51 protein-coding genes and 1 tRNA gene (1 of these 52 cut by a window edge) are annotated in these 57,671 nt (G+C 38.4%); 13 read left to right on the forward strand and 39 right to left on the reverse strand.

Features of this window, described 5'->3' with window-relative positions; all coding sequences use genetic code 11:
• Together WH223_RS08230 and pgi are read right to left on the reverse strand one after the other, a co-directional pair.
• On the reverse strand, positions 1 to 469 hold the 5' portion of the coding sequence (locus tag WH223_RS08230; protein ID WP_340047086.1) for a 3'-5' exonuclease. It extends 95 nt beyond the left edge of the window; the window shows 469 of its 564 coding nt (coding positions 1–469); it begins with the start codon at positions 467 to 469; the stop codon falls past the left edge of the window.
• 142 nt (positions 470 to 611) lie between these two features.
• Positions 612 to 2,258 (reverse strand): glucose-6-phosphate isomerase, encoded by a 1,647-nt coding sequence (gene pgi / locus WH223_RS08235; RefSeq protein WP_340047087.1) that lies wholly within the window; start codon positions 2,256 to 2,258, stop codon positions 612 to 614.
• A gap of 165 nt (positions 2,259 to 2,423) precedes the next feature.
• Here pgi and prfB point away from each other — a divergent pair.
• Positions 2,424 to 3,507 (forward strand): peptide chain release factor 2 gene (prfB, locus tag WH223_RS08240; RefSeq protein WP_340047088.1). Its coding sequence is split into 2 segments (ribosomal slippage): positions 2,424 to 2,483 and positions 2,485 to 3,507, totalling 1,083 coding nucleotides; the frame shifts between segments, so codons are not numbered across the junction.
• 55 nt (positions 3,508 to 3,562) lie between these two features.
• Here the strand turns inward: prfB and dcd are convergent.
• On the reverse strand, positions 3,563 to 4,099 hold the full coding sequence (gene dcd / locus WH223_RS08245) for a dCTP deaminase (RefSeq protein WP_340047089.1): 537 nt from the start codon (positions 4,097 to 4,099) through the stop codon (positions 3,563 to 3,565).
• Between the two features lie 327 nt (positions 4,100 to 4,426).
• Between dcd and WH223_RS08250 the strand changes: the two genes are divergently transcribed.
• Entirely contained in the window at positions 4,427 to 4,996 is a 570-nt protein-coding gene (locus WH223_RS08250) for a hypothetical protein (RefSeq protein ID WP_340047090.1), read from the forward strand.
• Positions 4,997 to 5,145: 149 nt separating this feature from the next.
• On the opposite strand, the gene WH223_RS08255 is transcribed toward WH223_RS08250, so the two are convergent.
• Both WH223_RS08255 and WH223_RS08260 read right to left on the reverse strand, forming a co-directional pair.
• Positions 5,146 to 6,120, reverse strand: coding sequence for an acyltransferase family protein (locus tag WH223_RS08255; protein WP_340047091.1), 975 nt, complete (start codon positions 6,118 to 6,120; stop codon positions 5,146 to 5,148).
• Positions 6,121 to 6,424: 304 nt separating this feature from the next.
• Complete coding sequence (locus tag WH223_RS08260; protein ID WP_340047092.1) at positions 6,425 to 8,545, reverse strand: carboxy terminal-processing peptidase; 2,121 nt, start codon at positions 8,543 to 8,545, stop codon at positions 6,425 to 6,427.
• 281 nt (positions 8,546 to 8,826) lie between these two features.
• Here WH223_RS08260 and WH223_RS08265 point away from each other — a divergent pair, with 281 nt between their 5' ends.
• Entirely contained in the window at positions 8,827 to 10,386 is a 1,560-nt protein-coding gene (locus WH223_RS08265; protein ID WP_340047093.1) for a capsule assembly Wzi family protein, read from the forward strand.
• Positions 10,387 to 10,459: 73 nt separating this feature from the next.
• On the opposite strand, the gene WH223_RS08270 is transcribed toward WH223_RS08265, so the two are convergent.
• The 16 genes from WH223_RS08270 to ruvX form a co-directional block, all read right to left on the reverse strand.
• Complete coding sequence (locus tag WH223_RS08270; protein ID WP_340047094.1) at positions 10,460 to 11,488, reverse strand: NAD-dependent epimerase; 1,029 nt, start codon at positions 11,486 to 11,488, stop codon at positions 10,460 to 10,462.
• A 34-nt stretch (positions 11,489 to 11,522) separates the two neighbouring features.
• Entirely contained in the window at positions 11,523 to 12,905 is a 1,383-nt protein-coding gene (locus WH223_RS08275) for a nucleotide sugar dehydrogenase (protein WP_340047095.1), read from the reverse strand.
• A gap of 29 nt (positions 12,906 to 12,934) precedes the next feature.
• Entirely contained in the window at positions 12,935 to 13,684 is a 750-nt protein-coding gene (locus tag WH223_RS08280; protein ID WP_340047096.1) for a WecB/TagA/CpsF family glycosyltransferase, read from the reverse strand.
• Position 13,685: 1 nt separating this feature from the next.
• Complete coding sequence (locus tag WH223_RS08285; RefSeq protein WP_340047097.1) at positions 13,686 to 14,777, reverse strand: glycosyltransferase family 4 protein; 1,092 nt, start codon at positions 14,775 to 14,777, stop codon at positions 13,686 to 13,688.
• 5 nt (positions 14,778 to 14,782) lie between these two features.
• Positions 14,783 to 15,844 carry a glycosyltransferase gene (locus WH223_RS08290; protein WP_340047098.1) on the reverse strand — a complete coding sequence of 354 codons (1,062 nt, stop codon included), beginning with the start codon at positions 15,842 to 15,844 and terminating at the stop codon, positions 14,783 to 14,785.
• A complete protein-coding gene (locus WH223_RS08295) occupies positions 15,834 to 16,553 on the reverse strand; it encodes an acyltransferase (protein WP_340047099.1) in 720 nt (239 codons plus the stop codon). Before WH223_RS08295 ends, WH223_RS08290 begins: the two co-directional genes overlap by 11 nt.
• A gap of 19 nt (positions 16,554 to 16,572) precedes the next feature.
• Positions 16,573 to 17,718 carry an EpsG family protein gene (locus tag WH223_RS08300; protein WP_340047100.1) on the reverse strand — a complete coding sequence of 382 codons (1,146 nt, stop codon included), beginning with the start codon at positions 17,716 to 17,718 and terminating at the stop codon, positions 16,573 to 16,575.
• Complete coding sequence (locus WH223_RS08305; protein WP_340047101.1) at positions 17,711 to 19,231, reverse strand: oligosaccharide flippase family protein; 1,521 nt, start codon at positions 19,229 to 19,231, stop codon at positions 17,711 to 17,713. The genes WH223_RS08300 and WH223_RS08305 overlap by 8 nt, the downstream gene beginning before the upstream one ends.
• A 97-nt stretch (positions 19,232 to 19,328) precedes the next feature.
• Entirely contained in the window at positions 19,329 to 21,677 is a 2,349-nt protein-coding gene (locus WH223_RS08310; protein ID WP_340047102.1) for a GumC family protein, read from the reverse strand.
• A gap of 65 nt (positions 21,678 to 21,742) precedes the next feature.
• A complete protein-coding gene (locus WH223_RS08315; RefSeq protein WP_340047103.1) occupies positions 21,743 to 22,543 on the reverse strand; it encodes a polysaccharide biosynthesis/export family protein in 801 nt (266 codons plus the stop codon).
• 89 nt (positions 22,544 to 22,632) lie between these two features.
• Complete coding sequence (locus tag WH223_RS08320; protein WP_340047104.1) at positions 22,633 to 23,364, reverse strand: tyrosine-protein phosphatase; 732 nt, start codon at positions 23,362 to 23,364, stop codon at positions 22,633 to 22,635.
• A gap of 138 nt (positions 23,365 to 23,502) precedes the next feature.
• Positions 23,503 to 25,116 carry a hypothetical protein gene (locus WH223_RS08325; protein ID WP_340047105.1) on the reverse strand — a complete coding sequence of 538 codons (1,614 nt, stop codon included), beginning with the start codon at positions 25,114 to 25,116 and terminating at the stop codon, positions 23,503 to 23,505.
• Between the two features lie 26 nt (positions 25,117 to 25,142).
• Positions 25,143 to 25,850 (reverse strand): hypothetical protein, encoded by a 708-nt coding sequence (locus WH223_RS08330; RefSeq protein ID WP_340047107.1) that lies wholly within the window; start codon positions 25,848 to 25,850, stop codon positions 25,143 to 25,145.
• A 60-nt stretch (positions 25,851 to 25,910) separates the two neighbouring features.
• Positions 25,911 to 27,323: an exopolysaccharide biosynthesis polyprenyl glycosylphosphotransferase gene (locus WH223_RS08335; protein ID WP_340047108.1), complete on the reverse strand. Its 1,413-nt coding sequence runs from the start codon at positions 27,321 to 27,323 to the stop codon at positions 25,911 to 25,913.
• A gap of 952 nt (positions 27,324 to 28,275) precedes the next feature.
• Entirely contained in the window at positions 28,276 to 28,713 is a 438-nt protein-coding gene (gene ybeY / locus WH223_RS08340; protein WP_340047109.1) for an rRNA maturation RNase YbeY, read from the reverse strand.
• The gene (gene ruvX, locus WH223_RS08345; protein ID WP_340047110.1) at positions 28,713 to 29,129 is read right to left on the reverse strand and encodes a Holliday junction resolvase RuvX; all 417 of its coding nucleotides are present in this window, start codon (positions 29,127 to 29,129) and stop codon (positions 28,713 to 28,715) included. Before ruvX ends, ybeY begins: the two co-directional genes overlap by 1 nt.
• Positions 29,130 to 29,354: 225 nt before the next feature.
• On the opposite strand from ruvX, the gene def reads away from it, so the two are divergent.
• Positions 29,355 to 30,578, forward strand: coding sequence for a peptide deformylase (def, locus tag WH223_RS08350; RefSeq protein ID WP_340047111.1), 1,224 nt, complete (start codon positions 29,355 to 29,357; stop codon positions 30,576 to 30,578).
• Between the two features lie 260 nt (positions 30,579 to 30,838).
• Here def and WH223_RS08355 read toward each other — a convergent pair whose 3' ends face one another.
• The 3 genes from WH223_RS08355 to dnaG are packed head-to-tail and all read right to left on the reverse strand — an operon-like array spanning position 30,839 to position 34,314.
• Positions 30,839 to 31,903 (reverse strand): glutaminyl-peptide cyclotransferase, encoded by a 1,065-nt coding sequence (locus WH223_RS08355; protein ID WP_340047112.1) that lies wholly within the window; start codon positions 31,901 to 31,903, stop codon positions 30,839 to 30,841.
• Positions 31,904 to 31,956: 53 nt separating this feature from the next.
• Positions 31,957 to 32,313: a YraN family protein gene (locus tag WH223_RS08360; protein ID WP_340047113.1), complete on the reverse strand. Its 357-nt coding sequence runs from the start codon at positions 32,311 to 32,313 to the stop codon at positions 31,957 to 31,959.
• A gap of 12 nt (positions 32,314 to 32,325) precedes the next feature.
• On the reverse strand, positions 32,326 to 34,314 hold the full coding sequence (gene dnaG / locus WH223_RS08365) for a DNA primase (RefSeq protein ID WP_340047114.1): 1,989 nt from the start codon (positions 34,312 to 34,314) through the stop codon (positions 32,326 to 32,328).
• 164 nt (positions 34,315 to 34,478) lie between these two features.
• Here dnaG and WH223_RS08370 point away from each other — a divergent pair, with 164 nt between their 5' ends.
• The gene (locus WH223_RS08370; protein ID WP_340047115.1) at positions 34,479 to 35,129 is read left to right on the forward strand and encodes a 4'-phosphopantetheinyl transferase family protein; all 651 of its coding nucleotides are present in this window, start codon (positions 34,479 to 34,481) and stop codon (positions 35,127 to 35,129) included.
• Here the strand turns inward: WH223_RS08370 and WH223_RS08375 are convergent.
• The 9 genes from WH223_RS08375 to rpmB form a co-directional block, all read right to left on the reverse strand.
• Positions 35,126 to 35,905: an enoyl-CoA hydratase/isomerase family protein gene (locus tag WH223_RS08375; protein WP_340047117.1), complete on the reverse strand. Its 780-nt coding sequence runs from the start codon at positions 35,903 to 35,905 to the stop codon at positions 35,126 to 35,128. The genes WH223_RS08370 and WH223_RS08375 overlap by 4 nt on opposite strands.
• A 26-nt stretch (positions 35,906 to 35,931) precedes the next feature.
• A complete protein-coding gene (locus tag WH223_RS08380) occupies positions 35,932 to 38,466 on the reverse strand; it encodes a DUF5686 and carboxypeptidase-like regulatory domain-containing protein (protein WP_340047118.1) in 2,535 nt (844 codons plus the stop codon).
• A gap of 157 nt (positions 38,467 to 38,623) precedes the next feature.
• The gene (locus tag WH223_RS08385; protein ID WP_340047119.1) at positions 38,624 to 39,214 is read right to left on the reverse strand and encodes a Crp/Fnr family transcriptional regulator; all 591 of its coding nucleotides are present in this window, start codon (positions 39,212 to 39,214) and stop codon (positions 38,624 to 38,626) included.
• An 8-nt stretch (positions 39,215 to 39,222) separates the two neighbouring features.
• A complete protein-coding gene (gene bshC, locus WH223_RS08390; RefSeq protein WP_340047121.1) occupies positions 39,223 to 40,812 on the reverse strand; it encodes a bacillithiol biosynthesis cysteine-adding enzyme BshC in 1,590 nt (529 codons plus the stop codon).
• 226 nt (positions 40,813 to 41,038) lie between these two features.
• Positions 41,039 to 42,373, reverse strand: coding sequence for a 30S ribosomal protein S12 methylthiotransferase RimO (gene rimO, locus WH223_RS08395; protein ID WP_340047122.1), 1,335 nt, complete (start codon positions 42,371 to 42,373; stop codon positions 41,039 to 41,041).
• 9 nt (positions 42,374 to 42,382) lie between these two features.
• A complete protein-coding gene (ftsY, locus tag WH223_RS08400) occupies positions 42,383 to 43,348 on the reverse strand; it encodes a signal recognition particle-docking protein FtsY (RefSeq protein ID WP_340047123.1) in 966 nt (321 codons plus the stop codon).
• A 279-nt stretch (positions 43,349 to 43,627) separates the two neighbouring features.
• Complete coding sequence (locus WH223_RS08405; protein WP_340047124.1) at positions 43,628 to 43,789, reverse strand: DUF4295 domain-containing protein; 162 nt, start codon at positions 43,787 to 43,789, stop codon at positions 43,628 to 43,630.
• Positions 43,790 to 43,832: 43 nt separating this feature from the next.
• On the reverse strand, positions 43,833 to 44,015 hold the full coding sequence (gene rpmG / locus WH223_RS08410; RefSeq protein WP_340047125.1) for a 50S ribosomal protein L33: 183 nt from the start codon (positions 44,013 to 44,015) through the stop codon (positions 43,833 to 43,835).
• A gap of 67 nt (positions 44,016 to 44,082) precedes the next feature.
• Complete coding sequence (gene rpmB / locus WH223_RS08415; RefSeq protein ID WP_340047127.1) at positions 44,083 to 44,316, reverse strand: 50S ribosomal protein L28; 234 nt, start codon at positions 44,314 to 44,316, stop codon at positions 44,083 to 44,085.
• 302 nt (positions 44,317 to 44,618) lie between these two features.
• Between rpmB and recO the strand changes: the two genes are divergently transcribed.
• On the forward strand, positions 44,619 to 45,344 hold the full coding sequence (gene recO / locus WH223_RS08420; RefSeq protein ID WP_340047128.1) for a DNA repair protein RecO: 726 nt from the start codon (positions 44,619 to 44,621) through the stop codon (positions 45,342 to 45,344).
• Positions 45,345 to 46,199: 855 nt separating this feature from the next.
• On the opposite strand, the gene WH223_RS08425 is transcribed toward recO, so the two are convergent.
• The gene (locus WH223_RS08425; protein ID WP_093364840.1) at positions 46,200 to 46,391 is read right to left on the reverse strand and encodes a cold-shock protein; all 192 of its coding nucleotides are present in this window, start codon (positions 46,389 to 46,391) and stop codon (positions 46,200 to 46,202) included.
• Between the two features lie 154 nt (positions 46,392 to 46,545).
• Between WH223_RS08425 and WH223_RS08430 the strand changes: the two genes are divergently transcribed.
• The 4 genes from WH223_RS08430 (at position 46,546) to gcvT (ending at position 49,663) form a co-directional block, all read left to right on the forward strand.
• Positions 46,546 to 47,262, forward strand: a complete 717-nt coding sequence (locus WH223_RS08430; protein ID WP_340047130.1) for an SIMPL domain-containing protein — start codon at positions 46,546 to 46,548, stop codon at positions 47,260 to 47,262.
• 130 nt (positions 47,263 to 47,392) lie between these two features.
• On the forward strand, positions 47,393 to 47,770 hold the full coding sequence (locus WH223_RS08435) for a hypothetical protein (RefSeq protein ID WP_340047131.1): 378 nt from the start codon (positions 47,393 to 47,395) through the stop codon (positions 47,768 to 47,770).
• Positions 47,770 to 48,459 (forward strand): pseudouridine synthase, encoded by a 690-nt coding sequence (locus tag WH223_RS08440; protein ID WP_340047132.1) that lies wholly within the window; start codon positions 47,770 to 47,772, stop codon positions 48,457 to 48,459. Before WH223_RS08435 ends, WH223_RS08440 begins: the two co-directional genes overlap by 1 nt.
• Before the next feature lie 124 nt (positions 48,460 to 48,583).
• The gene (gcvT, locus tag WH223_RS08445; RefSeq protein ID WP_340047150.1) at positions 48,584 to 49,663 is read left to right on the forward strand and encodes a glycine cleavage system aminomethyltransferase GcvT; all 1,080 of its coding nucleotides are present in this window, start codon (positions 48,584 to 48,586) and stop codon (positions 49,661 to 49,663) included.
• A 27-nt stretch (positions 49,664 to 49,690) separates the two neighbouring features.
• On the opposite strand, the gene WH223_RS08450 is transcribed toward gcvT, so the two are convergent.
• The 3 genes from WH223_RS08450 to WH223_RS08460 are packed head-to-tail and all read right to left on the reverse strand — an operon-like array spanning position 49,691 to position 50,574.
• Positions 49,691 to 49,924 (reverse strand): DUF6358 family protein, encoded by a 234-nt coding sequence (locus WH223_RS08450; protein ID WP_340047133.1) that lies wholly within the window; start codon positions 49,922 to 49,924, stop codon positions 49,691 to 49,693.
• Positions 49,925 to 49,927: 3 nt separating this feature from the next.
• Positions 49,928 to 50,230, reverse strand: coding sequence for a hypothetical protein (locus tag WH223_RS08455; protein WP_340047134.1), 303 nt, complete (start codon positions 50,228 to 50,230; stop codon positions 49,928 to 49,930).
• A 29-nt stretch (positions 50,231 to 50,259) separates the two neighbouring features.
• Complete coding sequence (locus WH223_RS08460) at positions 50,260 to 50,574, reverse strand: rhodanese-like domain-containing protein (RefSeq protein ID WP_340047135.1); 315 nt, start codon at positions 50,572 to 50,574, stop codon at positions 50,260 to 50,262.
• Between the two features lie 139 nt (positions 50,575 to 50,713).
• On the opposite strand from WH223_RS08460, the gene WH223_RS08465 reads away from it, so the two are divergent.
• The gene (locus tag WH223_RS08465) at positions 50,714 to 52,030 is read left to right on the forward strand and encodes a M20/M25/M40 family metallo-hydrolase (protein WP_340047136.1); all 1,317 of its coding nucleotides are present in this window, start codon (positions 50,714 to 50,716) and stop codon (positions 52,028 to 52,030) included.
• 75 nt (positions 52,031 to 52,105) lie between these two features.
• Here the strand turns inward: WH223_RS08465 and WH223_RS08470 are convergent, their stop codons facing one another.
• Entirely contained in the window at positions 52,106 to 54,757 is a 2,652-nt protein-coding gene (locus tag WH223_RS08470) for a TonB-dependent receptor plug domain-containing protein (RefSeq protein ID WP_340047138.1), read from the reverse strand.
• A 97-nt stretch (positions 54,758 to 54,854) separates the two neighbouring features.
• On the opposite strand from WH223_RS08470, the gene purD reads away from it, so the two are divergent.
• Complete coding sequence (purD, locus tag WH223_RS08475) at positions 54,855 to 56,129, forward strand: phosphoribosylamine--glycine ligase (RefSeq protein ID WP_340047139.1); 1,275 nt, start codon at positions 54,855 to 54,857, stop codon at positions 56,127 to 56,129.
• 109 nt (positions 56,130 to 56,238) lie between these two features.
• Positions 56,239 to 56,310: transfer RNA gene (locus WH223_RS08480), tRNA-Glu, on the forward strand.
• A gap of 169 nt (positions 56,311 to 56,479) precedes the next feature.
• Here the strand turns inward: WH223_RS08480 and WH223_RS08485 are convergent.
• Entirely contained in the window at positions 56,480 to 56,959 is a 480-nt protein-coding gene (locus tag WH223_RS08485) for a hypothetical protein (RefSeq protein WP_340047140.1), read from the reverse strand.
• Between the last annotated feature and the right edge of the window lie 712 nt (positions 56,960 to 57,671).

Below are 57,671 nucleotides of genomic sequence, written 5' to 3' on the forward strand. Positions count from 1 at the left end.
AAGCACGTGCATCCGACAGAGGATCATGATGATGAAGCTCTACATTCATAATCGAGCAACAAATGCTCAATTTGGTTTTCTTAAATCCTTTCTGACTGTATATCTTACTCGTGCAAATCCAAGTCTTTGCGAGGCCCAAGCTTTTATAATCTAAGCCTGCTGCCGCCATCGTTTTCATCAACACCTCTCGGTCAAACTTCTCATTATGTGCCACCATTTGCTGCCCATGAAGGTAACCTTCAATCTTTGGAAAGACATCCACAAAAAAAGGAGAGTCCGCCGTGTCTTTAGGCTTAATGCCGTGTACACGGGTGGTCTGCCACATATATTTATTGCCTGGAGGCTGAATCAAACTATGGAATTCATCCACAATTTTTCCATTTTCTACCTTAACAATACCGACCGCACAAACGCTGGTATAGTCTGCTGTCGCCAATTCAAAATCTATCGCTGTAAAGCTTGTACTCATTAGCGTCAAAGGTAACCATTTTTTTTCTGTAACTATTTATTTTAAAGGTTCAGCCTAAACGACTAAAAGTTGAGGCTTACTATCATCCTGCCAAAACAACAACAAAAGCAAGCCTCACCTCTCATTAAACCTTACACCTTGCTTAACGCCAAGCTTTATATTGGTTGATTAAACCGTTTGTAGAAGCATCATGGCTCGTAACAGGCTGATCGTCGCTCAACTCAGGAAGAATCGTGTTTGCGAGCTGTTTACCCAGCTCAACACCCCACTGATCGAAACTAAAAACATTCCAAATTACGCCTTGAACAAATACTTTATGCTCATAAAAAGCGATCAAAGCACCCAAAGAATGAGGGGTAACCTTTTTCAAGAGAATAGTATTCGTTGGACGATTGCCCTCAAATACTTTAAAAGCCTTCAGCTTTGCTATCTCTTCTGCCGATTTACCTTGTTTCTCAAATTCGGCTACTACTTCTTCTTCAGATTTACCATTCATCAAAGCTTCCGTCTGTGCAAAAAAGTTAGACAATAACAATTGATGATGATTTCCAATCGCGTTGTGTGATACCGCTGGAGCAATAAAATCACAAGGGATTAATTTCGTGCCTTGGTGAATCAATTGGTAGAAAGCATGCTGACCATTTGTGCCAGGCTCTCCCCAAATAATAGGTCCCGTTTCATACGTAACAGCTTCACCATTGCGGTCCACTGATTTACCATTACTTTCCATGTCACCCTGCTGGAAATAAGCCGCAAAGCGATGTAAATATTGATCGTATGGAAGAATAGCATGACTCTCTGCCCCGTAAAAATTATTATACCAAATACCTAATAAGGCAAGGATAACAGGGATATTTTCTTCAAAAGTAGTCTCTCTAAAGTGAGTATCAGCAGCATGTGCACCAGCTAATAGAGATTCGAAATTATCAAATCCGATGGATAAAGCAATGGATAAGCCAATAGCCGACCACAAAGAATAACGACCACCAACCCAATCCCAAAACTCAAACATATTGGCCGTATCAATACCAAAAGTAGCAACAGCCTTTTCGTTTGTACTTAAAGCAGCAAAATGCTTAGCGATATCCAACTGTGTAGCACCTGAAGCTAAAAACCAAGCTTTCGCTGAACCGGCATTGGCCATCGTTTCTTGTGTGGTAAACGTTTTCGAAGCCACCAAAAAAAGTGTTGTTTCCGGATCCAATCCTTTCAACGTTTCAGCAATATGCGTACCATCAACATTCGACACAAAGTGCACATTCAGATGCGTACGGTAAGCTTTCAACCCTTCGGTAACCATTACAGGGCCCAAATCAGAACCGCCAATACCAATGTTCACGACGTCAGTAATAGCCTTTCCTGTGTAGCCTTTCCAAGCGCCCGACAAGATACGCTCCGTAAAGCTGCGCATACGCGCCAAAACTGCTTGCACCTTCGGAATAACGTTCTCTCCATCTACAAAAACGGAGCTTCCCGCAGGACTACGCAAAGCTGTATGTAAAACTTCGCGACCTTCAGTCTCATTGATTTTAGCACCTGTAAACATCGCTTCTATTGCCTTGTCTAGTTGACACTCGCGTGCCAATTGCACCAATAGCGCTAGTGTTTCTTCATCAATACGATTTTTAGAATAATCCAATAGAATATCCTCAAAAGCTAAAGAGAATTTGTCAAAACGTTCCGGATCGGAAGCAAAAAGTTCGCGTAGGCTTCTCGCCTCTGTACGATTATAATGATCAGCCAAATACTGATAAGCGGCTGTTTCGGTAAAGTCTATTTTTGGTAACATGTAGTATGCTGTTTATCCCCCAAATATAAAGAAAGAATCCGAAAACGGTTCGTAAAAAGCCCGTTAATTTAGCATAAACAAACTATAAAATCCCCTTACACCCTACTAAACAAGGGTGCTACAAATTGTATTTGCATATCTGCCCTTTTGCGCCTAATTTTGAGGATGACCAAAGAACAAATTCAAGACTTGAGGGATCGTGTTACATCTCTGAGGAGGCATCTTTGACATCGATGCCAAAAAAGAAGAAATTGCAGTAGAAACAGCGCTAACAATAGCGCCCGAATTCTGGGATAGCCCCAAAGAAGCTGAGAAAGTACTACATTCCATCAAAAACAAAAAGGTATGGACCGACCAGTACGACGCTGTACAAACCGACGTTGAAGACACCTACGTATTATATGAATTCTTTCAGAGTGGTGACGCCTCCGAGCAAGAACTCGACGAGCAATACCAATTGGCACGCCAACATGTTGAAGAACTAGAGTTTAAAAATATGCTTAGCGCAGAAGAAGACCAGCTAGACGCTATCTTGCAGATTACTGCTGGCGCCGGCGGAACTGAATCTTGTGATTGGGCAGCCATGCTGATGCGTATGTACATCATGTGGGGCGAGAAACACGGATGTAAAGTAACTGAGCAAGACTCCCAAGAGGGTGAAGTTGCCGGCATAAAGACCGTCACCTTACAACTGTCTGGAAATTTTGCATACGGCTACCTTAAAGGTGAAAATGGCGTGCACCGCCTTGTTCGTATTTCCCCTTTTGACTCTAACGCTAAACGTCATACTTCTTTTGCTTCGGTTTATGTATATCCATTAGTAGATGATAATATCGAGATTGATGTTAAAGATTCTGAAATCGAATGGGATACTTTCCGTGCTGGTGGTGCCGGTGGACAAAACGTTAACAAGGTGGAAACAGCCGTACGTCTACACCATAAGCCTACTGGTATTATTATCAAAAACCAGGAGACGCGTTCGCAGCTACAGAATAAAGAAAATGCGATGCGTTTATTAAAATCGCAGCTCTACGAAATAGAAATGCGTAAAAGAAAAGAAGCCAGTGCGGCCATTGAAGGTTCTAAAAAGAAAATTGAATGGGGCTCACAAATTAGAAACTATGTCTTACACCCCTACAAACTGGTAAAAGACTTACGTACAAATGTGGAAACATCCAATACTCAAGCTGTACTAGACGGCGATTTGGACCCTTTCTTAAAACCATACCTTATGGAGTTCGGCTCCTAATTAAAAAGGGCTTTTGCAAAATGCAAAAGCCCTTTTCTTTATCTTTTAAATGCCGCTAGAAGGCATTTTTCCACATCATACTTTCTACCGGACGGATAGTCTTACTATTGTACTTGGCATTTCCTTTTGTATTGTATAGCGTTTCAATATCTCCTTCTACGACAAAGTAAATAAGCTGACCAATAGGCATTCCTGCATATACACGCACAGGCTGTGCTACCGAAATCTCCAAAGTCCAAGTATTACAGAAGCCTACATCACCTTTACCAGCTGTAGCATGAATATCAATACCCAAACGACCTGTACTCGACTTTCCTTCCAAAAAAGGAACATGCGCATGAGTCTCCGTATATTCCAACGTTACCCCTAAATATAAAGTCCCTGGCTCTAAAACATAACCATCTGCAGGAATCTCAAAATGTTGAATTTCATTATGCTTCTTCGCATCAAGGATACCATCTTGATAAGTCGCTAAATACTTACCTAAATGTACGTCATAAGAATTTGTTCCTAAGCATTTACGATCGAAAGGCTCAATAACAATTGTTCCTTTGTCAATCTCCTCTAAAATCCTTTTATCTGATAATATCATGGTCTTCTATTCGCAATAATTGCCTGCTATATCGCAAAGCGGATTCAAAAATACATCATTACCAGCCAACAACCAAATTCTAATAAAAGAGTAAGACGCAACACACAATTCACGGCACTCAGCTCCTTTTATATTGAGCGTACCGCAGCCTCACCTCAAACACACCGTAGCGCAGAGAGAAATCCAGCAACCAATAACAAAAAGAAAGGCAATCACATGTTTAGCCCATCATCTAGAAGACTATTTTTAACACAAAACATACATAATTCGCAAATAAATTCTTTCAATATAAAAGAATTACATAACTTCAACTACACCAAATTAACCATGAAAAAAAACAATAAGCTTTTTCTGCTAACCCTACTTACAGCGATAGCAATACACCCATTGAAAGCCCAGCAAAATCCTTCCGAGGTAAGAAACAAGTATTTTGTAGGATACAGCTTTGGCATACCTTATGAAAAAGAAACTCGTGACCTGTCTAAGAATAGCAATACCATTCAGGTGGGCAAGAATTTTTCCTTAAATAACTTATTAGCGATTGGCCCTATAGTCTCCTACAATCATCTAACTAAAGGAAGAGAAAGTTCTATTAAAAACAACAGCCTTAACTTAGGCGTAAACGTCGCTTTATATCCAAAATATCTAGCCGACTTAATTATGGGCAACGACTATGATGCATATAATGATAAACTATTTATCACCCTAGATTTACAAAAAACACTAAACAATAGTGAATTTATATTTGTCCATAATATTAACGTCAATATCACTGAATTACGAATTTGGAACAACTTACATCTTGCTCCAAATATTGGATTTCAGTATTTTATAGGAGAAAAAGATAGTAATCGTTCTCTTGGATTTTATACTATAGGAACGAAGTTTTTGTTTTAATATCTAGTCTTAAGCTCTTAACAAATAGCTTACTCACTTGTCCATTTTTAGGTACACCATTCAAAAATTAAACCTCGCATGTATTTAATAGCACATAACATCAAGTGTATATCATAAGACAACAGCCTCATAAATCATGTTTAGAACGACTACATTTTTAATATTTTATGATATAAAATTGCAATACAGTAACTTAATAGCAAGGATAAAATAAGCAACAATAAATAAAAAAACTCTAGATGAAATAGTTGGTAAACAAAAATAAATACAAGCATATGCGTGAGATACCATTCATATGAAATTGTACTCGTGTATGTAAAAAAGTTTATGATAAACCGTATACCAAGATTATAAAGTAATAATGTAAAAGAAAGATAGCCAACTAATGCAGGTACATCATTAAATAATTTATAAACTCCACCTTTTATTCCCATTAAACCAAATATACCTAGCCCAAAAATAGCAGCGATAACTAGCGCTTTATTACCAGGGATAGGCAACTTTTGATTTTCAAAATAGATCAATGCTAAAATCATTCCCAATACAAACTCCCAAAGATATTGTAGAAAAAAGCTATTCCATGCTCTTAATTCACTTTTACCTAAAAAGGCAACTATAATTGCCCATAAAAAGCTTAAGGTTAAAGAGATTAAAAAAAAATAATTCCTGTTAATCTTTAACATCAATTTGAACAAAAAGGGAAAAACAAAGTAAAATTGAAAAATCATAGACACAAACCAAAAATGTGAACCAAAACTATTTGTAAGCTCTGAATCAAACATTTTGAACAAAAAAACATGACTTAATAAGGCTAGAATCTTATTATTTCCCTGGTACAAGAAAGGTAGGCAAAAGGAAATAAATATAACAATGATATAAGGTACATAAACCTTCAAAAATCTCTTCTTAATAAATTCAAAAAATCCCAATGGCCGCACCAATTGTGAAGCACACAATCCGAAACCAGAACAGAGTATAAAAACATGTACTCCAGTCCCGCCAAGTCCACTCGACAGCACAATAACCTTTGGTAGATAGTTAGAAAATAAAACAATTAAATGGTACAAAACGATGGTAAATATCGAAAACCCTTTGACAAAATCTAGTAATTGGAGCTTTTTCATTTTTTAAGTATAATTAGTATCAAAGAAAATTAAAAAAAAGTACTTTTACTAAAAAAATAATAACAAGAAAATTAAAAAAGAGAAAACTTTAGAGAGAAGTAGATAAAAGCATATCAGCGAAAACATATGCAGACTTTTGTTCTTTTTCTCTCCTCGAAAAAGCTCGCACTAAAAACATCTAAACATTACATTTAATAATTAAAACATAACGGAACAGTTAGCAGTCTATATGAACTGCTAACCAATACAAAAAAGTGGCGTTCCCGATAGGTAACGCCACTTTTCATTTAAAGATTGCTCTTTATTATTTTTTAAGGAGCTTGATGTAATCTCCCATTACATTTAAACTTTCATCAAGCACAAAGTCAAATTCTACTTTCGGCTGTGGCCGTCCTTCTTTCCATAACGGAAGACCACGCAGCTCTAAGCCTTTATTAACACGCGCACGATTTTTAGCACGAACAGCATCTCTTTCCTTTTGCAGCTCTTTTTGGTTTAAGCTGATTTCTTCAACATTATCTAATTTTTTAAACTCTTCGATATCCTCCAATAAATACTTGTACTCCGGAGACTTCTTCATACGTACTTGGTGAATTTCATCAAGCTTCTTCGTGACACCCGACAATTCAGCAACACGGGTAAACGTCGTCGGCTTAATCTGATCCCAAGGTAAAGCAGATGGCTCAGAGCTCTCTCCAAATTTCTCCGCGGAGTATTGCGTAGGGAAACTAATATCTGGGCTTACCCCTTTATGCTGCGTACTGCTACCTGTAACACGGTAGAATTTACCCATCGTAATATTAATCTGACCAAACTCTGGTGCGCCATTCGGCGTATCAGGATCTGTCGCCTCACCTTTAGCTTTCAACAATAATTTGTTTGTTGCCGAAATAAAACGCGACATCTCAATCGCCGATTGTACAGTACCTTTACCATAGGTTTGTGAACCTAAGATAATACCTCGTCCATAATCCTGAATAGCGCCAGCGAAGATTTCAGAAGCTGATGCCGAGAAACGATTTATCATCACGCCAAACGGACCATCCCAAGAGACACCTTCTTCCTCATCACGGTCTACCTGAACACGGTTACGTACATCACGCACCTGCACCACAGGCCCTTTATCAATGAATAAACCCGTCAACTCGATAGCTTCCTGTAAAGAACCACCACCATTTTGACGTAAATCTAAAATAACAGCATCCACTTTTTCACGTTTCAACGTATCCAAAATCAAACGTACGTCACGTGTGGTACTCTTATAGTTTGGATCACGACGACGGTATGCATCAAAGTCAATGTAGAACTTAGGCAACTTAATTAAACCTATTTTATAGGTCTTACCATCTTCTCCTTTAACGGTTTTAATCTCTTTTTGTGCTGACTCTTCCTCAACGACGATTTTCTCACGCTTCAAGGAAACAATCTTAGGCTGTGCCGTCAACTCTTGGCCTGCAGGAATAATTTTTAAACGAACAACGGTTCCTTTTTGTCCTTTAATTTTCGCGACAGCAGCATCCAAGCGCCATCCGATAATATCATCAAACTCTCCGTCACCTTGAGCAACCGCAATAATACGATCGTCAACACGTAAACTTTTATCTTTAAATGCAGGGCCACCAACGATAACTTCCTTGATAGTTACCATCTCATTTTCAATCTGTAAACGAGCTCCAATTCCTTCGAAAGTATTAGACATACTCTCATTAAAAGCCTGAGCAAACGAAGGGTTATAGTACGTTGTATGCGGATCCACCGCATTGGTCAATGCAGTCATAATCAACTGAAAAGCATCATTATTATTGATTTTCTTAGCTTGAGAAATCAAGTTTTTATAACGCTTACGTAAAATCTCTTTATGCTTTTCAACATTTGTAGAATCCTTATCGGTACTCGTCAAACGTAGATTTAACAAATCATATTTAACACGCTTGCGCCACTGCTCTTTCAACTCAGCCTCGTTTTTAAAATAAGGAAGCTTCTCACGGTAGGCGATATAATTTTCATGCGTATTGAAATCATGGTTGCCCTCTACTTGTGTTAAAGCATACTCCAAACATTGCAAATAACGATTCGAATACACGTTGAACATAAAGAAAGGTGCAGATAAATCTCCTTTACGAAAATCTTGACTAACGGTATGCTTGTAGGCTTCAAAAGATTCTACATCTGATGCCAACAAATAGTTGCGCCCTTGATCCATAGACTTCACTAAATTATCAAAAACAATGGCTGACAGCGAGTCAGACATCGGCACTTTTTTGTAACTGTAGTTCTCCAATAAATTAGCTACCTCACTCGCAATAACTTCATGCTGTGCCGATGGCTTTAAATTGAGCTTATCATCATCCAGGCTGACGCGCGGCTTCGAACCACAGGCAACAATAGAAATTAGGGCCAAGCCCACTATTAAATTCTTAAACATATAAGATAGTTTATTAAAATGCATTTTTATCTATTTGATCGATACTCCAAACCTTCGCTATTCATCGATTAGTGGGCTAAAAATAATGAAAATTGAAACATGAAACATACCTACCAAAAAATATTTAAGGTAATTTAAGGTTTTATGATGAATATGACACCCAGACGAGGAAATATTATTGTTTTTATAGCACAAAGATTACACATTAAAAGTTCATAATCTACCACAAAACAAGCCTTTTACAGCGATATTTTTCTTATATTTAATGCGTTAAACTACATATGAAAAGTCATCGCCCGAAATTACTAACTTACTGTTTATGTTTGTTTTATAGCGCAAGCTATGCCCAAACGACAGATAGCATCCCCAAGAAAGGTTTATATATAGAACTACAAGGTGGTTTTACAAGTAACAATGTTGTTCCCTTTTGGATGCGCTCTAATCAATATGGTTCTATTCCTGTAGAGGGTGGGTCTGGATCCGCTATTATACGATCCTTCCGCGACTACCGCCAAAAAGGAGAATGGCAAGGCAATAATAATAATAATAATAATAATAATAATAACAGCCTCTGGGACTTTGGTTACGCCTTTGAAGGTCGCGTAAATCTAGGTAAGGAAACACAAGCTCAGTTAATTGACGCCCATTTAAAAATGAAATTTGCCATGTTCGAAATTAAAGCCGGACGCAGCAAAGATGTAATGGGACTCAACGGCGATACACTCCTTACATCGGGTAACTTCGCCGTATCTGGAACGGCACTTGGCGTACCTAAATTTGAAATTAGCATCCCAGAGTATTATCGCTTAAAAATGTTTGGTGGACTATTTTCTTTCAAGGGGAACTTTGCTAATGGATATACAGGCATGGTGGAAATGGCAGAAGAATCTTTTCTCAAAAAACCTAAAGAAACCTCATTACCAAACTACTTACATCAAAAGTCTCTATATGGCCGCTTAGGAAAAGCGTCATGGCCTATCGAGCTTTATGCAGGGTTTAACCATCAGGCCCAATGGGGAAGTGAAAAAAAACTATACGGATCTGCCTTTAAACTTAGTTTCTTGGAAACCCTTTGGTATGTAAATTCAGGTAAAGCATATGGTGGCCCAGGGACCCCAATTCCACGCTCCAAAATAGGAAATCATCAAGGCTCTATTGATTTGGGAGCATCTTATAATTTCGGTCCGATTAATATTATGGTTTATCGGCAGAACTTTTATGATGTCGGAGCACTTTACCACCTCGCGAATATTAAAGATGGTTTAAATGGGATAACCATAACGAATAACAACTACAAGAAAAAGAATAATTTCTGGGATTGGCACAAGGTACTCGTCGAGTTCTTCTATTCAAAAGATCAAGCGGGCTACCCATGGTCGAGATCGACTAAATCAGGAGATGAGAATTACTATAATCATTATGAATTTCGAGAAGGCTGGTCTTATAAGGGTATAGTCGTGGGATCACCATTAATTATTGCAGCAAATACAGCAAGATCAGGTCAAGTATCTAACTTTAAAGAATACTTTATCAGCAATCGGGTAGCAGCTGGGCATATCGGATTTTCTGGCCATGTTGATAGATGGGAGTTTTTAAGTAAAGTAACCTTATCAAGGCATTATGGCACCTTCAGAACAAGCGAATGGGGTGGTTCTTTAGGACCAAAAAGATTCCCTCCATTAGAGATTCCATTCACGCCAGTTAATCAGTTTTCATTCCTTCTTCAAAGCGAACGGCTACTGTCGGAACGACTATATGTTGGTGGAACTATAGCCTTAGATCAAGGCAAAATGCTACCCAATACTTTTGGCATAATGGGTAAAATCCGAAAAGCTTTTTAAAACTTTTATAAGGATTGTTAAAAAAAGGCCTAGTGAAATTCACTAGACCTTTTTTTATAGCTTAAAGCCAATGTTATTTGTAAAAATTAGTATACCAACTCACAAAAGCAGCAACTCCTTCTTCAATAGAAGTAATGCTTTGATAACCTAAATTATTTAGATATTTCGTGTCTGCCCATGTCTGTGGTACATCGCCAGCTTGCATAGGAAGCATCTGTTTCTCGGCAACAATCCCTATATTTTTTTCTAAGGTTTCAATAAAATACATTAAAGAAACAGGTTCACCATTTCCAATATTGAAAACCTGATAATACGGCTTCTTACTTTTTTCAACAGGTGGATTTTTTAAAGCGACGATAATTCCGCGAACAATATCATCAATGTAAGTGAAATCACGGCGCATCTCTCCATGATTAAATACCTTAATTGGCCGTCCTTCTTTAATAGCAGAAGCAAAAAGAATGGGTGCCATATCAGGACGCCCCCAAGGGCCATAAACCGTAAAAAAACGTAATCCCGTAGTTGGCACTTGGTAAAGATGGCTATAGGTATGTGCCATAAGCTCATTTGCTTTTTTCGTAGCAGCATATAAGCTTACTGGATAATCCACTTGATCATCTTCTGAAAAGGGGACCTGTGCATTTTCACCATAAACCGAAGAGCTAGAAGCATAAAGTAAGTGCTCAACTTTATGATAACGACAGCATTCTAAAATATTAACGAAACCAACCAGGTTACTATCTACATAGGCAAATGGATTTTCCAAACTATAACGTACCCCCGCTTGCGCAGCCAAGTTAATAACTGCATCAAACTTTTCTGTTGCAAATAATGCGGGCAAAGCTTCACGATTTTCCAAATTTAAACGCAGAAATTGGAAGGATGAATCCAAAATAGAGACACAAGCTTGACCCCAACGTTCAGCTTCTTTTTGCACAATTCCTAGCTCAGCGAGACGAGCATATTTTAAATCAACAGCATAATAATCATTGATATTGTCTAAACCAATGACTTCCATTCCTTGCTGCAGTAAGACTTTACACAGGTGGAAACCAATAAAACCTGCAGCACCAGTAACCAATACTTTTTTTCGTCTTTCCATGTTTTTCATTTTATAGGTAGCTTTAAGCAATAATTTATTCGCCTATGGCATAATAAACAAACCCTAAAGATTCTAAAAAGCTACGATTTAACAATTTACGCCCATCGAATACAAAAGAAGGTTTTTTCATCACTTCTTTAATACGTTGCCAATCATAAGCCTTGAATTCATCCCATTCTGTTAGTACAGCCAAAGCATGTGCCTCATCAACCGCTTCATAAGGCTCATTAACCACCGTCACTAAACGACGGTTATCTGCTGGAGAACGTGTGCCTAAATAATCCAAATCACGATAAATTTGGTCGGAGGAAACTTTTGGATCGTATACTACAATATTAGCTTCTTCTTCTAGTAAATAATCAGCTACGTAGATAGCTGCAGATTCACGCGTATCGTTAGTATCTTTTTTGAAAGCCCAACCTAAGAAAGCAATCTTTTTACCATTAACCGTATTATACAGCGTTTTGATAATTTGCTCCGCAAAACGTGTCTTTTGATGATCGTTCAAAATAATAACTTGTTCCCAATAATCAGCAACGGCTTTTAGATTGTAAGATCGCGCAATATACACCAAGTTTAAAATATCTTTCTGAAAACAAGAACCACCAAAGCCAACCGAAGCCTTTAAAAATTTAGGACCTATACGTGAATCTAAACCAATCGCTCTAGCGACCTCATCTACATTTGCTCCGGTAGCCTCACACAATTCTGAAATTGCATTAATTGAGGAGACACGTTGGGCTAAAAATGCATTAGCTACCAGTTTGGATAATTCTGAAGACCATAAATTCGTTGTAATAATGCGTTCACGTGGAACCCATGCTTCATAAACTTGTGCTAACGCTTCAATTGCTTCAGCATCTTCTCCACCAATCAATACACGGTCTGGATTTTGTAAATCTGCCACTGCCGTACCTTCGGCCAAAAACTCAGGATTAGAGAGAATATGAAAATTCACGCCATTCCCTGTATGATCAAGAATACTTTTCAACGCTTCTGCTGTACGTACAGGCAAAGTAGATTTCTCAACTACAATTTTATCCGAAGTAGCAACAGCGGCAATTTGACGTGCACAAAGCTCTATAAATTTTAAATCTGCAGCCTGCCCCTTACCTTTACCGTAGGTTTTAGTTGGGGTATTCACAGAAATGAAAATCATATCAGCTTCCACGATAGCCCTCTCTACATCGGTAGAGAAAAAAAGATTACGACCACGTGCTTCAGTAACAATAGCGTCCAAACCGGGCTCATAAATGGGCAACTTCGAAGCGTCCTCATCATTCCAAGCATCAATACGGGCCTCATTTAAATCTACAACTGTTACGGTTATATCAGGATTCTTTTGCGCAATGACAGCCATTGTTGGACCACCAACATAGCCTGCGCCTATACAAGTAATTTTTTTAATATTTTTCATAGGACAGATAGAACTTCTCTAAAACAATTTTATATAATGGTGCTTTCAAAATGACTCTTAATCCTTCCGAATTTCATCATAAACAATACATTCCCAATAACGTAGCGATAGAACAAACGTCGTGGCTCAACACATAGACGGTAAAACCATTCTAAATGTAATTTTAAAAAAAACTTTGGTGCTCGTCTAACTTTATCCCCTATAAAATCAACAATTGCTCCTCCGTTAACAATCAGGCTATTCTCTTCAATTTTCTCTTTGATAAGAATAGACAACCCTTCTTGCTTAGGCATTCCCATACCTAAAAGCACCAATGCTGGCACACCATTTCTTAGCCGATTTAAGTAGAATGGTAAATTTTGAAATCCGTCTTGACAGTCAACCACAGTATAACCATAATCATTCTGAAGCTTTTCTTTAGTTTTTTGAATTACGTCAAAAGTAGAGCCATAGAGAGATATACTTTTGTTAGAGAATCCTTTCAACAAATAGGGAATATAATCTGTTCCATTCATATTCAGTCCATAATCAAGACCTAAATATCGATACAGTAAACGCATCCCAATACCGTCTACCAATATATAATCAGAGGCTAGTAATGATTTCCTAAAATCGGAATCCCTAACCGCCAAATTAATAGCATGGGCATTCACAAAAGAGACAACCGTAGCCTGTTTAATTTTATCAAACAGTGTCGTGATTTCCTGTAAATCATTTACTATACTAATTTTCTTAATTAGCATAGCAATTTCATCATAAATAATATTACTTTCTAACATACTAATTAGCAAACAACTTGTTAACGGCTTCTTCAAAACGGCGACAAACAATTTGTTCCGTAAAATTATTATGTATCCGCTCTACCACCTGATTAGAATAAAAGTCAAACACTTTCTCCAGCGAAATAATTCGCTCGGCATAGAGCTTTGCATCAAACGAATCGACAACAAATTTATTATCCCCTACAATAGTTCTATTAAATCCTATATCGCTAACAATTGGAATCAAACCAACGGCCATAGCTTCAGTCAACGCATTAGAATGACCTTCTCTTTTCTCTTTAGAAGGAAAAAGAAAAAAATCTGAGCATTTCAATACTTCAAGAATTTTCGACATTTCTAACCGACCTAGAAAATCTACGCTTTCGTTCAGATCCCAATGATTTAATCTTTTTATTAATTCTTGATGATACTCAGCCTCGAAAGAACCAATGAGTTTCAATGTACAATTTTGACCTTGGTCTACTAGTGACTTTAATATGTCAACGACAAAATGAATATTCTTATCAGGTACAATACGACCTAAAAACACCAACTGTAGTGTAGAACGGTCTTTATCCTTTATCCTTTTTTCCTGTAAGAAACGATCTTGTATGTAATTTGGATAATAGAATCCTTCAATCTCAAACGAATCTTTCAAAAAGGTGACATAAGTCGCCCCTTGACAAAGAATTAATGAACTATCCTTAAAGATATTTTTTAAAAAAAATTGGTAAAAAGCTCCTCCTGAAAGATAAGATTCAACCATTCCTCCATTTCGGATTTCATAAATATACCGCCTTCTTATAAGCCGACTAACTCGAGTAAGAAACCATTCATAAGGCGCAAGCTTTAAATAAAAACCAGCAATATGTAGAACAGCATCCTTAGATTTCAACAACTTAAACATCAAAACAAAAGGAATCAAAAGAAGGTTCAACAGGTATCCTAGCGAACTATTTTTCTTCACTGGTTTATGAACTTGAATAACCTTAAAACCAGAACGTTTGTAAAACTGCAAGGTCTTTATACAGCCTGCTTCAGCCCCACCAAGCTTCTCAACAGGAGCCCCTTTTCCAAATGGTGCATAAAAAACTATAATTTTCTCTTTCATAAATACTACTTGGAAGGTTTAATTTTAAATTTCACCTTTTTAAGGAATACTACAAATTGACAAAACATGTATATCTTGTGAGATTTTTTCTCCAGAAGCATCTTATAAACTTTGGCTTGATAAAATGGTAAATAATCTACTCCATACTGCAGACTAATATCTTTCCATATGGTATCGTTACAGATTTCTTCAATAAAAGATAACTTTTCCTCTTTCGTATGATTAGATTTAATAATATCTAGAATATGACTTCTCACATAGCCAATAAAAAAGCGAGAAGCACGATGATTTTTTTCATCAATTTCTTTATTTTTTTCTTTTAGCAAAAAATAAAGTTTCTTATACCGTTCATACTTATGTTGTGAAAAAGTTTTAGTTAAGGAACTTCCATTCAACAGATAAAAATAAAAGACATCAGGAATAAATGTGACTTTTGAAGCTTTTTTCATAAAGTCTACCTGAAATGGGATATCTTCTGAGCCGTATTCACGTTCTGATACAAAACGTAATTGATGTTGCTCAATTACTTCTCTTTTATAAATAGAATGCCATACAGACATCGCATATTTTCTTTCAGAAGATTCATGGGGTTTACATGCTATGAAATCAAGCATCACTTTCTGAACGGCCTCATGTCCTTCATGAAAAACAGGCTCGACACATTCAGAAATATGAAAATGCTTTCCTCCAATTAATTCCCGACTAAATCCACAAAAAACGACATCAGAGTTATTCTTTCTGCTAAACTCATGCAGCGTTTTATACATATTTAAGTCCACATAATCGTCCGAATCTACAAATGCTATATACTCGCCTTTAGCCAATGAAATACCTGAGTTACGAGCTAAACCTAGCCCCGCATTTTCCTTATGAATTACCTTGATCCGAGAATCCTTTTTTTTGTAACCTTCGCAAAGGTCATAACAATTATCAGGGGATCCATCGTTTACCAAAATAATTTCGATTTCTTTTAATGTTTGTCCTACAAGGCTAGATAAGCATCTGTCTAAATATTTCTCGACATTATATATTGGTACAATGATGCTAACAAGAACTTTACTTTCCATTATTTCGCTTTTTTTTAACATAATTCATAAATTCATCAAACCCTAAAAATTCTGCTTGATGATGCTCAAGCCATAATTCTCTTTTTGTAGAGTTAAAAACCCTATGGAAAGGAATCGCTGAATATTCATGGATATTACGCTTGTCTACAAAACAAACATAATCATCAAAAAAATCTTCAATCGTAGGCTCTCGATTAAGTTGATCCATAATACTAATTGCATACTCAACAACTTCCTCTAAATAATAGGATTTTCTTTTTTGATAGAAATCTTCGACGCTACTAACAACTTTTGCTGGAACTCCAACAGCGACAGACCCAGGAGGAATACTTTTTGTTACCACAGAACCATAACCTATAATACAGTTATCGCCAATAGTTACACCTTTTAGCAACGTACAATTCTGTCCAAACCAGACATTATCTCCGATGATTACCTTTCTATGTGAAGGCACAAAATCATGATAAAGATTCACAAAAACTCGAGAGGCAAAATCATGTGAAATAATGGACAAATTCTTATGAAGTAAAACATTATCACCAATCTCAATTAAGGATGGCCTAGTAAAATCAATATCGAGTGTCTTTGGATACTTAGCAATTGTTCCTTGACCAATTTTACAACCTTTACTTCGGTAGTAGTTTAGAAGGCTATCGCTACTTCTTCTAATCCACAAGTTTTTTAAAAAATTATATATTTTAGACACCATATTTGATTATTTCAACAAATTATACATTCCAGAAAAACAAAGAATTATCATTAAACAGAATAAACCTACCCCAAAACATAAACAAATAGATAAGGATAAATAAAATAGCAACGGAATAATTAAGAGGAAGAGAAAATGCCAAACCTTTCTGATTCAAACGATATTTTGCGTAGTCAATTAAAACAAAAAGGCTGTAGCCTAGAACAATAAAATAGAAAAAAACTAAAGGCTGCGCAAATCGTCTAAAAATCTCAAAAAAGAAAACAGCCCTTAAAAAGATAAAACCAAAAACAGTAACATTATAAATATAAATTATATCTTTCCGAGAATGGAACTTAATCGCTTTGTAACCAAGATAAATTATAGAACAAAAAAACAATGTTGATAACACCAATGCTGATATTCCTTGTTGAAACTCAGCATTAAAAGCATCTTCCCCAAACCATCGGTCGGAATTATCTAAATAATCTTGAAACTTATTTCCAACATTAATTCCTTGAATATATTTAGACAAAAAAGAAACACTTGAGTTACTCAATACAAAAGCTACAAAACAATATATTGGAACAGTTACTTTCCAGTGAAACAACCTATTGTTAAATAGAAAATAAAACACAAGAATAATAACAATTGGGATAATAATAGCAGCGTGAAACAGACAACCAATCACGATAGAAAGAATTACCCCCAACCAATTTCTTTTATTAAGGAAAATTAATAACAAAAATAATGAAGAGCACGCAACCCCTTGCCTAATAATGGTTGTTACAAAAAGTAGTGTTGCAGGCAAAAAGAAAGCATACATGTATTTAGACGCACGTCCATAACTTTGAATCAACAGAAATGCTGGGATGACAAATAGCAAACTGTACACTAGAAAAGCTCCAACATAACTCATTCCTAAGCTTTCCAACAAGGTATTCAGAAATCTAAATCCAATATCATCTTCTAGGGCTAAAACAGGACGTTCAAATTTCTCCTTATACCAAAGATAGTCCGCTCCCCAGCCATACCTAGATCCCACAATAAGGGAATAAATGATGATCAGAAAAGATGCGAAAAACAAATAATTCTTTGCATTTTTTAATTCAGATAGAATCAATCCACCTTTATAAAAAATGAAAAAAAGAAATGAAAACAATAGTATATGTTCAATATTAGACATATTTTTCTTTAATTTTTTTTACTTTTTCAATTAGAAAAAGCTTTTCAAGCTTATTTAGTCCAAAAATAAAAATGAATGAGATACAGCTAGATATTATTAACAGCGTTGTAATAACAAGATTTAAAACACCGGTTAATGGTATGTAATCATAAATATAAAACGAAAACAAGAAAGAAAATATAGCGACTAAAAGTACCCTAGCAATCACTTTATTAAAAAAATCAAGAACGACAAGTCCTAGAAGATTTTTTAAAAAGAATAGCCTAATTATTAAACATATAAAACAAAGAATAATATTTATCTCAAAAACTACGGTTGGTGCATAACCTGCTTGCATAACGAAATATGCTAAAGGAATAATTAATAGCCTTAGTAGGCCTATTACAAGACTAAAAGTTTTTATCCTACCTGTTGCCTGAACGACAGTAGTTAGTGGGTAAGAAATAACATCAATTAAAATTGCAAACAAAATAAGACGCGTAAACTCTGGAAGATATTCCGGAACATTTCCTAACCAAAATTCAAAAACCAAATTTGGTTCAACAATAATTGGCTGACAAACCATAAGCAATAAAAAGAAAGAAAACTTTGAGCTCATAAACATCAAATTAAAAGCTGCATCGATTTCATTTAAAGCATATTTCTTAATAATTTGAGGTCTAGTAGCCGTCATAAAGTTCAAAACAAACTGATTAACAGTAACACTTGCCTGATATGCTAAGCCTCGCGCGGCATTTATAGAAGGGCCAAGAAAAGTTCCTAATACAATGTTTATTCCTTGTGCATTAAAAACTGATGACATTGAATCAAATAAGCTCCAACTAGAGAAGCCGACAATCTCCTTAAACAATTTTTTATCTAGAAAAAACCTAAAACGGCAGTAAACATATTTTCTTATACAATAAATTCGATATACATTGGTTACGATAAAAGAGACAATGCAGGTCAATATCGAATAAACCTTTAGCTTATCATAATCAACTACAATTAATAAATACACTAATATCAATTTTAGAAAAATCTCCAAAATACTTATATATGCATAAATGTTCATTTCTTCCTGAGCAATGATAAAAGCATTGTAAGGAATTGTTAGAAAAGTAAAAATTAAGGTAATGATAGAAAACTGAAACACCCAATTCGCAGCAGAAAGTCTTTCAACAGGAACATTTACTAAAATTTTATCAAGTAAACAAAATCCAATTATTTCAAAAATAACCAGCAAAATTACACTCAATAAAATATAACTTGACATAGTAACATTAAATATATTACTCAATTTACTACCATTTCCTTTGCCAATTTCAAACGAAAAAAACCGTTGTGAAGCAGATGACAAGGAACTAGTTATAAAAGAAAACATAGCAACGATACCACCAACCAGATTAAAAATACCATAGTCCGTAGTACCCAAAGTATTCAGCACGACTCTAACCGTATATAGATTAACAATCATGACTAATATCATACGTATGTACAGAAAAAATGTATTCTTCGCAATATTATTACCCAAAATAAATTTACCTTAGCCTGTTAAAAAAATATAACAAATATGTAACGAATATAAATCCCCTTAAAAATGGATTATATACACAGAGATACAATCATTATTAAAACCACTTCCAGAATTTTCTTTTTTTCTTCTCTTGTCCATAATCACCGTAACCATAGCCATAACCATAATTACCATAATATCCTTTTTTTACGTGGACATCATTGATGATGAGTTGAATATTATTAATCTTCTTATGAGTCACTAAATCGTTTGGAATACGTAATTGCTCTTTATGTGTATAACCTTGACGTATTAAATACAAACAAGTGTCTGCATAACGTGATAACAGTTGTGCATCAGTTACTAAGCCTACCGGAGGTGCATCAATAATAATATAATCATACATTTCTTTCAGTTCATTCATTAAAATATTAGCACGATCTGAGATTAGTAACTCTGCTGGATTTGGAGGGATTATACCAGCTTGGACTAGATGCACTAAATCATGCGTACCAGATGGCATTATAATATCATTTATAGCCATTTCCGGCCGTACGATATAATGTGAAAAACCCTTTCCTGGTGCTAAACCAAGCTTTGCCGTAATAGAAGGCTTGCGCAAATCTAGTTCCATTAGTAGCACTTTTTTATCTAATAAAGCCAATGAAACAGCAAGATTTAAAGCGACATAAGATTTCCCTTCTCCCGACATAGATGAACTAAACAAAATAGTTTTCCCGCCATTAAGCGCAAATTCCAAATTAGTCCGCATCGCTCTAAATTGTTCTGCAATGGCGGATCTAGACGTCTTCGTAACCACTACTTGTTCGCTGGTATCCGAATGCGAAATCATACCTAAAACCGGTAATTTGCTTAAACTCTGTACATCCACGAAACCGTTTACTTTAATATTAAATAAATCACGTAAGTAAATAAATCCAAAAGGTACAAGTGTACCTAGAACCAACCCAATAATGTATATGACTTTTCCTTTAGGTGCAATCGGCTTTTCCTCTGCTTTTGGCGAATCAATCAGCTTAGAATTTGAAACATTAGCCGTTCGGGCAATAGCATTTTCTTCCCATTTTTCCTGTAAAAAGATATATTGAGCCTGTTTAATCTGTTGCAAACGAGCCAAATCTATGTAGCCACGTTCAATCGTTGGAACCTGCTGAATTTGGGAATTGACCTGATTCGCTAATTTATTTTGATTATTTTTAGTCAATTCTAGTTGACGACGTGTACTTGCTACGTTATTAATCATATCCTCACGCAAACCCGCTATCTGTGCTGTCATATTTTGAACCAAAGGATTTTCTTCGGTATTGCCCATCAACAGACGCTCGCGTTGTAAGACCAATTCATTATACCTAGTCACTAACGCATTAAAAGCTACATCTTGTAGAATTACAGAGGATGGTACTACGCGCGGATTTTTGGTATCTTTCAAATAGTTGGAAACGGCATCTAACATCGCCAATTGCGTTTCCACTTCAGCTAAGCCCCTAATGTAAGTCTCCGAACTTTGTAATAGAATCTTGCTCTGCTCTGAAATATCAGCCAATTTAGTCGCTTGTTTATAACCAGAGATACGATCTTCTACACCAGCAAGTTCATCCGTAATTTTACGTAAGCGTTGATTAATAAATGATAAAGTCGAATCCATAACCACATTTTTATCATTTAAATTCCGTTCAACATAACGATCAATTAAACTACCTAATAATAATTCACCTTTTTTTGGGATAGGATGTAGCAATGAAAGATCAATGGTAGATACATTCTTATTAGTTACTTCGACACTTAAAGACTCCATTAATCCTGCTACAGTTTTATTTATAGGAGATATACTAAAACCATACTGTTCTTTAACACTGTCTTCATTACCTGTGGTAACAAGACTGATATTACCGATACTTGGCAAGACAAAACGCTGTCCTTCCCCTATCTCAAATATTGTATCCTTATTGCTTAATTGATAATGTTTTTTACCTAAGCTCTTAACGTTTAATTGAATAGGTTCTGATATGGAATCAGGACTAGATAGAAAGCGAATCTGAAAAGGCGCTTCTAAAATAGGTATATCATGAACACTACCTTGCTTATAATAATTAACATAAGCTTCTTCTGCACGAACCATTTCAGACATTAAATCAGCAGTTTTAAGAATTTCCACCTCATTATCTACAGAAGATTTTACTCCCATTAGACCTGATAAATCTGCTAAGGCAGACATCCCCATCAATCCTCCTTTTTTATCATCAGATACTAAAAGTTTAGCATTAATCTTGTATGTAGGAATGGTATAACGTACATACAGAAAAGCTAAACTAATCCCAATTAATCCACATAGCACAAACCAATACCAATTAGCAAGCACACGACCAACAAAATGCAAGAGTTCTTTATTGTCTGCTTTTTGCTTCACAAATTCATCCTCCCAGTCAATATTTTTATTTCCCATAATTTCTATTTGGCAGACAACAAAGAGAAGCCTAACCTTATATTATTTTGTGTAAAAATTTAATTTTAAAGTCTAGATACGGCTATAATAATAATGGATATTAAAGAGCCCAATAAGGCAAACGTTTGTGTACGTGCAGCATTGTTGGCGGCAGCTTTTGCTTTACCTGGTTCAACATAGAGCACATCATTCTGCTTTAAATAATAGTAAGGAGATTGAAACAAATCCGAAGAGTTAAGATTTAAACGCACTAGTTCTTTCTGTCCGCCCTGTTCGCGCACTAGAAGTACATTTTCGCGTTTACCGTAGATTGTTAAATCCCCCGCTAAACCAAGTGCATCCAATATTGTCACCTTCTCGTTAGGCACCGTATATGTTGCAGGCCTGGCGACCTCTCCTAACACTGTAATTTTGTAATTAGCGAAGCGGACTTGTACTGTAGGTTCTTTATAGTACTTTGATGCCACTTCGCTGATACGTTCACGTGCTTCATAGGTAGTTAAATCTTTAACTAATATTTTTCCCAAGAGTGCCATATGCACATAGCCATCTCGGTCGACAAGGAATCCTGTAATTAACTGTGTCCCAACATTGCTTGCTGAACTCGCACCTATAGCTTGAATGGCCATAGATTGGTTGGCTACAGCAGCCGTTGTAGGATCGATTGTCTGAACGCTAATGCTCAGCATATCATCTGGCTGAATGCGTGGATCAGTGAATTTTGAAGATTCTTTTAAGACACGTACCGAATCTACCGGTAGGTCATTAAAATAAACTATTTTTTTTACGGAGCAACTGCCCAATAAAAACAAAAAAGGTAGAATGTAAAGCCAGGGGATTAGGCTTTTTATAAATATTTTTTTCATGTTTTTTATACGTATGCGTTGTAATTGTAAGTTTTTAGTTTTGCTGTTATTATCCCATATTTTTTTCTCCTATTATTTTAATAAATTAATTAAGCAAACAATTCTGCGTTTTTGATTGTACAATTCTGTAAAACCTTAGTCAAGTTCTCTTGTTGCAGCCCAAGCTCCAAGGCTTTAACATGACGTTCATGATGTACATCTGTTCCTACTAAATCAATCCATCCCTGCTCGGCTAACCATTTAGCGGCCTTTCTCTCACGATTACCATAATAACCGATAAGTGATAACAAATTAACTTGCAGCAAAACGCCTGCTTCACGAAAGCGGCGGATTTTATCAAGGTCTCCTTGATAATACACATAACGCTCAGGATGTGCTAAAATAGGAGTCAGTCCTTGCACTTGAAGGTCAAAAAGTACAGAGTCAATGCTATGACTTTCTTGGATATAGGACATCTCAACTAAGATATGCTGATTTGGTAAGAGCAAAAGCTGATTGCTATCGGTACATTTTTTCTCAAAACCAGAATCCACCATATATTCAGCAGCAAAACTAGTTTTGATTCCTGCAGGTAACTTTTCAAGGAGCAGGTTATAAGCTGCCGCTACAGTTTCCAGCGTATTCGGATACATCTCTGCAAAAACATGAGGTGTAAAATGAAAAGTAGATAAACCTAAAGCATGTAGCCGTTCCAAAAGCTTCAAACTTTGATCTACCGTTTCGGCCCCATCGTCAATCCCAGGTAGAATATGCGAGTGCATATCAACCCCTAGCCACGCTAGATTACTTACTTTTGGTTTCTTACTAAAAAAGGAAAACACGTCCTACAAAAATTAAACTTGACTTTACTTGTTTATACTTCTTTTTTGTAAAGAGCGTGCCGACCGGATCCTCCGGCCGGTGCCCCCTACAATTACAAGTATAAACTTGATTACTTTCTGGCTAAATAGCCTATTTCATTAGATTTTACCACACTCCTCAGTTAAAATACCAAGATTCGTAGCACCAGCTTTAACGCCAATGATATCACCTGGTTTTGTACCTACTGTTCCGGAGTTATCAGCTTCTACCGCCTTATTCTCTACTGTTTTAGTACGTCCTTTCCAAACGGCTTTAAAGTCATACTTTGTACCGTCCGATTTCAAAAGATCTGTTGCTAATAAACCCTCCTTTACTTCTCCTAATAACACAAAAGCTCCTTTGCCCGCCAAACGGTAGTACAAGTCGAAATTTGGTGTTAAAGTAATTTCTGGCTTGTTCGGACAACGAACATATAGCTGTAGCGTTACTTTGGGTTTTATAACAGGGTTAGGATTAGGCAACGTTAGCGACGTTTTCGACCCGCATGCTGCCAAAGGAGCTTGTACAACAATACCCAAATCACCTGTTGTGCGACGTACTACAATCGTTACACCTTCTGCTGGCAAATAATCTAAAGTAACAGTCTTATTGGTCTGACTAACAGAGAACGTGCGACTAGCAATAACTTTATTGTTTTTAACAGCCTCTACCGATACTACATGCGTAATACCTTGTTCAATCCAATCTGCCGAAAATTCAATTTCACTTACTGGCGAACAAGAAGGAACGAACTCGCCGACAACAAAAGTTGTTAAGTGGTCGACACTAAACTCTACCGTTAAATCATTCCCCACTTTCTTAATGGTACTTTGCGTTTCATGGCGCCATCCTGGATTACTTGGACTATTGCTAAATACCGCAATTGGACCTCCACCAACGGGTGCTGCACCACTGCTCAATACAAAATCATTACTCAGCTCAACACCAACAGCAATAGGTTTACTGAACTTACGAATAGGAACGCCGTCGATCACCATTTCAATCGTTGTTGAACCTCCGGCATTGAATGTACCACTAGAAGTTCCACCACCAGGCATTACAACACCATCAGCTTGCAACCTACCACCTGGGAATAAAGTTGTAGCATTTGGATCAGATGGATCAAAAGCTACAGCTTTGATTGTTAATGCGCCACCAGTAATTACTTTTCCATTAGCATCTAAAAACTGTGTTCCTGCAGGAATATTTAATGTCATCGAAGGGCCATCTGCATTGTTTACAACAACACTTGCGGATATTGGTAAAGAGCCATCGGCATTAATCGGCACCGTTTTAGTTACCGCAGCAGCACCTTCAGGAACCGTCGTAGGCTTCGCTAAACGTATACGGAAATAGCCATCATTTTTATCTGAAATCGTTACGTCAACAAGTTGCGTAACATACCCTGGAGCAGACACTTCTACTTTAAAACGTACTGGATCGCTAACAGTAGGATTACGTTTAGGGTCTAATCCGAAAGTAACCAGATTGCTTACTAGCTTAAAATCTTTATATCCGTTCTCGTTGTATACATCCTGTGTGTCACCTGAAGTCAACTTTATGGTTGCATTTACGGCTTGTGCCTCTGTTGTCAACACTTCCATCTTAACATAGTGCTTCACAACTTCCGTACTAATCAGGAGGTTGAAATCCTTAAGCGGGTTTTGGCACGAGAGCACACCTCCCATCAGTGTTAAGGTTAATATATATTGAGTAAGTCTCTTAAATTTCATGTTCATTTCTGTTAAAGTATGCTCTACTATTTTAAACGATAGCTAATACCGATCTCTACACGTGGTAAAAAACGGTAGTCTTTGATATTGTTTTCAATCTGCCCTTTGTTGCCAACATTCTCTTCTAACAAGCCCGATGCATCCATAGTAACAGAGGGCTTCGAGAGGTAATAGGTACCAATATTCAGGTTGGCAGAAAATTTGGAATCCAATGGAATATTGCTCCAAGCAATACCAGCATATGGATTAACCGTTTTTTTCCAATCCACACTCGTCTTAATTGTTCCGACAAGCTCTGGGTCTACCAAAATATCACCGTACTTATATGGATCACTTAAACGGGTAACAAAGTTTCCATCCAATTTGAAGAAATAGGCACCGCCTAATTCAATACCAAAAGAGTTAAAAAAGCCTCCTTTGCCTGCAAATGGTGTATAGCCAAACAATAAAGAAGCATTACTCGCATGTGCTTTAATATCACTATGCGTTTTTCTACCTGAATAGGTTCCGTTAATCTTTGTATTAAAAGGCATAAAACTTACGCCAGCACGTAGACCAAATTTCTCGCCGAGAGGCTGGTAGTAGTGGGCTCCAATACCCGAAGATCCACCATGAATGCCTACTCCTTGAATGTAGCCACCATGGTTTACTTCTTCTTGGGCAAATGAAGACGGTAAGTACAAAGCACAGGCTGCAACAAAAAAGAGCATAAACCTGATATTGATTGTTTTCATTCTTTTCATTTTTATGGGTTTTTCTTAATTTCTTGGTTAATAATTCATTTATAAAAAGGGTTAATATGCATTTTTCTCTCCCCGAATCACGTTGATTACCGTTAAGCAAATAATCTTAAAGTCAAACATAGCCGACCAATTGTGCATATATTCGATATCATGTTCTACACGTTTAGCCATCAACATGGGATCTTTTGTCTCACCACGGTAACCACTTACCTGTGCCCACCCAGTAATACCAGGCTTTACAAACTGTCTAACCATGTAGCGATTAATTAATGAACCATAATACTCCGTGTGTGACAACATGTGAGGACGAGGACCAACGATAGACATCTGACCTAAAAAGACGTTGATGAATTGTGGAAACTCATCCAAACTACTTTTACGAAGGAAGTTACCGATAGAAGTAATACGCTTATCTCCTAAGGATGCTTGCGTTTTGTTGGCGTCGTTATTCACCACCATGCTGCGAAACTTAAAACAATAAAAAGGTTTATTGTTACGACCAGAACGCAACTGCTTAAAGAAGATGGGACCAGGGCTTTCAAGCTTTATTATAAGACCAATAAGCGGGACTAACCAGCTCAGGATAAACAAAATAACACAACCGCTAATCAAAATATCCATAAAACGTTTCTTCAAACGGTTAGGCATTGTTGACATAGACTCTCCACGAGATTGAAAAATAGGAAGGTTAATTTGTGTAGTATCTTTGTTGGTATAGGTAATATTAGCCACCATCGAAGGTACAAAGTTCAGTTGTACACATTGATGATCAGCGGCCGACACCAAATCTTCGCTATACTGATACATTTCTGGAGAAGTAACTAAGAAAACATCATGAATACCGTCTTTAGAGACCGCTTCAAAATATTGCTTAAACTTCAAAACAGTTTCTTCTTTGCTTAGAAGCTCATCGTCATCATCATAGCTAATGGTATCAACCTGATAAAACATTTGCTGCTGATCAAAAAGTGACACGACAGAATCAATATGAGCTCCCGCACCAATAACAGCTACTTTTTTCACCCAGTTAAATCGACGAGGGAGTACCGTATAGACATAAGTCATAAACAAGCGAGACAAAAGGAGATAACCACTCAAAAAGCCAAATAAAACAGCCAATGCTTTAAATGAGCTTATTACCGATGTGTTTAAAAACAAAATAACACCTGTCAATAATAGTGTTGTAACCGCGGTGCGCAAGGTGGAACGGAACATGGATTCTAAACGCCCCACAACATCTTCACGATATAAGTGGAAAAGCTGCGCAGAAACAAACCAGATTAAGCTGAATAGAATAAACATAACAGGAAGACTAAATATCCCTTCCTGCAGCGTAGGCATCCATCCATAGTAAAAAGATACCGATGTCGCTAAGTGCAAGGATAAATTAATACATAGTAGGTCTAAACTGAATAACAGCATAACCAAACATACAACCATTCGATTTGGGACGTACCTATACATGTTTTTTCTATTTAATTTTTAATAAAACCATTACCATCAATCTCGTTTTAAATTGCTCCCAACTTTATTGATAAATCTAGTATAGTGTCAAAAAAACTAAGTTTCACGAACAGTTAAGGCATAACATGGACTCTATTGTAGTTAAATAATTTAACTACAAAGAATAAAACCAATTTTAGAAGGTCACAAAATCGTTTTTTGCGATCTCGTTAACTCTTGTATTATGTAAAACTATTCGGTATAACTGTGTAATAATGTTTTTCTAGGCGACATAGGTAGATATCAAACGAAAACAAATATTAAATCCGAAAAATAAATTTCACCAAATATAGTATTCAAAAATAAAAAAACACAATATTGTTGTTAAAATTTTTCTAATTTAACAGTAAGATAATACCGCTGTTGCAAAAACCGCATTTAAACAGCTTTTTTGGCAATAGTAATTCAAGCTAAAAATTAGAGATGTAAAACTCACGGTAACAAAGGTACGTAATTTGAAGATCGGAGATTCGCCAATGGTGGACACCGAATATAAAACTACCTAGTAGGTAGTCTCATTTAATTTTCTTTAAAATAAGATGGTTTTAAAAATGAGACAGGCGTTTTTCGTATACATAGAGGTACAAAAACAGGGTAAAATGCTAAAAAAACGAAAAATGAAAAGTATTGCAAAAGGCTCCCCCCCTCCTTCAAGAAACAGTGGATGTCCCCCCTCATGTCCCCCTTTATATTTTATGTAATTCTACCCGTTTTCAATTTTAGAAATTAGTAAAAAGAGGGTAGTTTTCAAAAATTATCAAAGTATAATAATAGTTAATAGAGCGGATTTAGTTTCAAAAAACTAAGAAATAGATAAAACAATGATGGGGAATCTGTTTATCTAAGAAGAAAAAAATACAACAAAAAGAGAGGTGTAATAAACTTAGTTTAATTACACCTCTCTTACTAATTTCTATAAAAAACTACGTGTAGAAAGATAAAAGTTTTCTTTCTCTGTCATCAGGGTTTTATCTTCTTTTTTCTTATCGTAATAACCACAAAGGTGCAACACACCATGCGCAATCACACGGTGTAATTCATCACGCTCTGCTACCGCAAATTTTGCAGCATTCTCTTGTATACGTTCTATAGAAATAAAAATATCCCCACTGATTTCATCCTCATCCTCCGAACTATCGAAGGTTACAATGTCGGTGTATGTATCGTGATTAAGGTATTCCTTGTTAATCTCCAATAAGTATGCGTCAGAGCAAAACACAAAGCTCAATTCGCCAACACGACGAAAGCCCTCAGCTTTTATAGTTGCATAAATCCACTCACGTACCTTTTGTTTCTGCTTTAATACAAAGTCGGTATCTTCCGCGAAAAATAAAATATCTTTTAATGCCATTAAAAAAATGATTTAGTCTCTAAATAGGATTGTAAAATAATGGTCGCCGAAACGGTGTCAACCAATCCTTTCTCTTGTCTTTTCTTCTTTCCTTTTCCACTTTGTGCAATGACGGAAGCCGCCATTTTAGAGGTAAACCGCTCATCTACCTCCACAACAGCTATGGTAGGGAACGTTTTTTTAAGCTTACGCACAAAACCAATCACATGTGGGGCCGACTCAGAAGCTGTGCCATCGAGCTGCAATGGTTGCCCAACGACAAAGGTTTCAACAGCCTCCTGTTGAAGATAATCTCCCAAAAAGGTCCAAATATCCTCCGGATGAACCGTCGTCAATGCGGTAGCAATCAGTTGAAGCGGATCTGTCACCGCAACCCCAATTCGCTTTACTCCATAATCAAAAGCCATTATACGCATAAACTGTTCTTTGTTACAAAAGTACAACTATCCTATGGAATAATTTACCCTTGTGCTAGACACATCGCTACAAAATCAATTCTTTTGACAGTCTACTGTAAGTATTTTGTTTTTTTAAAGCGTCGTTGTTCTGCTTAAAAATTAAATCTATACCTTTGGTAGATTATTAAAATCCCCATCCTAATTAATCTTTAAATTTTAGGATAGCACAAATAGCATAAGAATATGAAATACATAACGCTTCTCTTTCTAATTTTTTTTACGACTGAAATAAGCTTCGCTCAGAACTATCAACAAACAATCGAAGATTATAGAGCACAACAAGCTACGCATCTTAAAAAGTCCGCTAAAGGGCCTATTGCGGATGATTTATTAGGACATTTACACTACTATAAGCCTGATAGCAACTTCAAGGTAAATGCACAGGTCGTTTACTTGGACAATGAACCTACTTTTCGTATGCCTACGTTAGATGGTACAAATAAGGAATTTCGTCGCTATGCCCTCTTAAATTTCAATCTCAACGGACAACTATTTACCTTAACGGCCTATGAGAGTGTCAATACATTTCAGCCCAATGCGGCAAACAGTTATTTGTTTTTACCCTTCATGGATTTAACCACAGGGGAAGAAACCTATGAAAGTGGCCGCTATTTAGACTTCAAAAAACAAGATATCAGCGGAGAAAAAACTACCTTAGATTTTAATAAAGCCTACAACCCCTACTGTGCATATAGCAGCGGATATAGATGCCCACAGCCTCCAACAGAGAACTTTCTAAATATAGAAATCGCTGCAGGAGAACAAAAGTATACAGGCCCTAAGAATCATAAAGAACAAGATAATAACATGGCAAAGAATTTCAACGAAAAGGAAAAGGCAAAAATCCTTGCAGGTGGTAAAGATGAAAAGATGTATGTCCTACAGACAACAGTAAAAGAAGATTCGCTGATTCTACGTGCTACTTCAGAAGAAATTAAATTTGATGACCCTTTGCTACCAACCTTAACGGCACGCATGTTTGCTACCGTTCAAGATCCTGAACACACGGGAGTAGGTATTGCGGCGCCACAAGTAGGCATTAATAAAGCCGTAATATGGGTACAACGCTTCGATAAGCCAGAACATCCTTTTGAAGTATATATCAACCCAAAGATTACTTGGAGATCACAGTTATTACGCAAAGGTACAGAAGGCTGTCTATCTATTCCTGACCAACGAGATGAAGTGTTAAGAAGCTATACCATAAAACTACAGTACACCTCCAAAGATGGAAAAAACACAGAAGAACTAATCGAAGGATTTACAGCCGTAATTTTCCAACATGAGGTAGATCACTTGTATGGTATCTTATTCCCAGACCGCTTAAAGGAACAAGCTGAAAAAGAAACTGTTGTTCTAGATGAAAAAATAGAATTCTCTATACAAAAAGGAGTATTAACTCCTTAACACAAATCAATAATTCGCTAGCAGCACTTAAGCATCTACGAGATATGAGCTTGAGAAACGGAGATTAATAACATGCTTAGCAATGGCTAGCAAAGCCTAGGATAAAACATAATTGAAGCATACATATAGTATGGTGAAAGCACAATCTGGATATACCGAAGAAGACGTTGAAGCCCGATAAATAGCGTCAACAAATTTGTATAAAACAAAAAAGACAGCCTCATAAGGCTGTCTTTTTTTATCACGTTATGTCTTAAAGATTAACGCGCTATTACTTTTACTTCAAATAGCTTATCCCATTGTTTTCCGGTAACAAAAAGACGCTTACCGACTTTATCATAGGCGATTCCATTCATCTCTTGATCATTTGGTGCACGATTCGGATTAGTATATAATCCAACAAAGTTAATGTGTCCTTCAATAGCGCCAGAAACAGGATTAATGATTGCTACAATATCTTTTCCATATAAATTAGCATAGACTTTACCATCAATATATTCGAGCTCATTCAAATAATCTACGGCACCTGCATTATCATATACATTGATACTTTTCACCTCCTTATAAGTAACAGGATCTAGGAAATACAATTTAGAAGAACCATCCGACTTGATAAGATATGTACCGTCGTAACATAAGCCCCAGCCTTCCTTACTCTCTTGGTATGGGAAAGTGCCCAATTGGTTGAACGTCTTTTTGTCTAAAATAAAACCAATTTTATTCAACCAAGTCAACATAATAATCTTATTATCAATAATCGTCATCCCCTCACCAAAGTAAGGCTCATTATTATTATCGTTGCCCGTAAATTCCTTTTTCTGTAGCACTGCACCAGTTTCTAGAGCAACTTTACGGATGGAACTAATCAGATTGGCTCCCGATCCAGTAGATTCATATAAAAATCCTCCTTCAAATTCCAAACCCTGTGTAAAAGCCTTGATGTCGTGTGGATATTCTTTTACTTTCTCAAAAGTATACTGCTTAGGAGCTTCCGGTACAATCGTAATCGAGCTATACGCCACCTCCTCTTTTCCGCCTTTATATACCTTAGCCACCAAATTACGAGCTCCTAAACCAATTTTTTCTGTATCTAGCGTCACCGCTGTTGTATCTTGTTTTTTCTCCAGGAATTGTCCATCAACAGTATACACGATAGAATCAACCGTCGTGTCAGGAAAATTTATACGCAAAGGAACCTTTTGTCCGTAGGTAATATTATCGCCAGATTTAGGGCTTAGAAACTCCAATTTCCCCTGTTGCGATTTACAACCGACAATCAGCAAGCCTCCTAAAAGGGCCATGCCTACTACTTGTTTAACATTCATAAATCAATCTTTTATTTATTGTTAGACCGAACATAACGGCCATAAATAGCACTTTAACTACTCCAAAAAGCATCTTTAATCAATTGAACAGCCTCTGGCTTATCCAAATATACAGCTACAATATCAAAGCGTATCTCTCCTTCATAAGCTGTTGAAGCTAAGTAGGCATCAGCAGCATCGATGAGATGTTTTTGCTTTTTTATATCCACAAAAGAAGCAGGCTCACCATAATGTGTTGAAGAACGCGACTTTACTTCCACAAAAACTAAGGTATCTGCGTCTTGTGCTATAATATCTACTTCCCAATGTTTATGACGCCAATTTACTGCGATAATTTGATAATTCAAACCCTCCAGATACAGACGAGCACGACGCTCACCTTCTTCTCCATCTTTTAAGTGCTGCGCCATGACGACCTTTTCTTACTTAACGACGATACTCCCTAAAAAGCCGCCCAAGAGAGATTCTGCTTCTTTAAGTTTTTGGTACTTCGCCAAAAGAATTTCCAAATCCTCTGGAGTTTGATCCTTCTTCAATTCCTCACGAATCTTATGCATTTCTCGCTCAAACTTGCGTTTTTTTATACGATAAACGGCTTGTATAGTCAGTTTTTGCAGATGCTCAAGCTCTAGTTTCACATGGATCTTACGCTTATCATCATTCCAATTGGGACTTAATTCATAAGGACTAGACACACAGGCAATCGCCAAATCTTGTACCTCAGGATCTTCATGCGAGAAGAAGAACTTCGCTTCAGGCACTTCATATTCTTCAGCTTTTTTCTTAAAAACATCGACAATAAAAGCCGATGGCTTATCTTCAAAGGTGACATCGTCTAAAGAACTCAATAGATAAGGGGCGATTGGAATATCACCATCTCCCTCCCAGCTCGCTAGTTCCGTACCATAGTTCAATAAAATACGTACAATCTCTCTTTCCTGTAATATTTCGGCAGTAATAACTGTAGGCTGCGCAGCAGGCTCTAGGCCTATATCGGAACGCTCTTGATCGGTTAAGAAAAAGTCAGCTGGAGGGCCATCCATCTCGGGATGCATATCTTGTTGAGGACGAGCAGCCTGCTGTGTCTTTTTATCTAAAGCCTTAGCTTTCTGCAAACGCATCTTGTTAAGCTCCGTCAACAATACGCGCTCTTCCATATCCAGCAAGCCCGCACAGCGCTGGATGAAGACGGAAACCTTAATTTCATCAGGAATTAAGGCAATACTCTCAACAACTTCTCGAATAACACCTGCACGCCTGATGGGGTCATCACCGGCATCCTTCAACAAGATATCTGTCTTATAGAAAATAAAGTCTTGTTGGTGTTTATCGATATATTCTTTGAAAGCCGTAGCCCCATATTTCTGAACGTAAGAATCGGGGTCATTCCCATCAGGGAATAACAAAACCTTCACATTAAGGCCTTCTTCCAAAAGCATATCGGTACCACGCAAAGAAGCTTTAATACCGGCAGCATCCCCATCATAAAGGATGACCACATTCTTCGTGAAGCGTGAAATCAGACGAATCTGCCCGGTCGTTAAGGATGTACCCGACGATGACACCACATTCTCCACACCTGCTTGGTGCATAGATATTACATCGGCATAGCCCTCTACGAGGTAACAGCTATCCTTATCCATCATAGTTTTCTTCGCGAAGTTTAAACCATAAAGCACATCCGATTTATGATAAATATCGCTCTCTGGGGAGTTTACATACTTAGGAACAGACTTCTCTGTCTTTAGTGTACGCCCACCGAAACCGATGATACGCCCCGTAAGGTTATGGATAGGAAAAAGTACACGTCCACGAAAGCGGTCATACAAGCTGCCGTCATCTCTTTCTATGGAAAGACCAATTTCTTTTAAATAATCTTTATGAAAACCTGCCGCTACTGCTGCATCCGACAAGGCCGTCCATTGATCTGGTGAATAACCGAGATCAAACTTTTTGATAATATCTTCACGATAGCCCCTTTCCTTAAAATAAGAAAGACCTATAGATTGTCCAATCTCCGTTTGCCAAAGCTGTTCCTTAAAATACTTACCTGCCCAGGTGCTCAACACGTATAAACTTTCGCGCTTATCCTGAGCTGCAAGCTGCGCTGGCGAGCGTTCAATCTCCTCAATAGGAATACTATATTTATCCGCTAGAAAGCGAATTGCTTCTGGATAAGAGTATTTTTCCAGCTCCATCACGAACTTCAGGGAATCTCCCCCGACACCGCAACCGAAACATTTATAAATCCCCTTTGCTACCGAAACGTGAAAAGATGGTGTCTTCTCATTATGGAAGGGACAATTACCGATTAGGGAAGTACCTCTTTTCTTGAGGTCCACAAAATCACCCACAACCTCCTCGATACGCGCCGCATCTAATACCTTCTCTATGGTTTCTTTTGTGATCATAATATGTACAAAACTCCCTTAATTTACTTATTCATAAACCGTTCTGCGCCTTTTGGCGAGACGGATATTTATCTTGCAATTTACAGAGATAGCCTTAAAAAAACAACAGCCTAAAAGCGTCAAATTAATGTTGAGTATTTGCTTTTAAGTTTATATATTTGAGAATGGGCCTTGTTTATTTACGTGAATTAAACGCTGACACGAAATTCGCCATTTGGAAGATTGAAGAAACAGCGGAAGAATTGCTTAGCAAATTACAACTTGATGAACGTGAAAAAGCGAAATATGAAACATTTGCCAAGGGCAAACGCAGACAGCATTGGCTCGCTACGCGTGTATTGCTACGCATGCTCTTAAAAACAGAGCTCTATATCAATTGCCCATCCGACGAGAATGGTAAACCTTACCTACCAGACTATCCATACGAAATTTCGTTAACGCATTCTTTTGATTATGCCGCTGTGCTCATGTCAAAAAAGGGCGCCTGTGGTATTGATTTAGAAATCGTTAAAGACAAAATCGTTCGCATCAAAGAGAAGTTCATGAAGGAACGCGAATTGGCGTTCATACAACAAGAGAACATCGAACAGCTTTATGCTTGCTGGTGTGCCAAGGAAGCAGTCTATAAACTGCAAGGCAACAAAGGCGTATCCTTTCTGGAACACATGACCATCCTTCCTTTCCAATACAAACCACAGGGTGTACTCACCCTATTATTAAAAAAGAATAAGAAAACATATTCTTTTCAGGTGTATTACGAAAAGTTTCAAGAATACATGTTGGCTTATGTTGTTGACACCGTAGAAGCAACCTAACTAAAATTAGGCGGTCGTTTCTCTAAGAATGCAGCTACTCCCTCTTTAAAATCTGACGTCGAGAAAGCGCGTCCAAAAGCATCTTGTTCCTCAGCATAGCCATCTACATTTTTCGATGAAGCAGCATTAATTGCGGTTATACCCGCTGTTATCGCTTGCGATGAACGACTATAAATCTTGTCTAGCAGCGCCGCTGCTTTAGGCAATAACTCTGCTTCAGGCACCACATGATTTACAAGCCCCCATTGTAACGCTTCGGGCGCACCAATCATATCTCCTGTTAAGATCATTTCCATCGCTTTACCACGCCCCACAAGCTCTGGAAGCCTTTGTGTACCGCCATAGCCAGGAATGAGACCTAGAGATACTTCAGGAAGCCCCATCTTAGCCTGCTCCACCGCAACACGAATATGGCAAGCCATCGCTAATTCTAATCCACCGCCGAGCGCAAAGCCATTAATGGCGGCTACCACCGGCTTCGGATAGGCATGCAACACATCCATCACCTGATGTTGCCCCCAAGCGGCCAATGTCTTTCCTTCGGACTCTTCTAGATGTTGAAATTCAGCAATATCAGCACCTGCAACAAAAGCCTTTGCTCCAGCTCCTGTCAAAATTAAACCACGAATAGAATCCACCGTCTTCAATTCTGCTAATACGGATGCCAATTCTTCCAAGGTATCTTTATTGAGTGCATTTAACTTCTCGGGTCTATTCATCGTGATTAAAGCAGTTTTTCCACTAATCGAGACTAAAATATTGTGATATGTTTTCATGCGTGCTATGTTTTAAATTAAGCCCATTAAAAATTAAGATGCACACTCAGTCTATAGCTATCTTTCTTCGCCTGCGGCAAATCTAAATAGTTCAACCTCCGCACATACTCTACTCTAAATATACGTAAAATATTGTCTAAGCCGACCTTTGCCTCCCAATAAGGCTTGTTGTCCAAAACATGTGTTAGCCTGTTTCCTTCTTTATCCACATCAAACTGCACAACATCAGAACTACGATAGGGATTATTATGATCCGACAATCGACCGTAGAACATCCGCAAGCCCCAAGACTCCCGCAAGCGGAACTTCTTCACCCAAGGTATTTTGTTAAAAATAAAGCCTTCAAGGCGATGATCGATAGACAAACGGAGGTACGAATCAGCAACAAACTCCATACTACGCATCAAAAAATAATCCACCACATGCCTATTTTCTTCTTGATACTGCGCTGGTATTTCTAACAGGGGATAAGGAAGTGTACCCCATATTTTCCCGCCAGACAACGTCATATCTGCAAAACCCAGCTGGCTTAAAAATAGACGCTGGGTAACAGCGGCATTAACGACGTCATAGCGATAGTCGCCATCCCAAAATCCAGATAAGCCACGTCTATACTGCAAACTAAGTACTGGATTTTTCTCTATAATAGGGTTACGGGTCAAATTGCGGTAATAGAACTTCTCGTTTGGAGCCCATCGCAATACAAATTCCAATTCATTGGTATTAATATGCTGAATATTCACATCCGGATCACCCGAAGAAATAAACTGTAAATCACCTATCGCACGACGGCGCTGATGGGTAAAACCCGATTGAAAACTAACATGGTTTCCAAATTCAATCAAATGTGTCGCTGTATACGCATAGGTGTCTAACCATTTGGTGGGTTTATTGCTCCGAATAGATTGGAAAAAACTATCGCCTTTTCGGAATCCTAAATTACGCCCTGGATCGAAGATATCATGCTGCACCGCCAACTGCAAGTAATGTGCGGGGAAAGTCATAATAGACTCCCCATTGAGCGAGAAGGTGGGCTTAACATAATACTTTAAGTCTTTATCATCAGTACCATAAGCAACATAAGTCTCCAAATAAAACTTATCCGACAACATAGGCGTAGTCCTTCCGCCCAAACGAATCCTATTGCCTTCAATATTATTTTTGGAATACAAATACTCTAAAGGCCCCAACTCAAATAAGCCTACGTTATAATAACCTTGCCCAATAAGATAACCTAAAGTCATCCATGTTTTGAAGGTTTTATTCTGGTTCAGTTTCTCAATATTGCTATACGCTTTTTCTTCCGTCGGCAATAGCGCTATCGGTCGTCGTTCATCCAATAAAGCACCTTGCTCCTTTGCGTTAGGCAACACCTGCAAATCCGCTCCCGCCAATATCCGTTCATCAAACTTCGGGTTGAAATTAAAATGGCTATTCACACGAATCTTTTGTCCGTATACAGACTCTTTTTTAGCCGTTCCGAACAAAACTTGAATCTCACTTTGCTCTAAAAATAACTGTTGTTCATCGTTAGCCAGAAAGCGTAAATCAATCTGAATGCTATTTACCCAATTTAAATTAGCCTCCTTATTGGCATTCAGCTGAGCTTTCGCAACAGCATAGCGTCCATCCATAGACACCCACAGCTTTCCGTTCAGCAGTAAATCTGCCTTATTGCGAGGCTCGAAATTAAGCGCTATCAAGCGCCCGAGATCGGTATCTACGGTATCTGTAATATAATATTTGTAGAATATAGGAGCATTATTCGCGATTGGGCTCAAAAACAACTTATTGATGAGGAATATATTCTCTGCATAGATATCAGGATCTTGAATAAGATAGGATAAGAAGGATTGTATATTGTGGTTATTCACATAGCGTTCATCAAAATCGGTCTGCTGCAACGATTTCACAATACGCTTCGTTGCCACCGGATCATTATTGCTATACACATCGCTAAGCTCCTCTTTCATCAAGATATTAAGCACCTTATTTCCCGGTAGCGACACCGTATCTAGGTTATCAAAGAAGAAAGCCATACTGCCGAGTCCTTTTTTATAGGCTCCAGAAGGATTTATAAGACCAAATCGCATTTTATCATACTGTTCATATTGATGCTTAGGCAGCTTCTCCATCCGGTTTATACGTTTATGGCGAATCACCTCTTCTATTAACGATACGGCAGGATTTCGATTATTATATTTTTGCTTTATCGATACCGATACAGCATCAATCATTTGATTATTGGGAGAAAGCTGGATTTGAAATTCTTTGTCACCCGTATGGTAACGAATACGCTGGTCGGCATAGCCAATAGCAGAGACCAGCAGCTGGAAGGGACTTTCTTTCGGAAACTGTAAGACAAAATTACCTAGCGAATCACATGAAGTGCCAATGGAAGTGCCCACGACCTTTACCGAAGCCCGTGGAATGACCTGTTGTGTCTGTTCATCAAACACCTTACCTACCACACGAACCTGCCCAAGAGCAACCTGCAATTGGATAAAAAAACAACATACAAAACCTAGGAGGCCGACCTTCAATGCTAGCAAATTCCTCATAATCAACGCAGGGTACCTCATAAAGATACAATTTGTATCAAGAGATAAAAACCATTTCGAAAAAAAAGAAATAAAGATTAGCGGATACAAGCCACTGATAATGGATTATTTAGCACAGGAAGCACAAAAAGAGTCGGCTAAATCGCCTTAGCAACGATTAACGCTCATTCAGCAACTCGCGACGCACACGACTTAAACTTTCGGGCGTAATCCCTAAATAAGAAGCAATCATCCATTGTGGTACACGCAACAGCAAGCCGGGGTAAGTTTCCATAAAAGATAGGTAACGCTCTTTTGCTGTCATGGCCAGCAAAGAGTTGATACGTCGTTGCTGAATATAAATATTGCGCTGTAAAGAGTGTTCAATGAAGCATCCGAAGTTGGTATTCAAAGAAGTACCTTTCTCCATAAAATCGACATGGATATATACGACCTCTGAATGTTCGATTGCTTTAATATAAAAATCGGAAGGCTGATTAAAATAATGACTAGCCCTATCGGAAGCAATCCAATTTTCGGGTGCAAATTGAAGAATGTGCTCTCCTCCTTTTTCATCTAGAGAGAAAGATTGTAATAAACCCGACTCCACAAAAAAAGCATGGCTACAATGCTCACCGGCACGCAATAGGTACGTATTATGAGGCACGGTCTTAAAGGAGAAATAAGGTTTTAAAGCCTCAAAATCAGCATCAGACAATCCTGCTTTTTCTGTATAATATCGGTAAAAATTACTGTCCTTCAACTCCATAACGCAAACTAGTATAAGATGGTAAATTTAAAATCCAAGGGATTAAAATGACGTTGAAGATCCTTTATTAACTCAGGACCATGCTTCAAAAACAGCGGCGCAAAATTCTCTGTACGCTCTTGCAGTCCTCCTCCAGGAAACAGAGTTTCCTTTACGCGATCGATCTGAATTAAAGCCTCTTGATGATTTCTTTTATCGGCTTTAAGGAGTTTCTTCTCCAAGCTGTTGATTGCTTTTTTCAAGCGCGCCTTTACAGCATCGGTACTTGGGCTTAAGCTAGGATCAATCTTATGCGCACGTAGCTTCAATTTCTCGAAGATGGAATTCAGCTCCATCCATTCATCTTTCAAGTTTAGCTTATGCTTTGTCTGCCGACGTACAAAATCGTTCTTCAACGATTCAGCATCTTTAAAAATCCGTTTAAACGTTAAGTCTAAACGATAAATCTTGCCTGCAATAGCATCATCGGTAATCATGGCCGAGTTTCGTGGCACTAGAATAGGAAACGGAACACCATACTGGTCGAAATTAGCTTTTAGCTGAAGCCAATATACAATTTCGGCTCCCCCACCAATATAAGCTAGATTAGGCAAAATAAGCTCTTCATAGAGCGGACGCATCACCACATTAGGGCTAAAGCGCTCTGGGTATTCATCAACCTCAGCGATTAACTCGGCTTCGGTAAAGAAAATATTTTGATGTAAAACTTCGAAACGACCATCATCAGCACGCACAATACGCTCGCGAAATTCATCCGTCAAATAGAAAAAGTTGATTTCGCGCGACTGCACTTGCGGCTTGTAGCCCAAGGTGGTCAATTCGGAAGAGGAAGATTCAATAGCTTTAAAGCTTTTTTCACCGATGATATCTTGTTTGATAATATCGGCAAAGACCGTTTTAAAAGCACGACGATCGGCATCGATAATTAAAAGACCATAATCTTTAAACAAAGCATGCACAAGGCTTCTTGTCGCTTCGGCTAAGGTATCATGCTTCAAGTAGGCATCTTCCACCATCGTGGTTAGCGCTTCCGCATTGGCCGAAAGGCCAAAAGTATTACAATACTGCCTTACGGTATCCACGATATCAGCTGTCGCCATACGTCCCGTTGCGGCTATTTTTTCGGTATTCCAACTTATCTTCTTACCAAATACACGTGTATGGTTGATTTCATCGAAGTCGTGATCTTCTGTTGCCATCCAATAAACAGGTACAAAGTTGTACTCCGGATAGGCAGCTTTCAGGTCTTCCGCTAGGCGGATGGCAGAAACAATCTTAAAGATAAAATAAAGAGGTCCCGTAAAGATGTTGAGCTGGTGGCCCGTCGTTACCGTAAATGTTTTCTTGTCTTTTAGTAAGGCAATATTTTGGTCCACTACAGGAGCTTCTTCGAGCAATCCTGCATATTGATCTTGCAGCTGTTCGAACAAAAGCTGACGTTGGGAAAAATTCTTCTTGCGTGCTATTTGTACCTTAAACCCATCGAGCGTAGGACGCTCACCATAAAAGGGGCGCAAATTGTCGGCATCAGCCAAATAGTCCAATAATGTTTTGGAGAAACTTCCGGTATCACTATAATCGATATACGTTGCTTTCATCTACAATGTTTAATTAGCAATGGAGATGGCCACAAACAGATCAAAGCAATCGTAAACCAAGAACGGCTTAGGATTGCTTTGTCCCTTAGGGATACATCTACCTCTTCTTCATTCTAAAAAGGAATTGCTCCTATTCGGGGGCAAATTACATATTTTTATGAGAAAGGTCGATACGCCCTTTAAATTATATCATTACGCTGACAAATAGCCAGCGCTAAGTAATCATCTATTTTACGATAGAGCCATAAAGGTCGAAGTCCTCAGCGCGATCGACCAATACATTAACGAAATCGCCTACGCGTGCATAGTTTGTTTTCGCATCCAACACGACTTCATTATCGACTTCTGGTGAATCATATGCTGTACGGCCGATGAAAAAGTCACCATCCACACGGTCTACCATCACCTTAAAAGTTTGACCAATCTTCGTTTGGTTGATTTCGTAAGAAATACCTTGCTGTACTTCCATGATTTCTTCCACACGTTGCTCTTTAACTTCCTCAGGCACATCGTCTACTAAATCGTAAGCATGTGTTTTCTCCTCATGTGAGTAGGTGAAACAGCCTAAACGATCGAAGCGACTTTCTTCTACCCATTCCAACATTTCTTGGAAATCTTGTTGCGTCTCACCTGGGTAACCACAGATTAACGTTGTACGTAAAGCGATATCAGGCACTTTGTCGCGAATTTGGTTCACTAAGTCTATCTGCTTCTGCTTGGTCGTTCCACGACGCATGGACTTCAACATGTTGTCACTGATATGCTGTAAAGGCATATCCAAGTAGTTACAGATGTTAGAGCGCTCATTCATCACATCAAGGATATCCATTGGGAATCCTGAAGGATAAGCATACTGCAAACGAATCCAATCGATGCCATCGACATCAGAAAGGTGACGAAGCAAATCAGAAAGGTTACGCTTTCCATATATATCTAATCCGTAGTATGTCAAATCTTGTGCAATCAAGATCAATTCTTTCGTGCCGTTGGACGCTAAAAATTTAGCCTCTTTCACTAAGTCATCGATAGATTTAGAGACGTGTTTACCACGCATCAAAGGAATAGCACAAAATGAACAAGGACGGTTACAGCCTTCCGCAATTTTGAAGTAAGAATAGTGTGAAGGTGTTGTCAATAAACGCTCACCCAACAACTCATGGCGGTAATTTGCACCAATACTCGTTAACAAATCAGGCAAATCATTCGTACCGAAGAAAGCATCAACACTGCTAATTTCAGCCTCTAGCTCTGGTTTATAACGCTCCGAAAGACATCCTGTTACAATCACTTTATTTACTTTCCCTTCGTCTTTCAACGCCGAAAACTGTAGGATGGTATCAATAGATTCTTGCTTTGCATTATCAATAAAACCGCATGTATTAATTACTACGATATCATTGGCTTGAATATTATTAGACTCGTGAACAACGTCGATTTGGTTTCCTTTCAGCTGACCCATCAACACTTCACTATCATGTATATTTTTGGAACAGCCAAGGGTAATGACGTTCACACGTGGTTTGCTTATAGTAGAAGCAACCGTTGATTGTTTTGTTCTCATTTATTTTACTTATGACTTAAACAAGCTATCCACAAAGTCCTTTTTGTTGAACAACTGTAAATCACCAATTTTCTCACCTACACCTATATATTTAACAGGAATCTTAAATTGGTCTGAAATACCAATAACGACCCCACCTTTTGCCGTACCATCCAGTTTAGTCAAGGCTAATGCATTTACCGCTGTAGCTTGTGTAAACTGGGTTGCTTGTTCGATTGCATTCTGCCCTGTCGAAGCATCCAATACTAATAAGATTTCATGTGGAGCATCAGGCACGACTTTCTGCATCACTTGCTTAATCTTAGTAAGCTCATTCATCAAGCCTACTTTATTATGCAAACGACCTGCTGTATCGATAATCGCTACATCATCGCCATTGGCTACCGCCGACTTCACGGTATCAAAAGCAACCGACGCAGGATCGGAACCCATGGCTTGTGCCACCACACGTACACCGACACGCTCACCCCACAGCTTGATTTGCTCTACTGCGGCAGCGCGGAAGGTATCCGCAGCACCCAATACCACTTTATTACCTGCTTCTTTCAGTTGATGGGCTAACTTGCCAATGGTGGTCGTCTTACCGACACCATTCACTCCCACCACCATAATTACATAGGGCTTATGGCTTCCATATTCAAAATGCTCGAAATCGTTACTGTTATTTTCTGCCAACAGATCTTGAATCTCTTCTTTGAGCAATCTGTTTAAATCGTCGGTACCGACATACTTATCGCGGGCTACACGTTGTTGTATACGATCGACGATTTTCAGGGTTGTGGTAACCCCTACATCCGACATCACCAACACCTCCTCGAGATTATCAAGGACCTCATCGTCGATGGTAGCTTTACCAACAACAGCCTTGGTAATTTTAGAGAAAAAACCTTCTTTAGTCTTCTCTAGACCTTTGTCTAGTGCCTCTTGAGATTCAGGTGTTTCTTGTTTCTTTTTAAAAAAATCGAATAATCCCATGTGAATCGTATAAAATAGATTTGTGTTTAATATGCCCAGTCAAACTTAGCTAAATTTAAGGTGATTTACAATACGAGGATTGTAAACACGCTGTCATCTAAGCTGCTTCATCCATCCAAAAAAGGAAAAACAAATATCGACAGGCACGTTAATTACGGTACTTACCAGCATCCCGCACTTGACTTAAAAACAACTAAAAAAGCCCTTTCGGCATATTACCAAAACGGCTTTTTTAATTTTTAAAGAAAAACTTTAAAAAAAGGATTTTTCCTAGGATGCTTATTTAGAAGCTGCCGCTAGAACGTCTTTTACTTTATCATTGTGAATCATACTCTCTTTGAAAGTATAAGCTCCAGTTTTGTCTGATTTTTTAGTAATGATAACTTTTGTGTACTCTTTACCACCACCTTTTTGCAACGATGCAACCGCTTTCTTTGCCATTGTTTTATATTTTTAGTCGAGCGTTTAAAGGCTCAAAAGTTAATTATTTAATTTCTTTATGAACAGTAACTTTTCTCAATACAGAATTGAATTTTTTCAACTCTAAACGCTCTGTAGTGTTCTTTTTGTTTTTCGTAGTGATATAACGAGACATGCCCGGAAGACCACTCTCTTTGTGCTCAGTACATTCTAAGATTACTTGTACTCTATTTCCTTTTTTAGCCATGGTTTTACTTTATTTTAATCCGTATGGATTAGATTTCATGAATATTATCGATAACAGGCGGTAAGAATTAAATAGATCCTTTTTGGATAAATTTATTAATTACAGCTGTAATTCCGTTTTTGTTGATTGTTTTAATTGCAGAAGTTGAAACTTTCAAAGTAATCCAACGATCTTCTTCTGGAATAAAGAAACGTTTAGTTTGTAAATTAGGATAAAATTTACGTTTAGTCTTAGCGTTCGAGTGAGAAACGTTATTTCCTGTTAATGCCGCCTTGCCTGTTAAATCACAAATTCTTGACATGATATTTGATTTTTATGTTGTCTGTTCAAAATATTCTCTTTTCACAAAGAGTTTGCAAATATCCATATTTCTTTCCTTAAATACAAGAGTTGAAAGAGAATAATTTTTAAAAAACAAAAAGATCTCTAATTTCAACCTTGTTTTTCAATAAATAGTTTTCAACAATCCACAGGGCCAAATCGCCCATTAAAACCATATATATAGGTAAAATTGCTGAACGTTCTTTCCCTGAGTCGTTAATAAGAAGAAGCGAGAATATTTGCTCGGGCTTCGTACCTTTGCGCAAAGGTAATAAGAAGATTATGCTCCACAAAACTAAAGGTATTGCACTTAAGATGACTAGCTATTCAGAAAATAGCATTGTTGCCCATGTCTATACGGAACTGTTTGGCATGCAAGCCTACTTGATTAATGGAGCGAAAAAGCCGAAAGCCAAAATACACGCAAACTTCTTCCAGCCGCTACATCCTGTAGACATGGTGGTATACCATAAGGATAACAATGGCCTTCAGCGCATTAAGGAGGCACAGCAGGTACCTGTACTTAAACATATCCCCCTTGACATCATCAAGAGTTCCCTTGCTTTATTCTTAAACGAGGTGATGTATAAAGCCCTGAAAAAGCAATCGCCGGATCCTTTTTTATTTCATTTTATACAACAGGCAATTCAATGGCTGGATGAAACGGACAGTAATTTATCGAATTTCCACCTTATCTTTTTAGTGAAACTTAGTCGTTTCTTAGGCTTCCTTCCGCTACACACTCCTGGGAAAAAGCTCCCTTATTTCGACTTGATGGATGGTATATTTGTGCATAATTTACCTGCTCACGCTCATGTGTTGCAAGCTCCACATACCGATATTTTCTATCAGCTGCTACAAACGGGTTTTGACCAATCGGCAGCTTTAGGCATGAGCAAGGAGGACCGTAAATTCCTACTCGAAAAACTTATCGAATTTTACCGCCTGCATACCGAGAACTTCGGCGAAGTGCATTCGCTCTATATTTTGGAAGAGATTTTTAGTTAGTTTTTTCTGCGCTGCCGCGGATAAAGGAGGCCTACACAACATAAAGCAAGAAGCCGTACAGTAATGAATAAACATGCGACCCTTCCAGGGTCGTTCAACAAATCCCATCAATTCATTGCTATAAATATGTCAATCCTCCGGATTGATTAATACAGCAGATGTTGCTGCACAAGTTACTATGATCTGCACGAGCTCCTCTTTTCTGCATCAATCCCCTCCCCTCAATGACGTCATTTCGATAAGGCACGAATAAAAATCTAGCTACACACAGAATAGATTAAACATAAAATGAATACCTCGGAGGGGTAATATGCCTATAGAAAGAAAGCCAGAGGCTACACGACCCTAGCGGGGTTGAATCTTATAACCGGCACAATCACGTCATTTCGATAAGGCACGAATAAAAATCCAGCTACATGATAGAATGGATTAACCATGAGATGAATACCCCTAAGAGGTAATATGCCTATAGAAAAAAAGACAAAGACTACACGACCCCAGTGGGGTCGAATCTTATAACCGCCCTCGTATAGACTTTTCAAAAAGCATTTTATCTTGAAGAAACCACATATACCATATTTCTTTATCGATTATGCATTGCTGAATTTCTCGTTAGAGTAGATTTGAGAGGACGATTACAAAAACTTGCGTAAACAACTGTGTAACAAGAAGCGCTAGGGATTGGAGCAATTGTCTGAGCTCTTTGGCCCTTCAGCCAAAAGCGAGTGCGGAAAGCCCGCCACGAGGGCGCAACTTAAAAGCGCCCGCTGCGGAGCGCCCAAAAAATAGAGACATAAAAAAAGTCTGACATGGAATACATGTCAGACTTTTCACAATAAATATATAAATCTATTATTAGATAAGTTTTACATTTACCGCATTAAGACCTTTACGGCCTTGTTCGACTTCGTAAGAAACGTGATCATTTTCACGTACTTTGTCTACTAATCCTGAAACGTGAACAAAAATTTCGCTCTCGCCTGAGTTTGGAATGATGAAACCGAAACCTTTGGTCTCATTAAAGAATTTTACTACGCCTTCTTGCATTTTAAATTGAATTGTTTTTTTTGTAATATTCTAAAGGTATAAATTATTTTTCAATGTGTAGATTTATTTTAAAAAAAATTAAACGATAATTGAATAATCTAGTCATAGAAAAACAAGAACAGCATTTTTAAAGTTTATTTAAGCAACAACAAACATGAAAAAAGTACTTATCCTTATCACAGCAATTTTCACCATGACAATGGCTAACGCACAAACAACGAACTACGAATCAAGCAGAAAGGTTGCGACACGCGGCTATGCGGAGCGCGAAATCACGCCAGATATCATCTATTTATCGATCGCTTTGCGTGAGTACTGTGTGGATGGCAACTCGAAAAAGAAAGTAGCTATTGAGACTTTAGAAAAGCAATTATATGATGCGGCGATGGCTATCGGCGTGAAGAAAGAAGACTTCACGATTCAAAATATCTACAGCTACAACAGTGACTACAGCGGTAACAAGAAAAAAAATACGGAGCTTTTGCAAGCGAAACAGTACCGCATTAAGATTACGAACTTAAATGGTCTTGACCAAATGTTGGATAATGTAGATGCTAAAGGCTTAGAAAGTACATCAATCAGCGGTTACGACCACACACAAAAACGTGAGATTGAGAAAGAATTGAAAATTGCTGCTGTAAAAGATGCACGCGTAAATGCTGAGATTATCGCTTCTGCTACGGGCGACAAAATTGGTAAAGCAATCTCTATCAATGACAACAGCTCTTTTGGCTGGAACGATATTATGCCGAGATCTTTCGCTATGAAATCTATGGGCGCTAGTGCAGATGTGGCTCATGAGAGTTTAGACATCAGCATCCGTCCTATCAAATTGACATGTAATATTGACGGTGTTTACGAGCTTTACTAAGCTTAACTTTAAAATATTTGTGCATAGGGGCCTTTCTTCCGAGAAAGGCCCCTATTCTTTTTTGGGGGCTGACTTATTTCCTATGGCATAGCATAGTGTGTTTATAAAGAGGAAGCTTTACTTTTGTAGCATGAGCAAAACTAGAATTTTCGCCTTATCGCTGATTGCTATCATGCTATTGGCCTTTGTAACAAACCCTTCCAAAGAAGAGCAGGAAGCGCGCGTGAAGGAAAAGGCTTTAGCATTGATGAAAAATGCAGCTTCGGAAAAGGACAAACAAAATAATGAGCTTGTGGACTTCGGTGTTCAGCTTTTCGGCAATGTGTTGGTAGACCAGTTCATCCAAAACAATGTTAAAGTATATAATTACTACTTCTTTTCGTTGACGAAAATACGCTGGGAAGGGAAAGAATCGACGATTGGCGGAGGTGCTTTTAAGCAGATTTGGCTAAGCCCGAAGATTGATGAGAAGGCGAAAGAGATTGTAACGGCTATTAAAGGTTCCTAATGCTCGATATTTTATTTCAAGATGAGGAGCTCATCGCCATCAATAAGCCTCATGGTTTGTTGGTTCACCGTTCGTCGATTGCGGCAGACACGTCCGAGTTTGCTTTGCAGATCCTACGCGACCAAATCCAACAGCCTGTTTACCCGGCACACCGATTGGACCGCAAGACGGCTGGTGTTTTATTGTTCTCGCTTAGTAAAGCGATGGACTCGAAGGCGCAAATGCTATTTGCGGAACGCAAGACGGAGAAGGTATATTTGGCTATTGTGCGTGGCTACACGGAGGACAGTTTCACGATTGACTACCCTTTGAAGAAGGAAAACGGAACCGAGCAGGAGGCTATTACGCATATCCGGACGCTACACCGTGCTGAGCTTCCCATCCCGATGGGCAAGTTCGAAACTTCACGCTACTCGCTGGTGGAGGCACGCCCTGTCACGGGTCGTATGCACCAAATACGGAGGCACCTAGCCCATGTGTTCCACCCTATTTTGGCCGACCGCCCCCATGGCTGCAACAAGCAGAACAAAATGTGGAAAGAACGGTTTGAGATGGACACGATGATGCTTCATGCACAGGAGCTTGCTTTTGAGCACCCTTCAAGCGGAGCGGAAGTACGCATTAAAGCGCCACTGCAGGCGGCATTCATACGCACGCTGGAGCTTTTGGATATGCCTATCCCTGAGTAAATAAGCGACCTTAGGGCTTTATCGAACCTTGGAAAGCAACGATTTCAAGAATAGCTAGCGGAAAGGTTTGAAATGGGCTTTTCTTTGCCTATTTTTGAAAAAAATTAGTTTAAAAACCGACATGATTAAAAACACTGCACTTACCGAGCATCATATCAGTCTTGGTGCCAAGATGGTACCTTTTGCTGGCTTCAACATGCCTGTTCAATATTCTGGAATCAACGACGAACATGAGACCGTTCGTCAAGGTGTTGGCGTTTTCGATGTGAGCCATATGGGTGAATTCATCCTTAAAGGTGAAAAAGCATTAGACCTAATCCAAAAAATTTCTTCTAATGACGCATCAAAACTATATGATGGAAAAGTGCAATATGCCTATATTCCTAATGAAACTGGTGGTGTTGTAGATGACTTCCTTATCTACAAGATTGATGACCAGACGTATTTCTTAGTGGTAAATGCTTCTAACATTGAAAAAGATTGGAACTGGATTAGCAAATACAACACGTATGGTGTAGAGATGAAAAACATTTCTGACCAGACTTCTTTGTTTGCCGTTCAAGGTCCTAAAGCAGCCGACGCATTGCAGTCTTTGACGGATGTGGAGCTTGCACCAATGGAATACTACACGTTCCAAAAAGGTACTTTCGCAGGTGTTGACAATGTATTAATCTCTGCTACAGGCTACACTGGTGCTGGCGGTTTTGAGATTTACGTGGCAAACGAGGATGCGCAGAAAGTATGGGATGCTATCTTTGAGGCTGGTGCTAGCTACGGTATCAAACCGATTGGTTTGGCTGCTCGCGACACGTTGCGTTTAGAGATGGGCTTCTGTTTATATGGTAATGATATTGACGATACGACATCGCCTCTTGCTGCTGGCTTGGGCTGGGTTACGAAATTTACGAAAGACTTCGTTAACGCAGAAAACTTGAAAGCAGAGAAAGAGAATGGCGTAGCGCAGAAATTAGTAGGCTTTGAGATGATTGACCGTGGTATTCCTCGTCACGACTACGAGATTGTGGATGCTGAAGGCAACAAAATTGGTCGTGTTACTTCTGGAACACAGTCGCCAACATTAAAGAAATCTATCGGCTTGGGCTATGTGAACACTGCTTTCGCAAAAGAAGGAACGGAGATTTTTATCTCTATCCGTAACCAATCGGTAAAAGCACAGGTGAAGAAACCTCCTTTCGTAAAGTAATCACACGATACAACATAAAAAAGGAGCTTATTTAGCTCCTTTTTTATGTTTCACGATTGGCTTTGGTGTTTCCGCTCGTTTTTTAGCTTCTTTTTTTACAACCTTCAATAAGACTGTTTTCAGGTAAACCATAACGACAAGCAGGGCTAATGCGATAAAAAGAATCAGCTGATTGCCGGCTTGGTAGGCAAGAAATCCACTATAGCCTAAAAAGACGATAGCGAAAGTTAATAGAAGGTTGAAAATAAAATATTTAGACATGCTCTATTTCTTAATTAATTTTTGTCCGATGACCTGTTCACGTAGGAAAAAAAAGTAAACTACCCCTGCGAACACATTGCCAAAGATAATGAATATTAAAAATAGCATGCGCTTTCCATCATTCAACTTGGTGGACAACATCAATTCGCGCAAGACCAATACTACCCATATCAGCGATACTAAGAGCGCAATACTCAACAATACCGCCGCAAAAGGCAGCTTCAATAAGGTCCACAACAAGGCTAATCCATAAAAACCAAGGCTAAAATAAAAAGCTTGCTGCGTTTCCCGTACTAAATTTTTCATGTGACAAAGTTAGCAGAAAAAAATGCTACCTAGTATACGTCTAATGAAGGGTCAATTTCTTCTTTCCATGCCAAGATACCACCTTTAAGGTTGGCTAGGTTATCAAACCCTTGTTGCTCTAACAACATCACGGCTTGTGCACTACGTTTTCCTGAACGGCACTGAATGATAACAGGCTTATCTTTAGCCAATTTATCTGCTTCAATAACGATACCTGCCAATGGGATATTTAATCCACCGATATCAGACACTTCATATTCAAAAGGCTCGCGCACATCGATCAATTGAAAATCTGCTTGGCTGTCAATCAGCTCTTTTAATTCCTTTACTGTAACTTCTTTCATAGTATTATAAATATTGAACGCCCTTGTGCGCACTTGATTTTTTGAATCTTACGTATCAAATATACTATTTTTCGTAACTTGTTCGGCATCGTATATAAATACTGATTTTCAATTAACAATTACCTACATAAAAAACCAAATGAAAAGTTCTTTTTTCCCTGCTATGCTCTGCTTTGCTGTTTTTTCCTTCCAGGGAATCGGCATTAGCCATGCTCAAATTGCCGACCGCAAGGAGGTGCAACGTATTGTAGAAACCCTTGCCGCCGACGAGATGCGTGGTAGAGCTTCCTTTAGTAAGGATATCGAGCGCGCTGCCGACTTTATAGCTTCGGAATTTAAGAAAGACGGCTTAAAGCCGTATGCGGAAGCCAACTACCGACAATCATTTCAGGTAACGCGCATTAGCGCTGCGCAGCAGTCTGTCGCGGTAAATAATACGCCCGTTGCTGCAGACGATTTTCTGATTATTAGCGCTGATGCGAAAGTAAACTGGACGGAGAAGGACGCTATTGAGCAGCTAAGCATCAAAGAGGGGGAAGACTTCTCTACGCGCTTTCGCGAGATTGTTAGGGAGAATCCAAACAACGCTATCGTGTGGGTTGATGCCTCCTTTGCGCCGATGTTGAGCCGCTTCAAAAAGATTTTTTCACGTGAAAACATCGTTCCCAAGCAAGATATTGAATCTCCCCATGCGATAAGCAAGGTTTTTATCCTTAAACCGACGGCCGAGCCCAAGTCATTCGCCATTCAAGCGGGCACAAAAAAAGAAGACCTTCCTTTGTTTAACGTGGCGGCGGTAATTCCGGGGAAATCAAAACCTGATGAATATGTTATTTTCTCAGCACACTATGACCATATTGGCATTTTGTCTGCTGTAGGTCAAGACTCTATTGCCAATGGTGCAGATGATGATGCTTCGGGTACTACAGCGATGATTAGCTTAGCAAAATATTTTAAAAAGCTTAACCAAAATGAACGTACCTTGATTTTTGTCGCCTTTACGGCGGAAGAAATTGGCATGTATGGTTCTAAATATTTCTCCAACAACATAGATCCAGACAAGGTGGTCGCGATGCTTAACATTGAGATGATCGGTAAAGATTCTAAGTTTGGCCCTAACAGCTTGTACGTGACGGGCTACAACAATTCTAACCTAGCGACCTTGATGCAGGAGCAAGTGAAAGGCACAGCCTTCACCTTCCATCCGGATCCATACCCACAGCAGAACTTATTTTACCGCAGTGACAACGCTGTTTTAGCAGCCTTAGGTGTACCAGCACATACTTTCTCCACTTCACAGATTGATAAAGACAGCTATTATCATACGGTGAAAGACGAAGTGTCAACACTGGACATCGATAATATTAAATCGAGCATTGAGGCTATCGCCAAAGGTGTGATGGGCATTATCAAAGGAGAACAAACGCCTACACGTGTTGAAAAATTAAGAGACTAACATGTGATTCATGATAACAAATAAGGCCTGATTTCTAGAAATCAGGCCTTATTTGTTTATAAGCTTGTTGTTGTTTTATTTCACTTCAATTTCTAGGGTTTTATGACCTATTTTACCATTAAAATCAACACCTTCGATGGTAATCAGGTATTTCCCTGGTCGATCTGCCGTGTAGAAATCAAAGGCAGCTTTACCTGCTTTGTCGGTAACAATATTCGGTTCCCAATGGATGGTGCTTCGCAAATCTTGGTTAAGCTTCTGCGTAGAATCCACCTCGTAAATAGGTTTGTAGAACGTTTTACTGACGTAGAATCCCTGCGGCTGAATGGTCAACATACCCAACGGAGCCACGGTGCTTGCTATCGCATCTTTACCCGTTTTCGAGGTAATGATAATTACGCCATTTCCACCGTACATCCCATAAATAGCCGTATAATTACTATTGCGCAAAACCTCTACTGAGGCTACATCAGCAACATTGATAGACGACAACTGATCTCCTTGGATGTACATACCGTCTAGTATCACCTGCATTTCTCCACCACCGCGTGTGGAGTATGGAATGCCACCTCTAAACATAACCCCCAATAATCTACCCGATAAACACATGTCTAAGGTAGCACAGGTCGATAAATCATCGGCACTAATTACTTGGTCTGCATTTCCTGCCCCATTTAGGTTTGTAGAGCTCTCGGAGGCCTTGCTCCTCGGCTTACGTGCTGTCACGGTAATCGATTCAATAACGAGACTTTTCTCCATCAACCCTTGAGACTCTAGTCCTGCAAAATAGGCTTTTGCTTGCAGCAGCTCCTCCTCCATCAGTTTATTTACACCATAAACCTCATCGGGCCAATTTTTATTATTCCCTAACGCTGGGGGTTCCACTGTAGGCACAATGATATCTATATTTTTCTTCCCTTTATCGTCCTTCGCGGAGACAATAAACTTCACGCTATCCGGAAACAACAAGTTGTTAAACTCAAAATCTCCATTCGCGTTTGCTACCGTATCGATAAAGTTCATAAAGTTCTTCGTGGATATTAAGGTCACATGGGCATTTGGAAAAGCCGACTTACGCCCTACTTTACGGGTTTGCCCTTTAATCGATATTGCTTCTTCCACAGCATAAGCAGGCTTTACCGTATCCAGCGAAGCTGTCAAATCAAGTTTACGCCAAGCTTGCGTTTGGAGCAGCTGATCAATATCTTTCACCTTAACGGTTTGGTCAAAATAGTAGCCCGGGTCCTCGATATAGCCTTTCACATCGGCATTTAGGAACAGGTTGGAATAGATATTAGCTTGCAAAGCTGTATTTGCTTTCAAATTTGTAATATCTAGCACTGAAGCCGATAAAGCGGCATAACGCACGGTATCGGTAGCTTCACCAACCTCCATACTTACATCTACTTTTTTACGTGGAGCATAGCTCTTTGCGTTGGTTTGTCCAACGATATCCAATATGCTCTCTGCATTCTTAAACACAAAAACAGGGCGCTCAATCAAAGGACGCATATCACTATCCAAAATAGTAACCGTCAAAACTCCTGATGGTAAGCTAGCCTTAGGCGCAAAAAAGGTAAGCTCTCTTTTGTTTGCCTTTTGCTTGGCTACGTGATACGTGCGCCCCATATATTGCACCAAAAAGTATATCTCTTGATTATTCTGCTTGTCCTTACTGATATTTACTTGTGCATACAAACGGTCGGCACCCAAATTATTAACCAACATATTAAAACCACTAGACAACAGCGCTGGTAGTTCACTTTCTACAGACGTGCCGTCTTCAAAAACAGTGTGCGCCTTTAAACCGACCTGCTCATCGATAAATAAAAGCCCTGATCCCATTCCTAGATAATTCGTCTCTACGATGGCTACCGTATCTTTATTAGGGGTAAGCAGGTAGGTTGTTGACTTAATACCTTTACCATTAGGACGCAAACTCTTTACTGCTAAGCCGTTCATGCCTCCAAGCAATAAAGACCCTCCTTCGGGGAAGAACTGCACACTATTGGGCCTACTTTCTATAGCAGGAAGTTTGAAAATCTTGTTAACCGTACTTTTTTGTGCATTATCGAAAGAAAGAGACAGCTTTGCGTCGGCAAAATCTGCGGCTAGCGGCAGGCTTATTTTCCCGTTTTCATCGGTCGTTAATCGTCCTTTCTTAAGGGAAGACCCATTTTTTTCTATTGTGTAACGAATGCTTGTTTTTGGTAACGGTGCTTTTTTCAAATCGTTCAATTGCACCACAAACTGATTGCCTTCTTGCTTATAGGACGCGATGACCTCATCGGAACGCCCATTACTAATGGTGAGGTTTTGATCGTAGAAATAGTCTGAGGCGTCATTACGCATCCAATTGGTGTAGGCACGCAAGCGGTAGGTTCCTTCAACCAAGGTATCGATAAGCGTAATATCTGCCATCCCTAACCCGTTGACGAGTGGAATTTTTACCTTATCGACAATATCCCCCTTGGGGTCTATGAGATCAACATAGGCGATTTGACTAAGGTTGGATAGCCACCGATTGGCATCAAGCACATTATACAGCTTAAACCAGATTGTTTCCCCTGCGGTGTAGGCAAACTTATCGAGTTGGAGGTGTATTTTTTCTACTGGCCGATGTGCTTGGTAGGTATTCATCTTAGATAAGAAGGCTTGCTCACCTTGTCCAAAAACGACCAAAGGCAGCCACAGGCACCATAACAGTACTATTCTCTTTAAGCTCATGCTAATAATTAGTTAAAATTGACATTAAATTACAAAATTTATCGAGATCTCTTTTAATTTTTATAGATTATTGATTTACATCGGTATCTTTGTTGGCATGAACATCCTAATCATCGGTTCGGGCGGAAGAGAGTCTGCCTTTGCATACAAACTATCAAAAAGTCCAAAACTAAACCAACTATTCATTGCACCAGGCAATGCTGGTACACAACAGTATGGACAAAATGTAGATCTTAAAGTAACAGATTTCGAAGGCATCGCACAATTTGTGCTGGCTAACCAGATTACTATGGTGGTCGTTGGCCCAGAGGAACCTTTAGTAAAAGGAATCCACGATTTCTTCTTGTCTCGTCCTGACCTTAAGGATATCCCTGTTATTGGTCCGCAGCAACAAGGAGCACAGCTGGAAGGTTCTAAAGACTTCTCCAAAGAGTTTATGTTGCGTCACAACATTCCTACGGCGGCTTACCGTTCGTTTGACAAGTCTAACTTGGCTGATGGATTGGCCTACCTAGAAACACAGAAGCTACCTATCGTGCTTAAAGCCGATGGATTGGCTGCTGGTAAAGGGGTGTTAATCTGCGAAACACTGGAAGATGCTAAAACAGAATTACAAGCGATGATTGCAGATGCCAAATTTGGTGCTGCGAGCTCGGTCGTTGTGATTGAAGAATTTTTAAAAGGTATCGAATTATCCGTTTTCGTGCTGACAGACGGTATTTCTTATAAAGTATTGCCTTCGGCGAAAGATTACAAACGTATTGGTGAAGGTGATACTGGCCTGAATACAGGCGGTATGGGCTCTATCTCGCCTGTTCCTTTTGCTGATGATGCTTTCCTTGGTAAAGTGGAAGAACGCATCATTAAGCCTACCGTAGATGGCTTAAAGAAAGACGGCATCCCGTACAAGGGTTTTATCTTTATCGGCTTGATGAATATTGATGGCGAGCCTTTCGTTATCGAATATAACGTTCGTATGGGCGACCCGGAGACAGAATCGGTATTGCCGCGTATTGAATCGGATTTGTTAGACCTTTTTGAAGGTGTGGCTGAAGGCAACTTAGACACGCGTTCGTTCACGGTAAGTCCAAAGACGGCCGTAACGGTGATGTTGGTGGCTGGTGGCTACCCTGGCGAGTATGAGTCGGGCAAAGAGATTGTGAATATCGAAAATGTGGAAGATTCTATCGTTTTCCACGCGGGTACGAAACTTGTTGATGGCAAAGTGGTGACGGCTGGTGGCCGTGTTATCGCGGTAACAACCTTACAAGATAACCTCCTTGATGCCCTTCAACAGGCGACAGCGGACGCTGGAAGGATCTTTTACGAGCGTAAATACTTCCGTCGCGACATCGGCTTCGATTTAATTTAAAAAATAATCTTTTCTGGCTCAATGAATTATATATTGAGCCAGAAAAATCCCTCAAAAATATTTTGGAGAAACAAATAATGCACTTATATTTGCATCACCAAAAGCAATTGGCCCGTTCGTCTAGGGGTTAGGACGCCAGATTTTCATTCTGGAAACAGGGGTTCGATTCCCCTACGGGCTACAAAAAAAAAGCAACTCAAATGAGTTGCTTTTTTGCTTTATAACTATTTCTACGCTGAAATAAGTTCGGTTAACTTTCACTTATTTCAGTACAGGACATAGATAAAACAAAAGCCCTTAAAGGGCCTTTATTTTATACTACGTGTTCATGTGTATATAAACTTTAATCATTATTTAGTTAAAACATAATGACTGAAATTTACAAAGTCTTCTTTGACTGGGATTTGCTTCTCACCATTTTTAAAGAAATCAGTTAAAGTAATCCTGTTGTCTGAAATATTCCACCTAGTTTCTAGGATATATTTTTCTGAATCTCCCATTAATTTCTCGTTCTGTATTGTATAAATTAATACATTAACCTTGTTATCCGGTGAGGTTGATGAATTAATCTTGAGAAACTTTTTGTTATTTATTTCAAAGACTGAATAAACAGTATTTACTACTTCGCCATTCTCGGATTTCACTATTATATCGCTATTCAATTCATTAATATCAAAGTTGTTTAATAAATTTTTCCCGGTTTTGTCTTTAAACTCTAAAAACTGTTCATACATATTTGGAACAGCATCTGCTGTCTTTTTACAGCTTGTTGAAGTTAGCATAAGTAATATGCTTCCAATTACTAGATTTATTCTCTTTAAACCGATCATCTTTTAAGGTTTTGTTATATATAAGTTCTTATGTGAGTATTGATAGTAATTTTTGGTTTGGCTTTCATGATGCATGCTGCTAAACCAGGCATTGTAATTAGAAACTCAGTCTCAATTTACATAATGAAAATAGCAGTGAAAAGTAGTTTTTTCAAAAAGTTTATTTTTTAGTATTTAGCATTGAAGATTGCGACAACTTTGAATAGCGCACAATCTTCACCTTTCGTTAATACCATGTTATCAGATGCTGTTATGTATTAATTATTATAAATAAATTCTCATGATTTAAATAATAACCAAATCCTACAGGTTATCTAAATAAACATTAGCAACAGACAGAACCTATCATCAATCGTATTTCAGCTTAAATAATCAAAATATCGACTTTGGTACTACCATATAGCCTATAAATTAAATTATTTTTTTCCGAAAAAGACGGATATAAATACAATCTAATTATTTTCAAAAATCTATTTAAACACTAATATCTAATAAAAAAATAAAAGCTCGTTACGGGAATCCGGAATTACTTGATTGATTTAGGTGTTCCAAATAACGGTTCGGAAATTGCCAAAGGCGAGGAAAAGGAAGCAAAAAAGTTCAATTCACCAACATAGCAAAACTATTTTTTATTTTCTAATCTATACTTTTTGGGCAAATAAAAAATGGTTTTTACGGATAGAAAGCACAAAAGTTGACGTTTGCACTTAAC

It is taken from the genome of Sphingobacterium sp. MYb382 (assembly GCF_037572665.1).
Classification (GTDB): domain Bacteria; phylum Bacteroidota; class Bacteroidia; order Sphingobacteriales; family Sphingobacteriaceae; genus Sphingobacterium.

Excerpts from the sequence above, each read along its gene's own strand:
- rpmB (WP_340047127.1), bottom strand. The coding sequence starts at position 44,316 with ATGTCAAGAATTTGTGATTTAACAGGCAAGGCGGCATTAACAGGAAAT.
- WH223_RS08260 (WP_340047092.1), bottom strand. The coding sequence starts at position 8,545 with ATGTTTAAGAATTTAATAGTGGGCTTGGCCCTAATTTCTATTGTTGCC.
- WH223_RS08450 (WP_340047133.1), bottom strand. The coding sequence starts at position 49,924 with ATGTCTAAATATTTTATTTTCAACCTTCTATTAACTTTCGCTATCGTC.
- WH223_RS08275 (WP_340047095.1), bottom strand. The coding sequence starts at position 12,905 with ATGAAAAATATTAAAAAAATTACTTGTATAGGCGCAGGCTATGTTGGT.
- recO (WP_340047128.1), top strand. The coding sequence starts at position 44,619 with ATGCTCCACAAAACTAAAGGTATTGCACTTAAGATGACTAGCTATTCA.
- WH223_RS08465 (WP_340047136.1), top strand. The coding sequence starts at position 50,714 with ATGAAAAGTTCTTTTTTCCCTGCTATGCTCTGCTTTGCTGTTTTTTCC.
- WH223_RS08355 (WP_340047112.1), bottom strand. The coding sequence starts at position 31,903 with ATGAATGTTAAACAAGTAGTAGGCATGGCCCTTTTAGGAGGCTTGCTG.
- WH223_RS08300 (WP_340047100.1), bottom strand. The coding sequence starts at position 17,718 with ATGTCTAATATTGAACATATACTATTGTTTTCATTTCTTTTTTTCATT.
- ruvX (WP_340047110.1), bottom strand. The coding sequence starts at position 29,129 with ATGCGTATAATGGCTTTTGATTATGGAGTAAAGCGAATTGGGGTTGCG.
- WH223_RS08250 (WP_340047090.1), top strand. The coding sequence starts at position 4,427 with ATGAAAAAAAACAATAAGCTTTTTCTGCTAACCCTACTTACAGCGATA.
- dnaG (WP_340047114.1), bottom strand. The coding sequence starts at position 34,314 with ATGATCACAAAAGAAACCATAGAGAAGGTATTAGATGCGGCGCGTATC.
- WH223_RS08435 (WP_340047131.1), top strand. The coding sequence starts at position 47,393 with ATGAGCAAAACTAGAATTTTCGCCTTATCGCTGATTGCTATCATGCTA.
- WH223_RS08405 (WP_340047124.1), bottom strand. The coding sequence starts at position 43,789 with ATGGCAAAGAAAGCGGTTGCATCGTTGCAAAAAGGTGGTGGTAAAGAG.
- WH223_RS08285 (WP_340047097.1), bottom strand. The coding sequence starts at position 14,777 with ATGAAAGAGAAAATTATAGTTTTTTATGCACCATTTGGAAAAGGGGCT.
- WH223_RS08295 (WP_340047099.1), bottom strand. The coding sequence starts at position 16,553 with ATGGTGTCTAAAATATATAATTTTTTAAAAAACTTGTGGATTAGAAGA.
- WH223_RS08460 (WP_340047135.1), bottom strand. The coding sequence starts at position 50,574 with ATGAAAGAAGTTACAGTAAAGGAATTAAAAGAGCTGATTGACAGCCAA.
- WH223_RS08430 (WP_340047130.1), top strand. The coding sequence starts at position 46,546 with ATGAAAAAAGTACTTATCCTTATCACAGCAATTTTCACCATGACAATG.
- WH223_RS08370 (WP_340047115.1), top strand. The coding sequence starts at position 34,479 with ATGGGCCTTGTTTATTTACGTGAATTAAACGCTGACACGAAATTCGCC.
- WH223_RS08440 (WP_340047132.1), top strand. The coding sequence starts at position 47,770 with ATGCTCGATATTTTATTTCAAGATGAGGAGCTCATCGCCATCAATAAG.
- ftsY (WP_340047123.1), bottom strand. The coding sequence starts at position 43,348 with ATGGGATTATTCGATTTTTTTAAAAAGAAACAAGAAACACCTGAATCT.
- WH223_RS08425 (WP_093364840.1), bottom strand. The coding sequence starts at position 46,391 with ATGCAAGAAGGCGTAGTAAAATTCTTTAATGAGACCAAAGGTTTCGGT.
- WH223_RS08265 (WP_340047093.1), top strand. The coding sequence starts at position 8,827 with ATGAAAAGTCATCGCCCGAAATTACTAACTTACTGTTTATGTTTGTTT.
- WH223_RS08380 (WP_340047118.1), bottom strand. The coding sequence starts at position 38,466 with ATGAGGAATTTGCTAGCATTGAAGGTCGGCCTCCTAGGTTTTGTATGT.
- WH223_RS08310 (WP_340047102.1), bottom strand. The coding sequence starts at position 21,677 with ATGGGAAATAAAAATATTGACTGGGAGGATGAATTTGTGAAGCAAAAA.
- pgi (WP_340047087.1), bottom strand. The coding sequence starts at position 2,258 with ATGTTACCAAAAATAGACTTTACCGAAACAGCCGCTTATCAGTATTTG.
- WH223_RS08270 (WP_340047094.1), bottom strand. The coding sequence starts at position 11,488 with ATGGAAAGACGAAAAAAAGTATTGGTTACTGGTGCTGCAGGTTTTATT.
- dcd (WP_340047089.1), bottom strand. The coding sequence starts at position 4,099 with ATGATATTATCAGATAAAAGGATTTTAGAGGAGATTGACAAAGGAACA.
- ybeY (WP_340047109.1), bottom strand. The coding sequence starts at position 28,713 with ATGGCATTAAAAGATATTTTATTTTTCGCGGAAGATACCGACTTTGTA.
- WH223_RS08470 (WP_340047138.1), bottom strand. The coding sequence starts at position 54,757 with ATGAGCTTAAAGAGAATAGTACTGTTATGGTGCCTGTGGCTGCCTTTG.
- WH223_RS08335 (WP_340047108.1), bottom strand. The coding sequence starts at position 27,323 with ATGTATAGGTACGTCCCAAATCGAATGGTTGTATGTTTGGTTATGCTG.
- rpmG (WP_340047125.1), bottom strand. The coding sequence starts at position 44,015 with ATGGCTAAAAAAGGAAATAGAGTACAAGTAATCTTAGAATGTACTGAG.
- WH223_RS08325 (WP_340047105.1), bottom strand. The coding sequence starts at position 25,116 with ATGAAATTTAAGAGACTTACTCAATATATATTAACCTTAACACTGATG.
- bshC (WP_340047121.1), bottom strand. The coding sequence starts at position 40,812 with ATGAAAGCAACGTATATCGATTATAGTGATACCGGAAGTTTCTCCAAA.
- purD (WP_340047139.1), top strand. The coding sequence starts at position 54,855 with ATGAACATCCTAATCATCGGTTCGGGCGGAAGAGAGTCTGCCTTTGCA.
- WH223_RS08255 (WP_340047091.1), bottom strand. The coding sequence starts at position 6,120 with ATGAAAAAGCTCCAATTACTAGATTTTGTCAAAGGGTTTTCGATATTT.
- WH223_RS08485 (WP_340047140.1), bottom strand. The coding sequence starts at position 56,959 with ATGATCGGTTTAAAGAGAATAAATCTAGTAATTGGAAGCATATTACTT.
- WH223_RS08375 (WP_340047117.1), bottom strand. The coding sequence starts at position 35,905 with ATGAAAACATATCACAATATTTTAGTCTCGATTAGTGGAAAAACTGCT.
- WH223_RS08290 (WP_340047098.1), bottom strand. The coding sequence starts at position 15,844 with ATGGAAAGTAAAGTTCTTGTTAGCATCATTGTACCAATATATAATGTC.
- WH223_RS08385 (WP_340047119.1), bottom strand. The coding sequence starts at position 39,214 with ATGGAGTTGAAGGACAGTAATTTTTACCGATATTATACAGAAAAAGCA.
- def (WP_340047111.1), top strand. The coding sequence starts at position 29,355 with ATGAAATACATAACGCTTCTCTTTCTAATTTTTTTTACGACTGAAATA.
- WH223_RS08315 (WP_340047103.1), bottom strand. The coding sequence starts at position 22,543 with ATGAAAAAAATATTTATAAAAAGCCTAATCCCCTGGCTTTACATTCTA.
- rimO (WP_340047122.1), bottom strand. The coding sequence starts at position 42,373 with ATGAGAACAAAACAATCAACGGTTGCTTCTACTATAAGCAAACCACGT.
- WH223_RS08280 (WP_340047096.1), bottom strand. The coding sequence starts at position 13,684 with ATGTTAGAAAGTAATATTATTTATGATGAAATTGCTATGCTAATTAAG.
- WH223_RS08455 (WP_340047134.1), bottom strand. The coding sequence starts at position 50,230 with ATGAAAAATTTAGTACGGGAAACGCAGCAAGCTTTTTATTTTAGCCTT.
- WH223_RS08360 (WP_340047113.1), bottom strand. The coding sequence starts at position 32,313 with ATGGCGCAGCACTTAAAAGATGGAGAAGAAGGTGAGCGTCGTGCTCGT.
- WH223_RS08330 (WP_340047107.1), bottom strand. The coding sequence starts at position 25,850 with ATGAAAACAATCAATATCAGGTTTATGCTCTTTTTTGTTGCAGCCTGT.